This is a genomic window from Streptomyces sp. NPDC111516, assembly GCF_055635345.1.
In genome coordinates, this window is sequence record NZ_JBVKBV010000018.1 from 1 (window position 1) to 57671 (window position 57671).

Here is a 57671-nt window from a genome sequence, read left to right on the forward strand (position 1 = left end):
GGAGGCGCTGGACACCCTTGCCGGACTGCTCACCACCCGCGAGACCGTCGACGGATCCGTGGTCCTCGACGTACTCCAACAGCAACAGCAACAGCAAGAGCGGTCGGACGGTCACCGCACCGAGACGGAAGGGAAGCCGACGCCCTCCCCGTGATGCCGCGGCGACACTCGCAAACAAGAAGAAGGAGGCGACCATGGAAGAGCAGCAGCCGGCGGCGGTCCACGGTGAGCAGGAGGTCTTGGCGCGGACGGTCGCCGTCGTGATGCGCACCGCCGTGGTCACGATCGATGTCGACGAAACCGTGCTCGTGGCCTGGGAGCTGCTGGAGCGATCCGGCTCCCGTCACCTTCCGGTCGTGCGTCCGGACGGTCGCTGTGCCGGCCTGCTGGCCAGGGCCGACGTGGCGGTCGCCTGTGCGGCACCGGCCGCCTCGCTGTCCGGCCTGCGCGTGTGCGACCTCCTGCCCGCCCGCAGGCCGGCGCTCGTACATGTCGAGCAGACCGTACGCCACGCAGCCGACCTCATGAGCTGTATCGAAGCCGACGCCCTGCCGGTGCTGGAGGAAGACGGGCGTCTCGCCGGGGTGCTGACCGCCGCCGACATTGTCGCGGCGCTCGCCGGTCGTCCGGTGCGGAAGGAACCCGCCGACACGTGGCCGCCGGCCTCGTCCACGGTGTTGCCCAGGCTCCCGCCCCGGCGGGGCTACCGTGGAACGGCGGTGCCCTGAGCGGTCGACGCCGACAATCGGGTGACGGGTGTGGTGGCGGAGTCCGACCTGCTGGCGAAGGCCGCGGTCGAGGCGTCCGGGTAGGAACCCGGCGCGACCGGCCGGCTGAGGGAACGCGGGCTGCACGACAAGGCCCGCGCCGATATGGCCGAGACGCGGATGACCCCTCAGGCCATCACCGTGTTCCCTGAGGGCCGGACGGTACGGGCTCCGGCCCGGCATGAACGGCTGCAAATCCTCGACGCGAGGTTCGAGGACCTGGCACGGCCTTCGGGCGGCAGGACGGCGCGGCCGAGTTGCTGTCGTGGCCGAGATCTTGCGGCACCCGGCGAACATGCAGGCCGGAGAGGTCTACACGCGTCGGACCGTGGCCTGATTGTCGATCGATTGCAACGGAGAAGTGGCGGAAAACAGCACCCCGCAGGGACATAATCGCCAGGTGCGCGAGGAGTGGCTGCTGGGGAGCCGTCGCGCCGGGCAGTCGGTCGATGGATGGACGGGGGCGCCGCATGAACACCGGATCGGTCAGGGTCGCGGTCGTGGCACGGGGCGAGGTGGCACGCGGTGGGCTGGCAGCCATGCTGGGGCAAACCGGCCTTGTGAAGCAGACCGCAGTCTTCCGGCCCGAGGAGTTCACGGCGTCGTCACCGGAGGACGCCATCCAGTTGCTCATCCTCTCCTGCGACGTACTGATGCTGTGGTGTGTGAACGGCTTCGGGCAGGGTGAGGACGCGTGGACGGCCGAACTCGCAGCGGTCGTCCGCAGGAACGGGATACACGTGGTGCTGGTGCTGCCCGGAGACGAGGTGACGCGGATCGCGTCAGGCGGGGCCGTGCCCTGTGACGGCGTCCTGGACCAGGACGCCTTGACCACCGAGGGATTGAGCGACGCGCTGTGCAGGCTCGCCAATGGTGAGCCGCTGCTGCCGGAGCCGACCGGGCGGACGCAGCCGCGCCGGGCCGGCGGCCGGGAGGTCGTGCCGCAGAAAAGATCGCCGATCGGACTGCTCGCCGAGCGCGAGACAAAGGTGCTGGAGCTACTCGTCGACGGGCTGAGCAACCGGCAGATCGGAGAGGCCCTCGGGGTGTCCGAGCACGCCGCCAAGCGCACAGTGGCGATCGTGTTGTCCAAGCTGAACTGCCCCAACCGCACCCAGGCCGTCGCGGTCGCCCTGCGCGAGGGGCTGGTGGGCACGGGCGAGGCGCAGTACACGTAGTCCGGCCGGGACAGGGCCTACGGGTGCCCCAGGACCACCGCGAGATCGGCTCGCCCGCTGATGCCCAGGGCCCGGTAGGTGTGGGTCAGATGGAGTTCGACCGTACGCACGCTGACCGACAGCGCTTCGGAGATCACCGTGTTCGACCGGCCTTCGGCGGCGAGCAGCGCGACCCTGAGCTGGGCCGGGCTCAACCGTGCCCGACCCGTCAGCGGCTGCGCGGCGAACCGGGCGGCGACCTCAGCGACGCGCCGGACCGGCCGCCCCCCGGCGGCTCGGCCGACCGCTACGGCTTCGTCCAGCAGGCTTCTCGCCTGAGTCGGGCGGCCCGCGTCGAGAAGGGCGGAGGCCAGTTCCGCCATCGCTCGCGCATACAGGCCCCGGGTCGTCGTACCGGCGAACACACGTACCGCCGTCCGCAGATGCCGGAGCGCCGTCGGGCCCGTGAGGGCGCGTCCCGTCCAGAGGTGGACGGCACCGACGGCGCCCGGCGCGCCCCAGGCCCGGGCCGCCGCGAGGCTTTCGGCACCCAGGCGGGCCGCGGCCTGCGGGTTCACGGTGGCCTGCGCCATGGCGAGATGCGGACGCCAGGGCACGACAGCGGGATTCGCGCAGCCGAGGGCCTGGAGGATCCGGCCGCACTCGTGCAAGTGGGCCGTCGCCTGGGCGATCTGACCGGTGCGCAGGCCGACGACGCACCGGGCGAACAGCAGGTGGGTCCGGCCGAGAGAGTGCTCGTGCCGGTTCGGCGGAACCCCCGCCAGAGCCGCCTCCGCAAGGTCCGGCCGCCCGGAGTCCAGGGCCACGAGCGCCTCCAGGGCGGTCAGCCTCGACAGCGCCCCGGGATGCCAGTGTCGCCGCGGCACCTCCGCGACCGCCTCGGCGAGCCGGACCCCGGCCTCGTCCGACTCGCCGGTTCGAAAGGCGAGTTCGGCGAGGCCCAGCAGGGCCTGACCGATCGCCGCGCCCGCCTTCTGCCGTCGGGCCTCCGCCTCGATCCGCTCCAGTCCGTCCCGCGCCAGGTCCACGTCCTCGGTGACGGTGAGGACTCTCGCGGCGACGAACCGGGGGGTCAACAGTCCGGCCTCGGCCCGCGTGAGCACGGCGCCGGCGAGTCGGCGGGCCCTGCCGATCCCCCGCCCGGCCAGACAGTGCCGCCAGGCGGCGGCCGCGGCCTCGGCCGCATCGAACGCCGACGACGGCCCGGCCCCGGGACCGTTGGCCGGTGCCACCGTGCCGGAGGCCGGTGCGGTGGCGGCCGGGCCGGTCCCCAGGGCCAGCTTTCGCAGGCCGAGCAGCGTGCGCCGCTCGGCCGCGGACATCGTTTCCGCCGCCGCGCAGAGGGCGGCCGCCACATCGTCCCCGCCACCGCGCAGGGTCAGCAGGTCGGCGGCGAGCAGCCGGGCCGCGGTCCGGTCCGGGGCGGTGGCCTCCGCCAGGATGCGGCGGAGCCCACGGTCGGCGGCCTCGGGCCGCACGGACGACTGCGCCCTCGCCAGCTCCAGCAGCACGTCCGTGCGCAGCCCGTCGGCTGCTCCACGGTCCATCGCCTGTTCGAGGAACGCGACCGCGGCGGCGTCCTCGCCGGACCGTCGGGCGTGCACGCCCGCCGCGTACAGGGCCCCCGGCACCCAGGGCGCGGTCAGCCGGGTCTGCGCGACGAGCCGTCCGAGCACCGCTTCCGAAAACCCTTCGCGGCGCGCCGACGCCACGGCGCGCTCGTGGAGAACGCGTCGACGGCTGTCGTCCAGGAGACCGAGAACGCGGTCGGCCACCAAGGGGTCGTACACCCGGGGGTGCGCGACCGAGTCGAGCAGCCCGGTCCCGGCCAGCTCCGCACGGGCTCGTTCGCGGTCCGGCGGGAGGATTTCGGCCAGTTCGCAGACCTGGCCGAAGGAGAAGTCCCCTCCCGCCACCGCGCTCGCCCCGACCAGTGCGATCGTCCGCTCGGACGCCCGGGCCAGGGTGCTTCGCAGGTGGTGTCTGCCCACCTGGTCGGCGAGCGCCGCGAACTCGTCGGGACCGGGCGCCGGAGCGGGCCACCGCCGGATCGTGGCGCACAGGACCGCCGGGTTGCCGCCCGTCGCGGCGACCGCGGGCGAGACGAGCGGGTCGGCGGCGTCCTCGCCGTAGGCCGCGACGAGCAGCGTCCGCACGGCCTGGGCGCTCAGGGGGCGCAGGGCCAGCTCGTACCGGGGAGCGACGCCCGCGCCGGGAACGCCCGGACCGGTGCCGGCGACCACCCGCAGCAGCGGCCGCGGTTCCGCAGGGCCCGCGAGATACGCCGCCGGTTCCGTCCGGGGTGTGCCCCGGACGTCGTCCACGAGGACCGCCAAGGGTGCTCCGGGGATGCCGCGCTCCGCCTCCGCCGCGCCGGAGCCGGCCGGGCGGGCGGGTGCGGTGACGACGTGCAGTCTCGCCCGCCGGGCGAGCGTGGCGGCCTCGGCGAGCACGGCGCTGCGTCCGGTACCAGGCCGCCCGCGCACGACGACGGTCACCGGTACGCCGTCCGCGGCATCGCGCACCGCCCGCTCCAGCGTCGCCAGTTCGTCCGACCGCTCCAGGAGCCCGCCCCGCACGGTGGCCGGTGCGGAGGGTCGCGACAGCGGGCTCAACGTGCCTGGCCGGGCACGCGCGCGGGCGGGCACGGTCCGTGGGAGGGGAACCGCTCGGCGAGGCCGGCGCGACCGGTGACGCCGAGTTTCCGGTACACGTTCGTCAGGTGGTACTCGACGGTGCGCACGGTCAGACAGAGCGCGTCGGCGATGGCCCGGTTCGACGCCCCGGCCGCCGCCATCTCCGCCACGGGACACTCGGCGTCGCTGAGCGCGGCCCGCGCGGGCCTGCCGCCCGCCGAGTCGAGGGCGGCCCGCGCCTGTTCGGCCACGGCGCTCAGGCCGCACCGCACGGCCGTCGTCCGCGCCGCGTCCAGACGAGTGCGCGCGGCCTTCTCGTCCCCCCGTTGCAACAGGGCCGTTCCGAGCCGGAGTTCGGCGAGCGCGTGGGAGTGCTGGTCACAGGTGTGCGCCAGTACGCGAACGCTCTCGGTGAGGAGTTCCACGCGGTCGGCGGCACCGGCCGCCAGCCCCCGGGCCAGCAGACTCAGCCCGGTGCTGCGGGCCGTCGGCCACCGCTCGGCCAGGTGCCGGCCGAGTTCGGCCCGCTCCGCGGCGGCGCTCGCCCGGCCCAGCTCCATGAGCAGATCCGTGCTCTGCACCCACCAGGTCGTGAACACCGGGTTCAGCACCCCGGCGGTGGCCAGACTCGCCCCACACCGTTCCAGCAGGCTCAGGGCCTGCTCGGGCCGGCCACGGCCGCGCTCGAGGAGGGCCCTGGCCATCAGGTGATGGTGGTGCTCCCAGACGGAGTCGTCGAAGCGGCGGCCGTCCAGTCGGCGCAGGACGTCCTCGGCCCGGTCGAGTTCGCCCCGAGCCACAAGTGCCAGGGCCAGGGCGATCGGCGCCAGGTGGGTTCCTTCGGCCCCGCCCTGGCGCTCGGAGAGGCGGGACGCGGCCAGCGCCGACTCGGCCGCCTCGGACGCCTGGCCAGATTCGAGCAACAGCAGCGCCCGGGCCGAAGCGGCGTGGCACTCGGCCCACACCTCCTCGCGCCGCCCGCTGTCCACGACGGTCCGGCGCAGGTGGTCGAGCGCGGTCGTGGTGTCGTCGGCCAGCGCGAGGACCTGGGCCGCGGCGACCCTGGCCCAGGCGGAGCGCGGCCGCTCGGACCACAGGACCTGACGGGCGTCGCAGACCGCGGCGTCGGGATCGACTCCCGCCAGCGCGGTGCGCAGTGCGCGGGCGGCGAGCACCAGGTGCTCGGTCGGATCGTCGGCGGACCGGTGGGAGACGCCGGCCCGGACCGGCCGGGACCGGGAGTGGGGCTGATCGTCCGTACGGTCGCACACCGGCTCGCGCAACAGAGCGCTGAGCGCCTCGGGCGTGTCCGGGTATCGGTGCGTCATGAGCGCGGTGAGCCGGAGCGGGCCGGCGGCGCGTGTTCGGACCAGCGGGTCGTCCGTGCGGGACAGCGAGCCCTCCAGATGCTTCCGGGCGGCCCCCGGATCGATGTCGAGCAGCGCGGCCGCGAGGTCCATGCGGACGGTGACGTCGTCGGGGTCGGCCTCGTGGAGCCGTCTCAGATAGGACACCGCGGACGCCGGACGGTCGTGCCGTGCGGCGGCGGCCGCCTCCTTGAGGACGGCATTCATCCAGGGGCGGTCCAGCGTCGACTGTCCGAGCAGCAGGTCGGCCACCTGCCCGGCCGGTCTTGCCGCGTCGTTGAGGATCTCGGCGGCCTGCGCGCGTATCCGCTCGCACCCGGCCTCGGGCAGCGTGTCCAGCAGCGGCAGGACATCGCGCGCCGGGATCCGTCCCGGGAGCAGGCCGAGGGCCCGGGCGGACTCCAGCAGCCTGCCGGTCACTCCGGAGGGGGTCCCGGCGAGGGCACCGACGAGATCCGGGTCGGTGCTGCGCAGCAGCGCCGCCGCCTGGGTGACCCGGAGCAGCCCGGACTCGCGCGGGCCGACCTCGTCGAGGCTCCCGGCAGCCGGCCGGGCGGTGCCGGACCGCCAGAGGCCGGTGGCGTGGACGACCGAGCAGTAGTCCCGCGTCAGCAATTCGTGGAACGCCGCCGCGGCCGCGGCCAGCAGATTGGGCGACAGGCTCAGCAGGACGGTCAGCGGCGCCCCGGCCGTGGCGTGCATCAGATGGTCGATGCAGCGGAGCGTGCCCTCGTCGCACCATTGCGCGTCGCCGATGGCGAGGACCAGCGGCCCGCGCGCCAGCAGGCCGTCGACCAGTCCCAGGGCCGCGTGCCGTACTTCGCGCGGCGGGAGCGGTTCGTCGTGGGCCGCGCCGAGCAGGCGGCGCAGCACGGCGTGCTCCGTGCCGGCCGCCTCGCGTCGGCAGCCGACGTATCGCACGCTCGCTTCCCGTCCGCACCTGTCACCGACATGGCGTGCGATCGTGTCCACGGGGGTGCGGTCGGGGGAGCCGAGCATCACCACACAGTGCGCTCGGGACCGTTCCGCGGGGATCGGGCAGACCGAAGGGCCCGGGCGGGCGGGCCGGACGACAGAGTTGACAGCGGCGGGGGAGGCGGATCGAGAAGCCGAGAACGTGAGGACGGGACGCACAGGATCTGATCGGCTCGAACTCATAATCATGACGATATGGCAATCCTCTGATCTTTTGTTGTGGGCGGCGGCCCTGTTCAGGAGGCCGCCGGGCCCATCTGCCCTGGAAGAACGCGTACTTGCACACCCCCGTACGTGAATGGAGGCCCCCGTGCCGCTTCGTGAGCGGATGCACAGTATTGGCTCGATCCGTACGGCAATGGCCCGCGTACGGACCGGCGACTTCGTGCTCGTGGCAATCACGGGCGCACCGGGCACGGGACGTTCGGCATTCCTCGACACGGTCGCGGAACTGGCTGCGAGGGACGGGTTCGTGGTACGACGAGCCCGCGGCAGCCGCCTGGAACAAGGCCTCCCCTTCGGCTTCCCCGGCGAGCCCCTCCCACGGGCCGTCGGCCCGGTGGCCCTTCTCGTCGACGATCTGCAATGGGCCGACGAGACCTCGTTGGCGTGGCTGGCCCGGCTGCTCGACGACCCGGGACCCGTCCCCCTGCTCATGGCGGTCGCGGTCTGCGAGGGCGAGTCGGCCGTCGAACTGCCGGGCGTGCAGGACTTCTTGTCGGCTGCGGACCATCTGGTCCGGATGGGGCCGCTCGGCGCGGAAGGAGTGCGCGCCCTGCTGGAGGAGCGCGGCATCGTCCTCCTCGACGAGCAAGTCGGGGCCTGGACCCGTGCGACGAGCGGCAATCCGGCCCTGATCGCCTCACTGCTCGACCGCCTGGACATCCCGCACCGTCTCGCCCCCGCACGACTGCTGGACCTCGCCCGCGCCCGGCCGGCGCCCTGGAACCTGCGGGCCCGGGTGGCCGCAGCCCTGACCGGCCACCCGGAACCCGTCCGTCGACTCGCCCACTGCGCCGCGATCCTCGGCGGGGCGGCCGAGACGCCCGTCCTCGCCCGTCTCGCGGATCTGGACCCGGCCGAAGGGGCCGCCGCGGCACGAGCGCTGCTCCGGCTCGGCTGGGCCGCCGACCGCTGGAAGCCGCCGGTTCTGTGGGACTGCGTACGCGAGATCGCCGAGGACGGCCTCTCCCTCGCCGACCGCACCCGACTCCACCGCCGCGCAGCCGAGTTGCTCCACGACACGGGGGCTCCGGCCGAGCGGATCGTCCCGCACTTCCTGGAAGTCGGCCCGGGGGAGTGGGCCGACGCCGCACGGGTGATGCGAGAGGCCGCATGCGAAGTGTGGAGCCGTGGGGACGACGCCCTCGCCATCCGCTGCCTGCGCCGGGCTCTGCGTGAGTTCCCGCCCGACAGCGCTCAGCGCGGCGACTTCCTGGCTGCGCTGGCCGACGCGGAGCAGGACGCCGACACCTCCGCCATGCTGCGCCACGTCGGCCAGGCGCTGCCCCTGCTGAGCTCGGTCGGCGAGCGCGCCGCGGTCGTGGCGTGCGTGCCGCTCACGCTGTTCCTCTCCGCTCCCCAGGCGGCGTCGGAGATGCTCGAGCACGCCGGGGACGAACACATCGGGGACGCCGGGGAACCGGGCACGGCGCCGACGGCCGATACCGAAGCGACGGAACTCGGACTGAGGCTGGAGGCCCGCGCGTGGCTGTTCGATCTCGCCGATCCGGCGGCCCCGGCAGCGGCGGTCGAGCGCCTGCGCGCCCTGGATCCGGTTTTCGCTCCCGGGCCGGGGACCGCGGCACAGCGCGAACTCGCGGCGGTCCTCGTCTTCGTCGGCGTCATCGGCGGACGGCTGCCCGCCCCCGAAGTGGCCGCCCGGGTGCGCTGGATGCTGGAGCACGAACCGGCATCGGCTGCCTCCGCGTACGCCGCGCCCGCGTTGACGATCGCCTGCGCGGCGGTGTCCGAGACGGAGGAACCCGTACGCAGCTGGCTGGACATGGCACTCGAAACGGCACGGCAACGCGGTGACGAACGGCTGCGGATCCACGTGCTGGGCTGGCGGGCGCTGACCGCCCTGCACGCCGGCCGGCTCGCGGACGCCTGGTCGGACGCGCGCGAGGCCTGCGCGGCGACCGCTGTCGCGCTGGGGGACAACGACTGGCTGACCGTGCTCGGCCTGACCTCCGTGGCGGTCGAGACGGGCGATCCCTGGCTGGCCGAGCGCCTGCGGGTCCTGTTGGCCGCAGGGCAAGGGACCGGGGGGCCGGTGTGCGGCCTCGCCCTGCGGGTGTTGCAGGTCTCGCTGACCCCCGAACGTGAACTGCCCGCTCTGGTCGCCGACCTGCAGGACGCCACCCGCCGCGCCAGGGCGGCCGGCTGGTGCAATCGGACGCTGTTCCCGGTGGACCTGTGGTGCGCGCCCCTGCTGCTCCGCCTCGGCGATCCGGAGGCCGCGCTGGAACTCGTCTCCCGCGCCTGTGACCGGGCCCGGGCGTCGGGCGCCCCGGCCGCACTCGGCCGCGTCCTGCGCATCTGGGGCACGGTCGTTCGCGGCCGGTATGCGCTGTCCCTGCTCGCCGAGTCCGTCGCAGTGCTCAGGGGAGGCTCCAACTCCCTCGAGTTGGGGCGATCGTTGACGGCCTACGGAAACCGGCTGCACGCGGCCGGGCGACCCGGCTCCGCCGAACTCCTCGCCGAGGCGGACCGGATCGCCGAGGCGACCGGCGAGTCACTGCTGCGATGCTGGGCCGGGCCGCAACTGTCGTCCCTGCACGGCGAGCCGCGTGGAGTCCTGCTGGCGGGCGGCGGGCTGCTCAGCGACACCGAGCGCCGGGTCGCCTCCCTGGTGGCTCTCGGACACACCAACCAGGACGCCGCGGAGGCGCTCGGCGTCACACGGCGCGCCGTGGAGAAGATCCTGACCAGGCTGTACCAGCGGCTGGGCGTGAACGGCCGGGCCGGGCTGATTCCGGCCGTGCGCCGCATGGCGGGAAAGGCCGCCTTCGCTTCGGGAGTGCTTGCCGAGAGACTGTGACTCCGCGCGACTGTGCTCCCGGCCCCGGCCCGCGGGCCTCGACGCGGCGGTGAATCACCGGACGTCCCCACCCCGGCGGCTTCCTGCCATCGGGCTCGGGCGGGATGCCCCCTTCGGTGACCGATCGGTGCACCGAACGGGCTACCGTTCGGTAAACCGAACCGGCGATGCGTGGCCGCGGGAAATCTATGCGGAATGTCTCGGAATTTTCGGTCAACCGGCGGCCGACGCATGGTGTACGGGCGTCTCCTGCGGGCCGCCCGACGTGGGCCGCAACGGAGCCTCCGAACCCGCCCGCCCGCGACCACAGTGTTTTCCGGGCGTCACTCGGTCCCATTGCACGTCAGCGTTCGGTCTCCTTAGGCTGGCACGCGGCCGGTGAACGATGAGGAAAGGAAGGGGATTGGCCTACATGGCCCACGTGGAGATCGGTACGGAGAGCGAGCTTCGGCAGGCAGGGGAGAGCAAAACTTTCCCCTCGAAGAAAATTCTGCGCCCCATCGGTGAACTGCACGATATCAATTCGCTCTTATTTGACACGGAGATGCGGAGCGAGAAATGCCGTGGTGTGATTCTCTCGCTCTTCGAACGCTCCGGAATCGGTCTCGCGATCCTCGACCCGACGCTGCGCGTGCGGTCCGTCAACAGTGCTTTGACCTCCCGGTGCGGTCGGCGCCCCGACGATCTCCGCGGCCGTGACTTCGCCGAGTTCCTGCACCCGGGCGTGCGGCAGTACGTGGTGCGCCACTTCGGCCGGCTCGTCCAGGGACACGGGGCACGCCTGGTCAGCTGCTCCGTCGCCATGTGTTTCCCGGACATCGCCGTGTCCGGCAAGCTCACCGCGTTCCCCGTGGAGGAGGAGGGCGCCGGCCGGGTCGAGATGATCGTGGTGCAGTTCACGCCGGAGGAGACGGGCGGCGGCCAAGAGGCGCTCGACGGCTCCGAGTGGAGGCTGGCGCCGCTCAGCGCCAAGGTCCTGGAGGGTGTGGCGGCGGGCAACCCGAGCGTACGCCTGGCGGCCAAGCTGTTCCTCAGCCGTCAGGGCATCGAGTACCACGTCAGCATGCTCCTGCGGCAGTTCAAGGTGCCCAATCGCACGGCGCTCGCGGCGAAGGCGTACTCGATGGGCGTGTTCAGCATCGGGTCCTGGCCGCCCAGGGTGCTCCCCGACTACATCCGTGCCGGTCACCAGGGGGCGGAGCTCGCGTGGGAGGAGGCGCGCGTGGAGTCGGGGCAGCCATAGACGTTGGTCGATGACCTTCGTTAGGGTGGGCGGCAGTTGTGTGGGGAGCCACCACGGTGACGCCGACCGCGTGGGGGAATGTCAGGCCGGCCGTTGTGCCGGCGTCAGGGCTCTGGCACTACGAGGACGATGTGAAACTACTGGTGGTTGAGGACAGCGTACGCGTGTCGGCGGCCCTCCAGGCGGCATTGGCCCAGCAGGGACTGGAAGCGGTGTGCGCCACCACCGGCAAGGCCGCGATCGAGCTTCTGGAACGGGCCCGCCCGGACGCTGTACTGCTCGACCTCGGGCTTCCCGACTGTGACGGCTTCATGCTGTGCAGCATGATGCGGGCAACCAGTTCCGTCCCGATCCTGGTGACCACCGCCCGCGGGGACCACGGCTCATGCGTGCGGGGACTCGACCTGGGCGCGGACGACTACCTCGTCAAACCCTACAACCTGGCCGAAGTGCTGGCCCGAATACGCGCGGTGATGCGCCGTCAGCGGCTGGCCGGGCCGGCAGTTGCCGTCCCCCCGGGCGGACCGGCCGAAGAGACGCCCGGCGATCTCCTCCTGGCAGGGCGTGTGCGGATCGACCTGAGGGAGCGGGCCGTGCTGGTCAACGGTGCCCCGACCGAACTGCCGGACGAGGAGTTCGACATCCTGGTCGCACTGGCCCGGCGGCCCGGCGAGACACTGCTCGCCGACCAGATCACCGACGAGATCCTGCGGGCCCACCGGGCTTCGCTCCAGACCTCGTTGCAGCACCACGTCGCCTCTCTGCGGGAACGGCTCGGACTGTCCCAGGTGATCGAGGCCGTCGAAGGAGGGGGCTACCGACTGTCGATCCCCGGATCGTCCGCGTAGCCGATGCAGCTCCTCTTACAGCCTCTACGCAGCGCGGGGACGCCCGCCGCCGATGGCGTCGCACTGTCCGCCGACGGGTCGTTCGCCGAGATCGGATGCGGTCCTGCGGTGGTCGCGCTCGTCCTGATCGCGGTGGCCCTGGCCGGACTGCGCAGCAGCCGCCGTCGGCGCCACATGCGCGAGCTGGAGCAAGCGGTCCGGCAGCTCGGCGACGGCGACCTGTCCAGCAGGGTGCCCGGGCACTCCGGGGGGCCGGCCGACGTACGCCGACTGGCGAGCGCGTTCAACGACATGGCCGACTTCGTGCACGCATGTGTGGAGAAGCAGGCCGCGTTCGTGGTGGATGCCTCGCACCAACTGCGTAATCCGCTGACCGTTCTGAATCTGCGGATGGAGATGCTCGCACTCCGGCTGGAGGGAGAAGGGCGGGAGGAGGCGGAGCTGATCCGCGAGGAGTTGAACGGGCTGGACATTCTGCTCGGCAGGCTCCTGAACATCGCCTCCGCGCGCAGTGCGCTCACCGTGGATGCCGGGCCGGTCCGCGTGCTGGACCTGGTGATGAACCGGGTCACGGCATGGCGGCCACAGGCCGAGCGCCGGTCGGTCTCGCTCCATGCGGCGGCCGGGCCCACGGCCGTGATCGGAGTCGACGCGACGCTGGTGGGCTCGATCCTGGACACCCTGCTGGACAACGCGATCAAGTTCAGTCCGGAGGGAGGACGGGTCACGGTGCTCCTCCGGGAGGACGGTCCCACCATCGGCGTCGACGTCGTCGACGAGGGCCCCGGGATCGCCCCGGCCGACCTGGAACGCATCGACGACCGGTTCTGGCGGAGTTCCGCGGTGCGGGACGAGCCGGGCGCGGGGCTCGGCCTGAGCATCGCCCGTGAGCTGGCGACGGTCATCGGCGGACGGTTGACGTTCACCGCTGTCGAGCCGCACGGACTGTGCGCGGGCCTGAAGTTGCCCCGGCTCGGCGTACGGCCGACGAGTCGATGACGCATCGGTGACCGTGGCCGGGTCCCGCGACGGGAGGCACCCGGCGAAAGACCTGGTGTCCGGCTCTTCGCACGAGGTGAATTTCCGGGGCGCCGAACCACCCCGTGCGCCGGGGGACCGGTTCCGCAACCCGGTCGCGGAAATTCTGGGAATTCTTATAGCGATGAGCGGTACGGCCAGCGGTTCTCCGGTAATGCGGGGAACGTGGTCGGCGAAGCCGGCCGACGCCGTTCGTGGGGCTTGTACCGCCGACCCCGCCCGGGCAGTCTGCCGTGCCCTCGGATAAGTGACTATATATTTCATGCGAGGAGAAATAGTGCGATCAGCCCGGTTCACCCGCCGCCACCGAATATCTGTCACCGCTCTGGCCATGGGAACTCTGCTCTGCGTGGGTGCAACGGCCGCCCCGGGGTACGCCGAGGACTTCGGGACCGTCGTCAATAACGGAAGTGACAGTGCGGTAGGCGCAAGTTATCTCGTCGTTTTCGAGGACGGAGCGCGGCCGGACGTCGCCGCCAGGTACGGTGTGCGGGTTCAGAAGAGATACGACCACGCGCTGCACGGGGCGCTGATCGAGGGCAGCGAGGAGCAGGCGAAGCGGCTGGCCGGCGATCCGGCCGTACGTCTGGTGGAGCAGAACACCGTGGTACACCGGGCGACTTCGGGCCGGGCGAAGGCAACGGCACCGCTGTCCTGTGGGCTGGACCGGATCGACCAGCCCGCGCTTCCGCTCGACGGTTCCTACACCTACCCGCAGCGTGCGGCGGCCGGAGTCGACGTCTACGTGGTCGATACCGGGATCGACTACCACCACCCAGACCTCCGGCCGCGCGCCAAGCCCGGCTTCGACGCCTTCGGCGGGGACGGCAGCGACGGCCACGGCAACGGCACCCTCATGGCTGGGATCGTCGGCGGCACCGAACACGGAGTGGCCAAGAAGGCAACGCTGATCTCGGTGAAGGTGCTCGACGCTCAGGGCGGCGGAACTCTCGCCGGAGTGGTGGCAGGGATCGACTGGATCACCGAGCACGCCAAGGGGCCGTCCGTGGCCAATTTCGTCATCGGAGCCCCTGCCAGCGAGGTGCTCGACGAAGCGGTGCGCAACTCCATCGCCGCCGGGGTCACGTACGCGCTATCGGCTGGTGCCAGTTTCGACGACGTCGCCAACTCTTCGCCGGCGCGGGTGGCCGAGGCCATCACCGTCGGTTCCTCCGACTGCGATGACCAGGTCGCCTCGTTCAGCAACTACGGCGACGGGCTGGACCTCTACGCCCCCGGGGTGGACATCACGTCCGCCTGGCCGGGAGGCGGGACGGGCACCGACTCCGGCACCTCGGTTTCCGCGGCACACGCGTCCGGTGCGGCCGCGCTCTACCTCGGCGGGCACCCGAAGGCCACCCCGCGCGAGGTCGGCAGGGCGCTGGACCGCGCCGCCGTGGTGGGCGCGCTCACCGGTGTGCCGACCGCCGACACCCCCAACAAGCTGCTCCAGGTGGCTCGGTGAGCAATCGTCCTCGAACCGGTTCTCCAGACCCTGAATCTCCTCAATCTCCTCCAAGGCAGCGGGCGAAACATTGCTGATCATCGAAGATCTCGTGAAGTGCTACCGGGGCGGTACGCGCGCCAACGACGGCATCGGCCTGCACGTCAAGGCCGGTGAGGTGGTCGGCCTCCTCGGGCACAACGGCGCCGGCAAGACGACGCTGATCAACCAGGTGGCCGGACTCGCGGTGCCGACATCCGGCACCATCAGGGTCGACGGATGCGATCCGGTCGCCGAACCCGCCAGGGTCCGCCGGATGGTCTCGGTGATGCCTCAGGCTCATGCGCCGCTGGCCGGTGTGACACCGCGGCAGGCCATCAGGACGATGGCCCGCATACGGGGGATGAACAAGCGGGCCGCCGTCGCGCGGACCGAGAAACTGATCGACGCACTGGACCTCGGCGAGTGGGCCGACACCACGGGTGAACGCCTTTCCGGCGGCATCCGGAGGCTGACGGCGTACGGCATGGCGGCGGCGGACCCCGGGCGGGTCGCGATGCTCGACGAGCCGACCAACGATGTGGACCCCGTACGCCGGAGGCTGCTGTGGGAGCAGATCCGTGAACTCGCCGAGCGGGGCTGCGCCGTTCTCCTCGTCACCCACAACGTGATCGAGGCCGAACGGAGCGTGGACCGCATCATCGTGATGGACTCGGGCAAGGTGCTGGCGGAGGGCACGGCCGCACAGCTCCGCTCCCGGGCAATCGGTGAGCTCAGGCTGGAGCTGACCGCGGCGACCACCGACGGCCTTCCGGACCTGCCCTCCGACATTCCCGCCGCGGGCCCGCCGCTGCGCAGCTCCCGACGGCTGGCGGTGCCCCTCGACTCCGACGCGGCGTCGGCGGCGCTCGCTTGGGCGCAGCAACTCCGCAACGCGGGGGACATCGACGAGTTCGCTCTGGTGCCGGTCGGCCTGGAGGACGTGTATCTGCAACTGGTCGGCGGCGACGCCGCCCCCGGCACCGAGGAGGGGGAGCAAGGTGAGTCACTGGCTGCGTAGTTACGGCCTGCTGCTGGGATGGACCGCGCTGCGGAGCCGCGCGACCCTGCCGTTGAACCTCATCATCCAGACCTGCCTCGCGGTGGGCATCATCGTGGGTTTCGGGTATCTCGTACCCGAGATGGACGACACCACCGCGCTCTACTTCGCGACGGGAGCCCCGGTACTGGGACTCATCACCGTCGGCATGGTGATCGGTCCTCAGGAGGTGGCATCCTCCAAGCAGGAAGGCATCTTCGACTTCAACCGGTCGCTGCCGGTGCCCAGAAGCGCTCTCATCGCGTCGGACGCCACGGTCGCGCTGATCACCGCGCTGCCCGGCATGGTGGCCGCGCTCGTGGTCGCCGGTCTGCGTTTCGACCTGACCCTCGACATCAGTCCGCTGGTCCTTCCCGCGATCCTCCTGACCGCGTTCACCGCCATCGGTCTGGGCTATGGGATCGGGTACGGGATGGCACCGCCGGCCGCCCGCATGATGTCCCAGCTGGTCGTGTTCGTGGCGCTGATGTTCTCGCCGATCACGTTCCCGGCGTCCCGGCTGCCCGACTGGTTCGAGTCCGTGCACGCCGTGCTCCCGTTCCAGTACATGGCCGAGTCCGTCCGGGACACGCTCAACACCCCTCCGGAGGGTGTTTCGTTGCTCCCCTTCGCCGTCCTGGCGGCCTGGTCCCTTGTCGGGTTCCTCATCACCTACCGGATGATGTCCCGTAGGCCCTGAGCCCTCTTCGCGGACGACGGGCCGCACACGACGCTCCCGGCACCCGGTGCCGGGAGCGTCGCAACACCTTCCGGTCTCGGAGGAGTTCACAAAGTGGGGGTCGCGAGCCGGGCGCCCACTTCGAGCTCGTCTCAGAGCGCCGTCCCGGGCAGCGGTTCCACCACAGCCTCCTCCTCGGGCACCGTCCGCGTCCTGACGCGGAAGTGCTCAGGCCCGGAGGGCCACTCACGGAAGTGCCGGAACAGCATCGGCAGGCCTCGGGCGACGGAGATGTCGGCACTGTCCATGGCCTGCATGTGCACATGCGGCTGGGTCGAGTTGCCGGAGTTGCCACAGTCCGCGATGTGCTGGCCCTCCACCACCCGCTGACCGACGGACACGCGGACGGAACCGGCCTTGAGGTGCGCCAGAGCGACGAACGGGCCGCTCTGCGACAGAGAGATGATCAGGTGGTTTCCGGCGACGGCGTTCGCCCCCCGGCGCAGCCTTGACGCCTGGCCCAGCATGTACGGCACGAGGGCCAGCTGCGACCGCCGTCCTTCGTGGTCGGGCTCGGCGTCGTGGACCGCGACGACGGTGCCGCCGACGGGTGCCAGGACCGGACGGCCGAAGGCATGGAAGAGCTCCGGTGGTTCGGTGGCGAGGAACGTGCGCCAGCTACGGCTGTCGGCAGTACGGTGTTTGTCGTCCACAGCGATGAAGTCGATGGCGTATCGGGTGCCGAGCAGGTCGGTTCCATGGCTCGGGACCTTTCGGGCCGGGCTGTTCCTGGCACGCCAGAGACCGGTGAAGGGCATTGACAGTTCAACCCCCTGGTCCCCCGGACCCTGTGAGGGCGACTCTCCGGACCGGCCTGCGACAGCGCCTCCCGCGGCGAGGGCGGTGGCGCCGATGGCGACCGTACGTGCGACGAAGAGCCGGCGGGAGCGGTCGCCGCCGGGTTCCGCCGCGCCGGAGGCTTCGCGGCGCCCGTCAGCCGACCGGGCGCTCCGGCGGGCGAGCGCCCGGCGGAGCAGCGGGCGGACCAGTTCGCCCAGGAGCAGAGCGAGGGTGAGGTACAGCAGCACGGGCAGCCAGGCGGAGGCCGCCCGGTCGGCGAGGGAAGCGACCTCGAAGGGCGGCTCGGCGGGCCCGGCGACGAGCACGAATGCGGTGGTAGCCGAGAGCAGCCACACCAGCACCGTGCCGATGCGCCGCCATGGACTGCCCGCGCCGGAGACGTCCTTGACGAGGCGGCGGTACAGATACCAGTGGACGGCTGCCAGGACGGAGAGGATCAGGGCGGCGTTCAGGAGTAAGAGGGCCATGTAGGTGAGCTCCCGTTGTCAGGGGTGCTGCGCGCAGTGTTCGTCAGGTCGGTGCCCGAAGGCGGCCCGGATGATCCGGGAGCGGCGCACTGCCGGATCCAAGTATGGCCGCCGGCCTCACCTCGTCAACGCATGGGGACTGCCGCCGGGTTTCCAATGAATGGGCATTCTCCTAGTCCTTCGGCAGGCGGCGCCCGTTCGCGTATGAGGCCCGCGGAGGTTTCCCCGAGATTATTGCAGGTCGGAGAGGATGCCGGCCCGGGAAAAGCCTTCAGAACTCGGCCCGTTCGTGCGGATGCGAACTGTTGACAGGTGCTGTTCGAGTGGATGAGCATGCTGATCAATGACGAAGGCCCGAACGAACACATCTCCCTGTCAGGGGGCATGCGAGTGGTGTGCAAACTCGTTGTGAATTCCAGCGCAACTTTTCTCGTCCGGGGACTTGAAATGCGAAGTTGGGCCATACATGGACCAGTGCGCCATCGCCTTGCGCGCAGGCCGGTCGCCATCGCGCCGGCCGGCGCCCATGCGGCCGTTCTGTACAGGTCGCAGCCGGTGCCAGAGGTGCGGCGCCCGAGAAGGCGCGGTACTCCCGCCGGTTGCTGACCAGAGTTTTGCCGGGCTCGATTCAGGTCCGGAATGATCGACTACGCCAATGTGCACGGTTCCGGAACGGTCGACCGCGACCGTCATGGGGCAAGGGGATTCAGGTATTCGCCCGATGGGGCGGTGTCTTCTCTTGGTCCAGGCCGGAAGTGCGCATCATTGTTCATGACTTCAGGGGATTGCGGCCTTGAGTACTTCTCGTAACTCAGCAGAAAACCGCCCTGCCTTCTCGGAAGACCGGCGGGTCGAGATTTCCTACCCGATGACTCCCACTCAGCAGGGCATTCTGTTCCAGGCCCGCCATGGGGAAAGGGCCGGGCTCTACCACGCGCAGGTCGTGCTCGACATCGCGCAGGATCTCGATGTCGATGCGTTCCGCCGGAGCTGGGAGCGGGCGGCGGAGCGGCACGCGGCGCTGCGGACGGCCTTCCTCGATCACATGGGTGAGGAACCGCTTCAGACGGTCTGGGAGAGTGTGGACGTTCCCCTCGTCCACGAGGACTGGCGCAGCCAGGACGAGGATCAGCGATCCGACCGGCTGAAGGCCCTTCTGCGGCGGGACCGCGAGCAGGGATTCGCCATGGACCGGGCGCCGTTGTGGCGGCTCCACGTCGCCCGGCTGGGGCAGGCGCGCTACCAGGTTCTCTGGAGCCTCCACTACCTCCTCATGGACGGACGTAGCCAGGCGGGGATACTGCGCGAAGTCGAACTGACCTATGAGTCCCTGATCTCGGGGCAGTCCCCGGACCTGCCGGCCGCGACGCCGTTCAAGGAGTACATCGAGTGGCTGGGACGTCGGAAGGCCGACCGGGCCGAGGCCTTCTGGCGTGAGGAACTGCAGTCGGTCTCGCCCGACGTCCCCCTTCCTGTCGAGTGCAGGCCTCCTGCCGACGGGGAAGTGGCCGAGGACGCGTCGACCGTCGTGTACGAGCAGGTGTCCCTCGTCCTGGACGAGAGGGAGGCCGCCGCGCTGCGCGCCGCCGGGCAACGGCACGATCTGACCCTCACCACTCTCGTCCAGGGCGCCTGGGCCATGCTCCTGAGCCGCTACAAGAACTCCGACGAGGTGGTCGTGGGGGTCACCACCTCCGGCCGGCCCGCCACCCTGCCCGGTGCGCAGGGCATGGTGGGGCTGCTCATCAATACGCTTCCCCTGCGCGTCCGGGTGCCGGCCTCGATGGGCTGGGCGGAATGGATGCAAGGCCTGCAACAGCGGTACGCGCAGATCCAGGAGCACGAGTACAGCCCGCTGTTGCGGGTCCGGCAGTGGAGCGGGATCGGTTCCGGGGAGTCGCTCTTCGACAGCGTTGTGATGGTCGAGGACGAATACGAGGACGAGCACGGCGACCGGAACGGGAACGGCGAGAGGGACGGGAACGAGGCCGAGGAAGCAGGACCCCGGAACCGCTCGTTCCGGATGAACCGGGTCCGGGAGGAAAGCCACGCCGCCTATCCCCTGAGCCTCGTGGTCACCCCCGGGGAACGCGTCACGCTCACGATCCACTACGACACCCTGCGCTTCGATGCGCGGACGATCGAGAGGATGGCGGGCCACCTCCGCAGGATCGTCATGGAGCCGGCGGACCGACCCGACGCCCGTCTCGGGGAGTTGACCCTGCTCACTCCGGCGGAGTTCTCCGAACTGGTCCATGAGTGGAACGACACGGACACGCCGTATTCGCATGACCTCTGCATCCACGAGTTGTTCGAAAAAAAGGTCGAGGAAACCCCAGAGGCGCCGGCGCTGCTGTTCCAGGACGAGCACTGGACCTACCGCGAGGTCAATGAACGTGCCAACCAGGTGGCGCACTGTCTGAAGCGCCTCGGGATCGGCCGCGGGGACCAGATCGCGATCCTGATGGAGCGCTGCGCGGAAATGGTCCCCGCGCTCCTGGGCGTCCTCAAGGCCGGCGCCACCTACGTTCCCCTGGACGTCAACGCTCCCGTCAAGCGATGGCACTGGATCACCGACTCGCTCAAGGCCAGGTGCGTCCTGACGCAGCACGCTCTCGTGCCTCGCGTCCTGTCCGCCGATCCCCTGCCGGACCTCGCGCACATCGTGTGCCTCGACCCGGCGGATGACGACGCCTGCCTCCCGGCCGACGGCCGGTACGCCATTCACCCGTCGGCCGAGATCGCGAGCATGCCCCGGGAGAACCTTCCCCGGCAGGGCACTCCGCAGGACCTCGCCTACATCATCTTCACCTCGGGCTCCACGGGGACCCCCAAGGGCGTCTCGGTTGCGCACTCTCCGGCGGTGAACCTGATCGAGTGGGTCAACAACTCCTTCTCGGTGGGCCCCGATGACCGGATCCTCTTCATCACCGCGCTGACCTTCGACCTGTCCGTCTACGACGTCTTCGGCATCCTCGCCGCCGGGGGATCGATCCGGGTGGCCACCAGCGACGAGGTCCAGGAGCCCACGGCCCTCCTGCGTCACCTCGCTGACGAACCCATCACCTTCTGGGACTCGGCGCCCGCCGCCCTGATGCAGCTCGTGCCACTGCTCCCCACGGACGGAGACGGATCACACGAGATCGTCTCCCGTTCGCTGCGCCTCATCTTCATGAGCGGGGACTGGATCCCGGTCCACTCCCCGGACCTGATGAAGGCGGTGTTCCCCAACGTCGAGGTAGTCGGACTGGGCGGCGCGACCGAGGCGACGGTCTGGTCGAACTTCTTCCCGGTCGGGGAAGTGGATCCCGCCTGGACGAGCATCCCGTACGGGAAGCCCATCCAGAACGCCCGCTACTACGTCCTCGACGAGAGCCTCAACCCGTGCCCCGTCGACGTGCCGGGCGACCTCTACATCGGCGGCCCCTGCCTCAGCTCCGGCTATGCGAACGAGCCCGGGCTGACGGCGTCCAAGTATCTCCCGTCCCCCTTCGCAGCCACGCCCGGCGAACGCATCTACAAGACGGGCGACATGGCACGGTGGCGGCCGGACGGGAACCTGGAGTTCCTCGGACGCAACGACTCCCAGGTCAAGATCCGCGGCTACCGTATCGAGCTCGGCGAGATCGACAGCATCCTGAGCGAGCACCCCGTCGTCCAGGACGCGGCGACGATCGTCCGCGAGGACAGGACCGGCGATCGGTCCCTGGTGTCGTACGTGGTGCTGCACCCGCAGCGCGCCCGTTCCGCCGTCCAGGAGGACGAGGACTCGCTGGCGGACAAGCGCATCGACCGCTGGCGCGAGGTGTACGACGCCTTCGACCCCGACGCGGTGAAGGGCTCCGAGAACAGCGATGACTTCTCGGGCTGGAACAGCAGCTACACCGGACTGCCCATCCCCCTGGAGGAGATGCGGGCCTGGCAGGACGACACGGTGCGGCTGATCCGTAGCCATGATCCGCGCGTGGTCCTGGAGATCGGCTGTGGCACCGGTCTGCTGCTCTTCCCGCTCGCCGCCGGATGCCGGCGGTACTACGGCACGGACTTCTCCTCGTCGGCCCTCGACTCCATCCGCGGCCGCCTCGACGCCCGTCCGGAACTGAGGGAGTCGGTGGTCCTGCACCAGAGGCAGGCCGACGCCCTCGACGACCTGGAACTGGAACCGGTCGACACGGTCGTCATCAACTCGGTCGTCCAGTACTTCCCCGACATCGACTACCTTCTCGGCGTCCTCGAAGGCGCGGTGTCCCGGGTCGTCGACGGCGGCCGGATCATCGTCGGCGACGTGCGGAGCTTTCCGCTGCTCGACGCGTTCCACGCCGGCGTCGAAGCGGAGCGCGCCCCTGAGAGCATGACGCGCCAACAGCTCTGGCAGCGCGTACAGCAGCGCGTCCGACAGGAAGAGGAACTGACCCTCGACCCGGCGTTCTTCCGCGACTGGGCCGCCCGCACCGGCCGTGTCTCCCGGGTCGAGATCCGACCCAAGGGGGGCCGCCACCGCAACGAGATGTCGATGTTCCGCTACCAGGTGGTGCTCCATGTGGGACACCCCGTCCCGGACGCCGCCGTCCGGTCGGCGCCGGACAGCCCGGAGCACGACTGGACCGCCGGACGTCTCACCCCCGCGAGTCTGCGGGACATGCTTGCGGACGACAGACCCGACCGGCTCCGACTGCGCAACGTACCGAACGCGCGCGTCGAGGACGCCGTCCGCACACTCCGCTGGCTGAAGGAGGGTTCCGGGCTGGAGACGGTCGAAGCCTGGCGCGCCCAGGACCGGCCGTCGAATGGTGTCGACCCCGAGGACCTCCGGGAGCTCGCCGAGCAGGCCGGCTACCGGGCCGTCCTCGACTGGAGCGGCCACGGATCGGATGGCGGCTACAGCGCGCTGCTGACCCGGACGGGAGTCGAACTCGTCCCGCACAAGGACGAGTTCCTCACTCCGCCCGCGCCGGAGTCCAACGCCGCGCCCGGCCCGGAGCACGAGGCCCATGACTGGTCCCGGTACGCCAACCAGCCACTGAAGGCGGAGATCCAGCACCTGCTGATACCCCGGCTCCACGCCTACCTGGCCGAGCGGCTTCCCGGCTACATGGTGCCGTCCGACCTGGTGCCGCTCGACGCCCTGCCCATCACCTCGAGCGGCAAGCTGGACCGCCGTGCGCTGCTGCTTCCGCAGACACCCGAGTCCGCGGGGTCGGCGCTCCGGGTACCGGCCCGCAACACCACCGAGGCGCTGCTCGTCTCGATGTGGGAGCAGATCCTGGACCGGTCGCCCATCGGCGTCCTCGACAACTTCTTCGAGCTGGGCGGGCACTCGCTTCTCGCCGTGCAACTCGTGGCCCGGATCCGGCAGGTCTTCTCGCTGGAGGTGCCGGTCCGCCTCTTCTTCGACCTCCCCACGATCGTCGAGGTCGCGCGCGAGCTGCGACGTCGCCAGGAAGAACTGCAGCCACAGCAGGCGCGTCCCCTCACGCCGGCTCCCCGTGGCGCCCCGCTGCCGGCCACTTTTGACCAACAGCGGCTCTGGTTCATCGATCGGCTGAGTCCCGGAACCACTTCGTACACCGTCAACTGGCTCGTCCCCCTGCCGACATCCATCGAGACCGCGGTCGTCCGCGACGCGCTGGGCGAGATGCTGCGGCGCCACGAGCCGCTGCGCACGACCTTCCGCGAAGAGGACGGCCAGGTCTGGCAGGTCATCGAGGACCGGTGGCAGATCGAACTGCCGACGGTGGACCACTCCGGGCTCCCCGAGGAGCAGAGCGAGCGGCAGGCACAGGACGAGATCCGTCAGTGGTGGGACCAGCCCTTCGATCTCGTCGAAGGCCCCTTGCTGCGCGCCCGGCTCGTCAAGTGGTCACAGACGGAGCAGGTCCTGGCGCTCAGTGCCCATCACATGGTGTTCGACGGCTACTCGATCGGCGTCTTCGGCCAGGAATTCCTGCAGATCTGCCGATCCCTGGCCGACGGCGAACCCTGCCCGCTGCCCGATCCCGAGGTGCAGTACGCCGACTACGCGGTGTGGCAGCAGAGCCGGCTGGCAGAGGACGGGCTCCGGTACCAGCTGGACTACTGGAAGGAACAGCTCACCGGCGCACCGGAACTGCTCACGCTGCCCACCGACTTCCCGCGACCGGACGAGCAGAGCCTCAAGGGCGAATTCCTGAGGCGGCAGCTGACGCCCGAGGCGACCCGGCAGGTCGCGCAGACGAGTCGCGACTACCAGGTCACGAACTACATCACCATGCTCAGCAGCTACGCGGTCTTCCTGTCGCGATACAGCGGACAGGACGTCGTGGTCATCGGTGTGCCGATCGCCAACCGCAATCGCGTCGAGCTGGAATCCATGATCGGGTTCCTGGTCAACACCGTCGCAATCCGGGTGGATCTGCGCTCCAACCCCACCTTCGAGGATGTACTGCTCCAGGTCCGAAAACAGCTGTTCGACGCCCAGAGCCACCAGGAAGTCCCCTTCGAGCGGCTCGTCGAGGCGCTCCGGCCGGTCCGCAGTCTCGGCTACAACCCGGTCTTCCAGGCGATGTTCGCCGACGAGAGCCTTCCGCTCCTGGACCACGCGTCGGCTCTGGTCCAGCCGAAGCCCTGGATGCACAGCCTGATCTCCCAGGGCATGAGTGTCGGCGTCGCCCGCTTCGACTTCACCCTCATGATCCAGACAGTGCCGGAAGGGATGCACTACGGGTTCGAGTACAGCACCGACCTGTTCAGGGCCGAGACGGTCGAGCACATGGCCGACCACTTCGAGGTACTTCTGCACTCCGCGTTGGCGGACCCTGGGCAGCGTGTTCAGCACCTGCCGATGGTCGACGAGGCTGAGCGGGCACAGATCGTCGCGGGAGGGCACGGGGCCTGCAACGAGGCAGCCCTCGCGCCGGCACCGCTCACCGAGTTGTTCGCGGAACAGGTGCGTCGATGTCCGGACCGTGTGGCGGTGGTGTTCGGTGATTCCGGGCTGAGCTATGCGGCGTTGGACGGGTTGTCGAACCGGTTGGCTCATGTTCTTCGTGATCGTGGTGTGGGGCGGGAGAGTCTGGTCGGTCTGTGTGTGCCGCGTTCGGTGGAGATGGTTGTCGGTCTGCTGGCGGTTCTGAAGGCCGGTGGGGCGTATGTGCCGTTGGATCCGGCGTATCCGCGTGAGCGTCTGGCCTACATGGTCGAGGACGCGGGGCTGCGGGTGGTGGTGGCCGGGCGTTCGGCGGTGGAGGTGCTGCCGGAGTCCGGTGTGGTGGTGTCGGTCGTGGAGGATCTCTGGTCCGAGCTGGAGCAGTGGCCGGATACTCCTTTGGAGTCGGACGGGACCTGTGACGACCTGGCGTACGTGATCTACACGTCCGGATCCACGGGCCGGCCGAAGGGCGTGGCCGCCACACACGCCGATGTGACGGCGCTGGCGCTGGACAGCAGCTTCGCCCAGGGCCGCGAGTCCTTGCTGCTGCATTCGCCGCAGGCGTTCGACGCGTCAACCTACGAGTTCTGGGTCCCGCTGCTGTCCGGCGGCCGGATGGTGATCGCTCCGACCGGGGCGCTGACGTCGGACCTGCTGCGGGAATGGGGGGCGGAGCACAACATCGGCGCGGTGTTTCTCACGTCGGCGCTGTTCCATCTGTTCGCCCAGGAGGACCCGGGCTGTTTCGCCGCACTGGGCGAGGTGTGGACCGGCGGGGACACGGTGCAGGCCGAGGCGGTCCGGCGGGTGCGCGCGGCGTGCCCGGAACTGGTGCTGGTGGACGTCTACGGGCCGACGGAGACGACGACCTTCGCCACCAGCTACCCGATGGAGCCGAAGGCGGAGACGCCGCAGGTGGTGCCGATCGGCCGGCCACTGGACAACACGCAGGTGTTTGTGCTGGACGGCCTCCTTCAGCCGGTCCCGGTGGGGGTTGCCGGTGAGTTGTTCATCGGTGGGGCGGGGCTGGCGCGTGGGTATTTGGGCCGGCCGGAGCTCACGGCCGAGGTGTTCGTCGCGAACCCGTTCGGGGAGCCGGGCAGTCGTCTGTACCGGACGGGTGACCTGGCCCGCTTCCTGTCCGACGGGAACATCGAGGTGCTCGGGCGGGTCGACGACCAGGTCAAGATCCGCGGATTCCGGGTCGAGTTGGGAGAGATAGAGGCCGCATTGACCGGGCACCCGCAGGTGCGCGAAGCAGCTGTCCTCGTCCACCAGGAGGGCGGCACGAAGCGGCTGGTGGCGTTTGTGGTGTGCCGTGAGCCGGTGGCGGGTGAGGCCTTGCAGTCGTTCCTGGGGGAGCGGCTTCCGGGCTACATGGTTCCGGGTGTGTTTGTTCCGTTGGAGGCTCTGCCGTTGAGTCCGAACGGGAAGGTGGACCGGAAGGCGTTGGGGGCGTTGCCGTGGGAGGAGTACGTGGCTGCGGAGCGGGAGTTCGTGGCGCCGCGTACTGAGGTGGAGGAGTGGTTGGCGCGGGTGTGGGAGGAGGTGTTGGGTACCGGCCGGCCGGTGGGTGTCCACGACAACTTCTTCTCTTTGGGTGGTGATTCGATTCTGAGTCTGCAGGTGATTTTCCGGGTCAAGCAGCTGGGTCTGTATTTCACGGTGAAGCAGCTTTTCGAGTTCCAGACGATTGCCGAGCTGGCTCTGGTGGTGGAGCGGCAGGATGTTGCGCGGGTGCGGGCCGAACAGGATCTGGTGACGGGTTCGGTTGAGCTGACGCCGATTCAGCGCTGGTTCTTTTCCCAGGGTTTCACGAATCCGGATCATTTCAATCAGTCGGTGCTGGTGGAGGTGGAGGCCGGGCTGTCTTCGGGGCAGTGGCAGCGGGTGGTGCGTCGTGTGCTGGAGCAGCATGACGGTCTGCGGGCCCGTTTCTTCCGGGACGGGGGCGAGTGGCGGGCCGAGCTTGCCGGTGTGTCCCAGGCGTTGCCCTGGCGGGTCGAGGATCTGTCGGCGTATCCGTCCGGTGAGCGGGAGGAGCGGCTGCTGGAGGTTGCCCGGGAGGTTCAGGCAAACATGCGTCTGTCCGAGGCGCCGCTCTTCCGCGCCGTCCTCTTCACCGGTCTGGATGGTGACAAGGACCGGCTGATTCTGCTCGCGCATCATCTTGTGGTCGACGTGGTGTCGTGGCGGATCATTCTTGAGGATCTCAACGCGTTGACGGGGCAGGTGCGGCGGGGGCAGGAGCTGGTGCTGCCGGCGAAGTCGAGTTCGTGGCAGCAGTGGGCCGCGCGTCTGGAGCGGGAGGCCAGGAGCGTTGGGACCGCGGGGGAGTTGGGTTTCTGGGAGGAGCAGGCCGCGGCGTCGGTCGGGGTGCTGCCGATGGACGGTCCGGGTGATGACAACACCCTTGGTGGGAGTCGGGTGTTCGGTGCGGTTCTGGGTGTGGAGGAGACGCGGGCGCTGCTGCGGGATGTTCCCGCCGTCTTCGGTACGCGGGTCAATGATGTTCTGCTGACCGGTGTCGCGTCCGCGGTCGGTGCCTGGGCCGGAGACGGTCATGTGCGGGTCGATGTCGAGGGCCATGGGCGTGAGGATCTGTTCGACGACACCGATGTGTCCCGTACCACGGGGTGGTTCACCACCATCTCCCCGCTCCGGCTGCCCGTTCCCGCACCGGACGGTCTGGGAGAGGGTCTGAAACAGATCAAGGAGCTCCTCCGCGCCCGGCCGCGGCAAGGCATCGGCTACGGCCTCCTGGCGTACGGCGGAGCCGAGTCCCCGCCGACCGGGTCCGTACCGGCGCAGATCAGCTTCAACTATTTGGGCCAGTTCGACGGAAGCTTCGCCGGCAGCTTCGCCGCGTCGTCCGGTATGGCCGGCCCCGACTGGGACCCCGGCAATCGGCGTCCGTATCTGATCGACATCGTCAGCAGCGTTCAGGACGGCGAGCTCCGCATGGAGTGGACGTACAGCGGTGCGGCGCACGGGGAGGAGACGATCCGGCTGGTCGCCGAGCGTACGCTCGATGTCCTCAGGAAGCTCGCCGACGAGGCCCGGCGCAAGGATGTCCAGGGCTACAGCCCCTCCGACCTGCAGCTGTCCGGACTGAACCAGGACCGGATCAACGACCTCGTCGGCCGACTGCGCTCGCACCCCGCCTGGCGGGCGAGCAGACTGCCACGTCCCCTGGAGGACTGCTGCCCGCAGACGCCCGTCCAGCAGGGCCTGTGGTTCCAGAGCCAGTACGCGCAGGGGGAGGGCGTCTATCACGTCCAGCTGGTCCTGCGGATCGACCAGGATGTGAATGTTGAGGCGTTCCGGGAGAGTTGGGCCCAGGTCATGCGGCGCCATCCGATCCTGCGGACCAGCTTCTGGACCACCGAGGAGAACGAGGCGCTCCAACTGGTCTGGGCTGACCTGCCGGTCCCCCTGCGCGTGGAGGACTGGCGGTCCGAGACGCCGGCCGGACAGCAGGACCGCCTGGACGCATACCTCGTCGAGGACCGCACCAGCGGCTTCGACCCCCATGACGCACCGCAGTGGCGGATGCTCCTCGCCCGCACCGCCGACGACCACTACCAGCTCGTCTGGAGCGCCCACCACACCATCCTGGACGGCTGGAGCATCAGCCTGATCCTCAACGACGCGGTTCAGTGGTACGGCGCACTCATCGAGGGCCGGCACCTGGAGCAGACGCCCCCGCGGCCCTACCGCGACTACGTGTCCTGGCTCCAGCAGCAGGACCTGCAACAGGCCGAGGACTACTGGCGCGACACCCTGCAGGGCGTCGAACACGCCACCCCGCTGAGCATCGAGCGGCACCTGGCCGTGGGGGCCACGCCGTCCGCGGCGAGAGGCCAGGCGGAGCTCGCCGTCTCCTTCGGCGAAGAGGAGACCGAGCGGCTGCAGCAGCTGGCCCAAGCCCACCGGTTGACCCTCAACACCATCCTGCAGGGCTGCTGGTCGCTGCTGATCGGCCGCTACTCCGACAGGGACGACGTCGTCTTCGGAACGGTGGCCTCCGGGCGTCCGTCCGAGATCGAGGGCGTCGAGCGCACGGTCGGCCTCTTCATCAACACGCTTCCCCTGCGTGTGAGGGTGCCCGAGCAGAGCTCCGCGCTCGCCTGGCTCCAGGACCTGCAGGAGCGGAACCTGCGGATGCGCCAGTACGAATACAGCCCGCTGAGCAAGGTCCAGCAATGGAGCGGCCTTCCCGCCGGGGCGCCTCTCTTCGAGAGCCTGTTCGTCTTCGAGAACTACCCGGTGGAGAAGGACGACACCGCTGCCCTGCGCTTCGACCTCATCCATTCCGAAGAACGCATCAACTACCCCCTCGGAGTCGTGGCCACGGTTCCGGACGGGCTGGGGCTGCGGATCGCTGTGCAATACGACACCGCACGCTTCGAGCAAGAAGCGATCGAGCGCATGCTCGGTCATCTCCGGAGCATCTGTTCCCAGATCGTTCGGGATCCGGAGCAGCGACTGAACGAGATCACCGTACTCACCGAGGAGGAGCGTCGGCAGATCCTCCAGCAGGGCAACTCCCTGCCGCGGCAAAGGGCGGCCGACGAAAACTTCGACCTTTTGGCCTTCGCGGCAGGAATCACGACCGTCGAAGAGCGTGAGCTCCTTGAGCAACTCGTCGCAGAAGTGCAGGGAATGTCACCGAGCGATCTCCAGGCCCAAATTCTGAGTGCTTCACCGGCTACCGAGACGAGTGACCACCATGAGTGAACAGCTTCCTCAGCTCTCGAACCTGACCGCGGAACAGCAGGAGCTGCTGCGCCTTCGACTCCAGCAGATCAAGCAGCGGGCGGAGCAACCTACGTCATTCCACGAATTGTTCGCGGGGCAGGTGCGTCGATGTCCGGACCGTGTGGCGGTGGTGTTCGGTGATTGCCAGTTGAGTTATGGGGCGTTGGACCGGTTGTCGAACCGGTTGGCTCATGTTCTTCGTGATCGTGGTGTGGGGCGGGAGAGTCTGGTCGGTCTGTGTGTGCCGCGTTCGGTGGAGATGGTTGTCGGTCTGCTGGCGGTTCTGAAGGCCGGTGGGGCGTATGTGCCGTTGGATCCGGCGTATCCGCGTGAGCGTCTGGCCTACATGGTCGAGGACGCGGGGCTGCGGGTGGTGGTGGCCGGGCGTTCGGCGGTGGAGGTGCTGCCGGAGTCCGGTGCGGTGGTGTCGGTCGTGGAGGATCTCTGGTCCGAGCTGGAGCAGTGGCCGGATACTCCTTTGGAGTCGGACGGGACCTGTGACGACCTGGCGTACGTGATCTACACGTCCGGATCCACGGGCCGGCCGAAGGGCGTGCAGATCACCCATCGCGGCATCAGCGACATCGCTCGCTGGCAGAACGAGAACTACGGCCTGGACACCCCGCAGCGGGTGCTGCAGGGCACCTCCCTCAGTTTCGACATCTCGGTCTGGGAGCTCTCCGCCGCGCTCCTGTCGGGCGGCACCCTGGTGCTGCCGCCCCCGGACCTGAAGATGATGGGCACCGACCTCGCCGATTTCCTGATCGAGCAGGCCGTCGAGAACATCAACCTGACGCCGGCCGCGCTGTCCACGCTGCCCGAGGAATCGCTGCCGTTCCTCAACTGCGTCTCGGTCGGTGGTGAGGCCTGTCCCCTGGACCTCGTCCGTGTCTGGTCCGAGGGCAGGATGTTCTTCAACGGCTACGGCCCGTCGGAGGCCACCATCGCCGTGAGCGTCGCCCGCTACGGGCCCGAACTGGAGCGCGTCCACATCGGCCGTCCCATCAACGGGGCGCAACTGTACGTGCTCGACTCCCGTCTCCGGCTCCAGCCGGTGGGGGTTGCCGGTGAGTTGTTCATCGGTGGGGCGGGGCTGGCGCGTGGGTATCTGGGCCGGCCCGAGCTCACGGCCGAGGCGTTCGTCGCGAACCCGTTCGGGGAGCCGGGCAGTCGTCTGTACCGGACGGGTGACCTGGCCCGCTTCCTGCCCGACGGGAACGTGGAATTCCTCGGGCGGGTCGACGACCAGGTCAAGATCCGCGGCTTCCGGATCGAGCTGGGAGAGATCGAGGACGCCCTGACCCAGCACCCCGAGGTGCGCAGCGCCGCCGTGCTGGTCCACAGCACCGGTTCCACGAAGCGGCTGGTGGCGTACGTCGTCTGCCGTGAGCCGGTGGCGGGTGAGGCCTTGCAGTCGTTCCTGGGGGAGCGGCTTCCGGGCTACATGGTTCCGGGTGTGTTTGTTCCGTTGGAGGCTCTGCCGTTGAGTCCGAACGGGAAGGTGGACCGGAAGGCGTTGGGGGCGTTGCCGTGGGAGGAGTACGTGGCTGCGGAGCGGGAGTTCGTGGCGCCGCGTACTGAGGTGGAGGAGTGGTTGGCGCGGGTGTGGGAGGAGGTGTTGGGTACCGGCCGGCCGGTGGGTGTCCACGACAACTTCTTCTCTTTGGGTGGTGATTCGATTCTGAGTCTGCAGGTGATTTTCCGGGTCAAGCAGCTGGGTCTGTATTTCACGGTCAAGCAGCTTTTCGAGTTCCAGACGATTGCCGAGCTGGCTCTGGTGGTGGAGCGGCAGGACGTTGCGCGGGTATTGGCGGAGCAAGGTCTGGTCACGGGCCCAATGGAGTTGACCCCCATTCAGCGATGGTTCCTCTCCGAGGAGTTCGCTAATCCAGCTCATTTCAATCAGTCGGTGCTGGTGGAGGTGGAGGCCGGGCTGTCTTCGGGGCAGTGGCAGCGGGTGGTGCGTCGTGTGCTGGAGCAGCATGACGGTCTGCGGGCCCGTTTCTTCCGGGACGGGGGCGAGTGGCGGGCCGAGCTTGCCGGAGTGCCCGAGACGTTGCCCTGGCGGGTCGAGGATCTGTCGGCGTATCCGTCCGGTGAGCGGGAGGAGCGGCTGCTGGAGGTTGCCCGGGAGGTTCAGGCGGGCATGCGTCTGTCCGAGGCCCCGCTCTTCCGCGTCGTCCTCTTCACAGGTCAGGGGAACCAGCCGCATCGCTTGCTGCTGGTCGCCCACCATCTTGTCGTCGACGTGGTGTCCTGGCGTGTGATCCTCGAAGACTTCGAGGCGTTGACGGGGCAGGTGCGGCGGGGGCGGGAGCTGGTGCTGCCTGCGAAGTCGAGTTCGTGGCAGCAGTGGGCCGCGCGTCTGGAGCGGGAGGCCAGGAGCGTTGGGACCGCGGGGGAGTTGGGTTTCTGGGAGGAGCAGGCGGAGGCGTCGGTCGGGGTGCTGCCGATGGACGGTCCGGGTGATGAGAACACCCTTGGTGGGAGTCGGGTGTTCGGTGCGGTTCTGGGTGTGGAGGAGACGCGGGCGCTGCTGCGGGATGTTCCCGCCGTCTTCGGTACGCGGGTCAATGATGTTCTGCTGACCGGTGTCGCGTCCGCGGTCGGTGCCTGGACCGGGGACGGTCATGTGCGGGTCGATGTCGAGGGCCATGGGCGTGAGGATCTGTTCGACGACACCGATGTGTCCCGAACCACGGGGTGGTTCACCACCATCTCCCCGCTCCGGCTGCCCGTTCCCGCACCGGACGGTCTGGGAGAGGGTCTGAAACAGATCAAGGAACTCCTCCGCGCCCGGCCCCGGCAAGGCATCGGCTACGGCCTCCTCGCCCACGGCCCGTCCGCCACCGACACCGCGCTCGGCAGCACGACCACCGCCCAGATCAGCTTCAACTACCTGGGCCAGTTCGACGGGTCCTTCGCCGGCAGTTTCGCCACCTCCATGGGGATGGCCGGCCCCGACACGGATCCCGGCAATCGGCGTCCGTATCTGATCGACATCGTCAGCAGCGTCCAGGACGGCGAGCTCCGCATGGAGTGGACGTACAGCGGTGCGGCGCACGAGGAGGAGACGATCCGGCAGGTCGCCGAGCGTACGCTCGATGTCCTCAGGAACCTCGCCGACGAGGCCCGGCGCAAGGATGTCCAGGGCTACAGCCCCTCCGACCTGTCGCTGTCCGGACTGAACCAGGACCGGATCAACGACCTCATCGGCCGGCTGCGTACGCACCCCGCCTGGCTCTCCGGCACATCGGCGCGCCCCTTGGAGGACTGCTGCCCGCAGACGCCCGCCCAGCAGGGCATGTGGTTCCAGAGCCAGTACGCGCAGGGGGAGGGCTACTACCACGTCCAGAACGTGCTGCGGATCGACCAGGATCTGGACGAGGAGGCGTTCCGGGAGAGTTGGGCCCAGGTCATGCGGCGCCATCCGATCCTGCGGACCAGCTTCTGGACCACCGAGGGGAACGAGGCGCTCCAACTGGTCTGGGCCGATCTGCCGGTCCCCCTGCGCGTGGAGGACTGGCGGTCCGAGACGCCTGCCGGTCAGCAGGACCGCCTGGACGCATACCTCGTCGAGGACCGCACCAGCGGCTTCGACCCCCATGACGCACCGCAGTGGCGGATGCTCCTCGCCCGCACCGCCGACGACCACTACCAGCTCGTCTGGAGCGCCCACCACACCATCCTGGACGGCTGGAGCATCAGCCTGATCCTGGCGGAGGCCGTCGAGTGGTACGGCGCACTCATCGAGGGCCGGCACCTGGAGCAGACGCCCCCGCGGCCCTACCGCGACTACGTGTCCTGGCTCCAGCAGCAGGACCTGCAACAGGCCGAGGACTACTGGCGCGACACCCTGCAGGGCGTCGAACAGGCCACCACCCTGAACCTGAGGGCGGCCAGGGACGCCGGTAGCGGCGCACCGGGCGAGCCGGCTCCGTACGTCTGGGCCGACACGTCCCTCGACGAGGCGGAGACCACGCAGCTGACGGCCTTCGCCCAGGAACACCGCCTCACCCTCAACACCGTTCTGCAGGGCTGCTGGGCCCTCCTGCTCGGCCGCTACGCCCGCACCGACGACGTGGTCTTCGGGACCGTGGTGTCGGGGCGTCCGTCCGAGATCGAGGGCGTCGAGCGCATGGTCGGCCTCTTCATCAACACGCTTCCCCTGCGCGTGAGGATTCCTGGGCAGAGCTCCGCGCTCGCCTGGCTCCAGGACCTGCAGGAGCGGAACCTGCGGATGCGCCAGTACGAATACAGCCCGCTGAGCAAGGTCCAGCAATGGAGCGGCCTTCCCGCCGGCACACCCCTCTTCGAGAGCCTGTTCGTCTTCGAGAACTACCCCGAGGACGAGAACGGCGAGGCGGCGTTGCGCCTGGAGGCCCTCGGTTCGAAGGAGCAGACGCACTACCCGATCAACACCGCGATCACCGTCGGGGAGCGCATCGGCATCAACATCCTCTACGACACGCGGTGGTTCGACGGGCCCACGGTCGAGGCGATGCTCGCGCATCTGCGGCAGATCTGCCGCGAACTGGTGGCGGAGCCGCAGCAGAGACTCGCCCTGGTGAGCCTCCTCACCGACACGGAGCGGGTCCGGGCACTGGGCGAGTGGAGCGTGGAGTCCACATCGCCCGTCGAAGCCGCCTTCCTGCACGAACTCGTCGAGGAACAGGCGCGGAAGACCCCGGACTCGGTGGCCGTGGTCCACGAGGACGGGCACCTCACCTACGCCGAGCTCGACGGCCGCGCCAACCAGCTCGCCCACTGGCTGCAGCAACGCGGCGTCGGGCCGGAGGTCCTGGTCGGGCTGTGCCTGGATCGCTCGCTGGAGGGCATCGTCGGCATGCTGGGGATTCTCAAGGCAGGCGGGGCCTACGTCCCGATCGACCCCCGCTATCCCGTCGACCGCATGGCGTACGTCGTCGAGGACGCGCGGCTGCGCCTGATGCTCACGCAGTCGCACCTGGTGTCGAAGCTGCCGGCCGGAGACCTGCCGACGCTCTGCCTGGACTCCGACTGGCCGGCCGTGGCCGCCGAGCCGAGAACGGCTCCGTCGACGACCCTGACCCCGGGGAACCTCGCCTACATCATCTACACCTCGGGGTCGACCGGACGGCCGAAGGGCGTCATGGTCGCCCACCGCTGCCTGCAGCACGTGGTGCCGTGGATCCGTCGGAACCCGTGCTTCGACAGGCGTCAGAACGTCCTGCAGGTCGCCTCCACCAGTTTCGACTTCTCCGTCTGGGAGATCCTCCTGCCGCTCGTGACCGGCGGCACTCTCCACATACCCGCCCCGCGCATGCGCATGATCGGCACCGAACTGCAGGCCATGCTGTCCGAGCGGGCCATCGAGAGCCTGAACTTCACGCCGGGCGCGCTGGCCACCTTGCCGACGGACGACCCGCTGCCCCACCTGCGCACGCTGGTCGTCGGCGGTGAGGCGTACTCGGCGGACCTCATCCGGACGTGGGCGCCGGGCCGTACGTTCTTCAACGTCTACGGGCCGACCGAGACCACGATCTTCGCCACCGGAACGCACACCGACGAGCACCTGGACGTCATCCACATCGGCCGGCCGATCACCAATGTGCGGTTCTACGTCCTCGACCAGTACCTGCAGCCCGTGCCGCCCGGGGTGCCCGGCGAGCTCCACATCGGCGGCGTGGGCGTGACCCGGGGCTACATGAACCGCCCCGACCTCACTGCCGAGTACTTCGTCGCGGACCCGTTCGGCGAGGAACCCGGCGGCCGCCTGTACCGGAGCGGGGACCTCGTCCGGTATCTCCCCGACGGGAACATCGAGTTCATCGAGCGCATCGACGGCCAGGTGAAGATCCGAGGCTTCAGGATCGAGCTGGGAGAGATCGAGGCCGTGCTCGAACAGCACCCGCTGGTGCGCAACTGCGCGGTGCTGGCCCAGCCGGAAGGACCGAGCAAGCGACTGGTCGCCTACGTGGTGCCGGAAGAGGACGCCCCGGACGTCACCGAGGCGCTCCGGGCCCATCTGATGGAGCAGTTGCCCTCCTACATGGTGCCTTCGGCCTTCGTCCGCCTCGACGAGCTGCCCCTCACCGGCAACGGCAAGCTGAACCGCCGCGCGCTTCCGCTGCCCGACGACAGCCCGGCGTCCGCTCCGTCCGAGACCGCGCTCCCGAGGACGGCGACCGAGGCGAAGCTGGCCGTGATCTGGTCGGAGGTCCTGGGCCACGGCCCCATCGGCGTACTCGACGACTTCTTCACGCTGGGCGGACATTCGCTGCTCGCGGTGAAGGTGGTGGCGCGCATCCAGCAGACGTTCGGCGTCGAGATGCCGGTCCGGGTGCTGTTCGAGCAGCCGACGCTCTCCCAGGTCGCGGCCGAACTGGACGGGCTGCTGCGGGAACAGCAGCCCTACCCCACGATCCCCCTGGTCGCGGTGGCGCGCGACGAGCCCGTTCCCGCGACGTTCGACCAGCAGCGCCTCTGGTACATGGACCGCCTGCACCCGGACAGCCCCCTCTACACCGTGGGCTGGGTCCTCCACCGGCCCACAGCGGTGGACCCGGCGAGGCTCCGGCGTGCGCTCGAAGCGCTGATCGCGCGCCACGAGATCCTGCGGACCACGTTCCGTGAGAGCAAGGGGCGGGTGTGGCAGGAGATCGCCGAGACCGGGACCGTCGTCCTGACGGAAGCCGACCTGTCGGCCGAGCCCTCGGAGCAGAGGCTGGAGTCCGTGCAGGCCGTCACGCGCGAACTGTGGACGCAGACCTTCGATCTCGCCCGGGGTCCGCTGCTCCGCACTCTGCTCATCCACCTGCCCGACGGCGAAGCGCTGCTGGCCTTCAGCGCGCATCACGCGGTCTTCGACGGCTACTCGGTCCGCATCCTCAACGAGGAACTGCTGCGGTCCTACGACGCCCTCGGGGAGGCCGGCGCCTCCCTCCCGGAGCCGTCGGCCGTCCAGTACGCCGACTACGCGGTGTGGCAGCAGCAGTGGCTCGACGAGGAACGGCTGAGGCCGCACCTGGAGTACTGGAAGGAGCAGCTGGCAGAGGCACCCGCGCTGATCTCGCTGCCGGCCGACCACCCCCGGCCCGCCGTGCAGAACTACCAGGGCGCCAATCTCACCTCGTCCCTGCCGCCGGAGCTCGGCGAGCAGCTCAGGAAGGTGAGCTCCGAGTACCAGACGACACACTTCGTCACGCTGCTCAGCGCCTTCGCCACCCTGCTCTCGCACTACAGCGGGCAGGACAAGGTGGTGATCGGCATTCCGGTCGCCAACCGCAGCCGCATCGAGACCGAGCCGATGATCGGGTTCCTCGTCAACACGATCGCGCTGTGCGTGGACCTGGAGGGCAGCCCGGACTTCGCGGACGTGCTCCACCAGGTCCGCTGGAAGCTCCTGGAGGCGCAGAGCCACCAGGAGGTGCCGTTCGACCGCATCGTCGAGGAGCTGAAGCCCGAACGCAGCCTGAGCTACAGCCCCGTGTTCCAGGTGATGTTCACCGGCCTGGACAAGCTCTTCGAGGAGCTTCCCGGCACACAGGGGGAGCCTGCCTGGATCCACGACGTGACGGACGACGGCGTCGGCGTCGCCAAGTTCGACCTCGGCATGAGCATCCAGCAGCGCAACGGGGAGCTGCAATACACCTTCGAGTACAGCACCAGCCTCTTCGAGCGCGACACCGTCGCCGGCATGGGCGAGCACCTGCGGAATTTGCTCAAGGCGGCCCTGTCCGCACCCCGGACACCCGTCGCCCGGCTCCCGCTCCTCTCCGACGCGGAGCGCGCGCGGATCCTCCGGGAGCGGAACGCCACCCACGACGCGAGCACGCTGCGGCCCGTCTGCCTCCACGAGCTCTTCGCGGAGCAGGTCCGCCGGTCGCCCGACCGGATCGCCCTGTCCTACGAGGACCAGCAGCTGAGCTACGCCGAGCTGGACCGGCGTGCCGACCGACTGGCGCGGATCCTGCGCGACCACGGCGTGGGTCCGCAGACTCGCGTCGGCGTCTGCATGGACCGTTCCCTCGGCCTGGTGACCGCGCTGCTCGCCGTCCTCAAGGCCGGCGGCGCCTATGTGCCGCTGGAACCCGACCACCCGCGGGAGCGGCTCGCCTTCATGGCGGAGGACGCCCGGGTCCAGCTCGTCCTGGTGCAGTCCGGGACGAAGGACCGTGTCGGCTTCCTGAGCGACCGGGGGGTCCGCCTCGTCGACCCCGACGGGAGCGCGGACGCATCCCGGACGGACGCGAACACCGACCCGCTGGACGTCCAGGTGAGCCCGGACAGCCTGGCATACGTCATCTACACCTCGGGTTCCACCGGCCGGCCCAAGGGGACGATGCTGTCGCACCGCGGCATCTGCAACCGTCTGCTGTGGATGCAGGACGCCTACGGCCTGCAGGAGCACGACCGCGTCCTGCAGAAGACCCCGTACAGCTTCGACGTCTCGGTCTGGGAGTTCTTCTGGCCCCTGATCGCCGGCGCCCGACTGCATGTCGCCCGCCCCGAGGGGCACCGGGACCCGGCCTACCTGGCCGAGCTGATCGAGCGGCAGGGCATCGGCGTCCTCCACTTCGTGCCCTCGATGCTGCAGGCATTCCTCCAGCAGCAGACCGTGGGCCGGCAGTGCCGGGACGTACGGCACGTGGTGTGCAGCGGGGAGGCCCTGCCCCCGGAGGTTCAGGAGCAGTTCCGGCGGACCTTGCCGGACACACGGCTGCACAACCTCTACGGGCCCACCGAGGCGTCCGTCGACGTCAGCTTCTGGGAATGCGGGAACGCTCCGGGTGCCGGCACCGTCCCCATCGGCCGCCCGGTGGCGAACACACAGCTGTACGTCCTGAACGAGGCGATGGAGCCGGTGCCCGACGGCGTCATCGGGGAGCTGTACATCGGCGGCGTCCAACTGGCGCGCGGCTACCTGGGGCGACCGGACCTGACCGCCGAACGTTTCGTGGCGAATCCGTTCGGCCCAGGCCGTCTCTACGCAACCGGTGACCTGGCCCGGTACCGGGCCGACGGCGTCATCGAGTACGCCGGCCGCCAGGACCACCAGATCAAGATCCGTGGCTACCGCATCGAGATCGGGGAGATCGAGGCCGTCCTGGCCGATCACCCGGCCGTCCGGTCGTGCCTGGTCGTCGTGCACGAGGTCACGGCCGCCGACAAGCGGCTGACCGCCTTCCTCACCTGGAAGTCCGGTCAGCAGGCGCCCCAGGACGACCTGCGGGCGCATCTCCTCGAACGGCTGCCGGAATACATGGTGCCCACCTATTTCGTCGCGCTGGACGCATTCCCCCTCACCTCGAACGGCAAGGTGGACCGCCAGGCGCTGCCGGCGCTGTCGCAAGTCGTGCGGCAGGCGCAGGCGGACGAGAACCATGTCGCCCCGACCACCGAGACCGAGACGGTTCTGGCGGACCTGTGGGCACGGCTCCTGGAACTGGACCGGGTGGGAATCCGGGACGACTTCTTCAACCTCGGCGGCCACTCCCTCCTCGTGGCCACCATGGCGACCGAGGTCCAGGAGAGGTGGGGCATCTCACTCATGCTCACGACGGTCTTCCAGAACCGGACGATCGAAGCGCTCGCACAGGTCATCGACCGGAGCGTCGACGAGGGCGACAACGAGGAGCTGGACGCGGCGGAGCTGTTCGACCTGCTCTGAGTCCTCGACGCGCCGTTCATCCCGCCGCACCGGCCAGGCACAAGGAGAGAAGACCATGTTCGCTGCGGAGACATCCCTGGTGAGTCCCCGGATCGCCCGAGTGGCGGCGGCCGTCGAGGCCGGAGACCACGACGCAGTCGACGAGTTCTGGAAGGAGGCCGCTCAGTCCGGCAGCCCGCTGATGGAACAGGTCGGGGATGACGACTCCCGGACCCTGGTCACCTTCCTGTGGCGGGACCCGGGAGACACCGAGAACGTGATCGTGCTCTTCTGCAGCGCGCCGAGCGGCGACTTCAGTGAATTCCGGATGGAGCGACTGCCGGGCACCGATCTCTGGTACCGGTCCTACTTCTTGCCCTCCGAACTGCGGACGACCTACCTGCTGTCGGTCAACGACCCGATGGTGCCGTTCACTTCGTACGCGGAGGTGTTGCAGCGCCTCCCGCAGTACCGGACCGATCCGCTCAACCCCCGCGACTACACGCTCATGGGCAATCCGCACCAGTTCAAGGTGTCGGTGCTCGAACTGCCGGCAGCCCCGAAACAGCCGTGGAACATCCCGCGCCGCGGTGTCCCGAAGGGCGAGAGCAAGATGCACACGATGGACAGCTCCGTCCTGGGGACGCGCCACCACATCACCGTCCACGTGCCTCCCGGCTACACCCCTGACGGCGACGACTACAACGTCTTCCTGCTCTTCGACGGGTGGTCGTACTACAACTTCGCAGCCATCACGACCGTGCTGGACAACCTCCTGTACACCGGCCGGATCCCGCCTTACGTCCTGGTGATGCACACCAACGAGGACCAGGACGTCCGCGCCCGCGAGCTTCCCTGCCACGAGCCGTTCAGCGATTTCCTGACCCAGGACCTGATGCCCTGGGTCCACGAGAATTACCACATCAGCTCGGATCCCGCGCGCACCGTCGTCGGCGGCTCCTGCTTCGGCGGACTGGCCGCGGCGTACGCGGCATTCCGGTCACCCGAGAGGTTCGGGAACGTCATATCCCAGTCGGGGTCGTACTGGTGGCCGGGAAAGGGCGTTCCGGGCAGGGAGGAGGAATGGCTGACGCGGCGGTTCGAAGAATCCCCCGAACTACCCATCCGATTCTCCATGGACATCGGGAGCCTCGAACGCGCCATCGTCGACTACGACCCGATGACAACCCATCAGAACATGCGGGACGTCCTGGTCGAGAAGGGCTACGAGGTCGACTACCACGAATACCTGGGCGGCCACGACATGATCTGCTGGCGCGGCACCATCGTCGACCGGCTGCTCTCTTTCCACTCCGGACCGAAAGGGTCGCCGGCCGGACGGAAGCGGTGAGACGGAAGAAACGGGCGACGGGGAAATTCCCATCGAGCCGTCGGCCCCGGGCCGTTCGGCAATTCAGTACACGAGCACCGCGACCGCTTGCGAAAGGTGAGCCCGATGAGCAAAGCCACGATCACCGTGCTTCCGGGGGACGGCGTAGGCCCGGAGGTGACGGCCCAGGCCCTGAAGGTGCTGCGCGCCGTGGAAGAGAAGTACGGCCACGGCTTCACGGTCCATGAGCGCCGGGTCGGCCTGGACGCCATCGCGGCCGAAGGCGTCGCGATCTCGGAAACGACCTTCGAGACCTGCGCGCAGAGCGACGCGATCCTCTTCGGCGCGATCGGCAGCCTGCCGGCGGGGGAGGACCGCAGCGGCGGCCCCCGGCCGGAACAGGCACTGTTCCGCCTCCGCAAGGAGTTCGGCTTCTTCGCCAACCTGCGGCCGGTACGCCCCTTCGAGGCCCTGTACGGGGCGTCCTCGCTGAAACCCGAGCACCTCAAGGGCGCGGACATGATCTTCGTGCGGGAACTGTCGGCCGGGCTCTACTACGGGCGCCTGGAATCCGTGCCCGGCAAGCCCAGCGAGATCCGTCGCACGCAGCAGGGCACGGAAGCCGTCGACACCCTCCTGTACACCGAGGAGGAGATCGAGCGGGTCGTGCGGGCCGCGTTCGGGATCGCTCTCGACCGGGAGCGGAAGGTCACGTCGGTCGACAAGGCCAATGTGCTCAGCTCCTCGGTCCTGTGGCGGGAGGTCGTGGAGCGGGTGGCGGCCGACCACCCCACCGTGGCCTACGAGCACATGCTCGTCGACGCCTGCGCCATGCGGCTGATCAGGACCCCGTCGGACTTCGACGTCATCGTCACCGAGAACCTGTTCGGCGACATCCTCACCGACGAGGCGTCGATGCTCACGGGCTCCATCGGCATGCTGCCGTCGGCCAGCCTCGGGACCCGCCGCACGGTGGGCGGCATGTTCGGACTGTACGAGCCCATTCACGGCTCGGCCCCGGACATCGCCGGTCAGGACAAGGCCAACCCCGTCGGCGCGATTCTCTCCGCCGCGCTGCTGCTGCGGCACTCCCTCGGCCTGGCCCAGGAAGCCTCGGCCGTCGAGGAGGCGGTGGAGGCAGCGATCCGCGAGGGCTACCGGACGCCGGATCTCGCCGAGGGCGGACGCACCGTCGTCGGCACCGAGGAGATGGGCCGGCGAATCCTCGACCGGCTGCGGCAGCCCTGAACCTGCTGGGCCGCCTGCCCGACGGGGCGAGCACATCGGCCACCGCCGCACGCACGCACCGTTCGACGAACAGACGACTGGAGTTGCCCGCGCATGACGCCACAGAGTTCCGTCCCGGCAGGCCCGAGCGGCCTCGAAGAGCAGCGGCTGCTCGTCCGCCGGGCCCGCAAGGAGATGGTGCGGCGCCACCGGACCCGGCAGGGGGACACCGCGGAGCCGCCCATCCGGGTCATGGCCCGCCTCGTCGACGACCTGGAACGGGAATGCGCGGCCCGCCGGTTCGACCGCACCGCCACGCGGCTCGAGATCGTGAACCGGACGATCGGTGACGTCAACGTGCGGCTCATCACCGAGTGCGAGGGGGTGGAGGGGGGCCCAGGAGACTACCGGCTGCTGGGGGACGAACTCGGCATCGCGCTGCCGGGCGAGGACCTGAACGGCCACACCGCGTCCGGGAAGGGCTACCACTGGCTCCGGGACCGGATGACGGAGGCGGAGAGGCAGCTTCTCGCAGCCGGCTACGACCCGCGCATCTACGACATCCAAGGCGTCGGCAACCCGATCCTGCGCGGCTGGCTCGCGGCGGACATGCGGCAGTGGGGGGTGAGGGCCTGCGCGGAACAGGTGGCCCTCGGCCTGGGAGCGACGGACTGCATCGACAAGATCCTCCGGGGACTGGCGCACTTCGCCCTGCGCCGCTCCCAGCCGCCCGGCGCTGTCCTTTTCGCTGCTCCAGGCTTCAACATGCCGGAGCTGCAGGCCGTGACGTACGGGTATCGGCTGCACCGGGTGCGGACCCGGGCCGAGGAACAGTTCAAGCTGACCGACGCGCTGCTGGCCCGGCATCTGGACGAGAACCCGGACATTACTGTCGTCTACCTGACGGTGACGAACAACCCGACGACTCTGGCGTACACCGAGGACGAGCTCTCCGCACTCATGGAGGTCGTCCGGCGCTTCGCCGGCCAGGGGCGCCGCGTCCACGTACTCGCGGATCTCGCCTACATCGGCACAGGCCGCCCCGCCGAGGACGAGGCGCGCATGCGCGGTCTGGCCTCGGCCGCCGATGTGGCCGGCCAGATGATCTACGTGAACAGTTTCTCCAAGACCTACACGCTGACCGGGGACCGATTCGGCTGGGCCGTATTCGGTGACACCGATTTCTCCGTCGCCATGCGATCGAGCTGGATGAACAGTGTGAGCTGCCTGCCCGGGGAATGGCAGTTGCGCTTCATGGCCTATCACGCCCTCTTCCGTCAGAATCCCGAACTGATCGAAAAGATCCGCGGCCTCTACCGGCTGCGTCGTTCGCGGCTGCGCAGGCAACTGGAGCTGTTCGACGAGGAGTTTCGGCTCTTCGAGCGAATCCACGTCGACGACGACGCGACGATCTACAGCTGGAGCAGGCTCAGGGCAGGTGAAGACTGCTTCTCGGTCATCGAAAAGACCGGGATCGCCGGCATACCCGGTTCCACCTTCGGCTATTCCGACGACTACATCCGCTTCTCGGTCGGCATTCTTCCGGTTGTGATGGATTGACGAATCGTCGCGCCATCGAGACGACAGATCTTCCGACAAGGAGAGACCATGCAGAAGGACACGAACGGAACCGCAGCGAACCCGAGAAGGGACATCGACTCCATCGATGTCCCGGTGAACTTCAACTGGAACAGCGACGAGAGCCCGCTCTCGCCCATTCCGACGAGCATTCCCGGTGAGCCGCTCGCCGCCGAGGTCGCCGGAACCCAGATCCTCTCGGAGTGTCTGCGCGACGGTCTCCAGGGCATACCCGGCTACCCGACGGTCGACGACATGATGCGGTACCTGCATCTCCTCCACGGCTTCGGGATCAAGTACGCGACCGTCGGCATCTATCCGGGCAATGCCGACCGGCTCAACGCGACCATGAAGCAGCTGCTGGGGCGGATGCGGGACGAGCTTCCCGGCATCGTGCCCTCCGTGCTCTCCATGTGCACGGAGGAGTCGCTGAAGTGGACCGTCGAGTGCAGGGAGGTCCACCCGGCACTCGAATCCGTCGTCTTCATGGGCAGCGCGCCGTCCCGCCGCCTCGTCCAGGGCTGGGACCTGGACTTCATCCTGAACAAGCTGGAGACCTTCATCAAGAAGACCGTGGAGATGGGCATCCCCGTCGTCGCGGGTACCGAGCACACGTCGCAGACCTCCCCCGAGGACCTGCGGGCGATCACCCGGACACAGGTGGAGAGCGGCGCGTACATCGTCGCCATGGCCGACACCATCGGCGTCATCCGGCCGCTCGGCACCTACCGGCTCGTCCGCTTCATCCGTGCGGAGCTCGACGCCCTGGGCGTCCCGGAGATGCAGGTGGACTGGCACGGGCACCGCGACACCGGGAACGCCCTGGGCAACGCGATGGCGGCCGTCGCGGCCGGCGCCGGCCGCATCCACGTCGTGTCGCGCGGGGTCGGCGAGCGCTCCGGCAACGCCTCGCTGGAGGAGGTCGTCCTGAATCTCGCCGCGATCGAGGAGGAGGCCGGTCTGCCCGTCTCCTGGGACATGTCCCGGCTGCTCGAACTGATCACCTGCTACCAGAAGATGGTCGGCGTCCCGGCGCCGGAGCACGGGGTGCTCGGCCGGCGCTACAGCCATACCTCCTCCGGCATCCACACGGATGCCATCCTCAAGGCCCACCACCTGGCCGACCTGGCCCGGGAGGCGGACAACGGCGAACTGGAGGACAAGCTGCGGGACATGTCCCGCACGGTGTACTCCGCCGTCGACCCGGCCGCCGTCGGTGGCGTCCCGTCCGTGGCCGTCAGCCCGTGGAGCGGACAGAGCTCCGTGCGGCTCGCCTACATGCTGAGCGGGCGCGACCCCGGTGAGCTCTCCACGGAGATCGTCGAGGGCCTGCTCGCCCGCGCCAATGAGCTGGGCCGCGAACTGACTTCGCAGGAGCTCGAAGAGGGCTTCGCGAAGGCGCACGCCTCCCACGCAGCCTGAGCGTTCCTTCCCGTGACGACCCGCCCCCAGAGGAGAAACCGCACGATGCCACAGACGATGTTCGACAAGATCTGGGACGCACACGTGGTGCGCGACGAACCCGGTGAGATACCGATGCTGTACATCGACCGGCACCTCACGCACGAGGCGACCTCGCCGCAGGCCTTCGCCGGGCTGCGCGAGCGCAACCTTCCGGTGCACCGACCCGAGACCGTGGTCGCCGTGATCGACCACAACGTTCCCACGGTGCCGGGACGCCGGCTCATCGACGTCGTCGACAGCCAGAGCGTCATGTGCATCGAGACGATGGAGGAGAACGCCCGGGACTTCGGAGTGAAGCTCCTGGGCATGAACGACGCGGACCAGGGCATCGTGCACGTCATCGGTCCGGAACTGGGACTGTCACTGCCCGGCATGACGGTCGTCTGCGGCGACTCCCACACCTCCACGCACGGCGCCCTCGGCATCTTCGCCATGGGCATCGGCACCAGCGAGGTGGAGCACGTCCTGGCCACCCAGTGCCTGCTGCAACAGAAGCCCAGGACGATGAACATCAGGATCGACGGCACCCTGGCGCCCGGCGTGAGTGCGAAGGACATCGCTCTGGCCGTGATCCGCCGGCTCGGTACGGACGTCGGCACCAATCACGTCGTCGAGTTCAGCGGCTCGGCCGTGCGGTCGCTGACCATCGAGGGCCGCATGACGCTGTGCAACATGGCGATCGAGGCGGGGGCGCGGGCCGGCATGGTCGCCCCCGACGACGTCACGATCGAGTACGTGCGCGGCCGGCGCTTCGCCCCGTCGGGAGAGCTCTTCGAGCTCGCGGCCGAGCAGTGGAAGCAGTTGGCCGGCGACCCGGGCGCCCGCTTCGACGCGGAACACCACCTGAACGTCGACGACCTGGTACCGCAGGTCACGTGGGGCACCAACCCGGGCATGGTCGCCGACATCACGGGAACGATCCCGGACCCGGACGCCGAGAGCGACCCCGCGGTCCGTGCGGAAATGGAAAAGGCCCTGGAGTACATGGGACTGGAACCGGGTCAGCGTGTCCACGACATCAAGGTCGACACCGTCTTCATCGGGTCGTGCACGAACTCGCGGCTCGAGGACCTTCGACTGGCCGCCCAGTACGTCGCCGGGAAGCAGGTCGCGCCCGGTGTTCGCGCCATCGTCGTCCCCGGCTCCATGAGCGTTCGCCGCCAGGCCGAGGAGGAGGGGCTCGCGGACGTCTTCCGCGAGGCGGGCTTCGAGTGGCGTGAGCCCGGCTGCAGCATGTGCATCGCCATGAACGGAGACCGCCTCTCCGCGGGCGAGCGCTGCGCCTCGACGAGCAACCGCAATTTCGAGGGGCGCCAGGGCCGAGGAGGCCGCACCCACCTGGTCAGTCCGGTGACGGCGGCCGCAACGGCCGTGGCCGGCCGATTCGCCGACGTCCGCGACGCGTAGAGAACAGAGAAAGGACTTCCGTGGAGAAATTCATCACGCACCAGGGCACCGCTGTGCCGCTGATGCGGTCCAATGTGAACACGGACGACATCGTCCCCGCCCGGTTCCTCAAGTCGATTCACCGCACGGGCTTCGGCCGGCATCTGTTCGCGAACTGGCGCTACCTCGAGGACGGCCGCACGCCCAACCCGGAATTCCCGCTCAACGAGCCCCGCTACGACGGCGCCGGCATTCTCGTGGCGGGCGAGAACTTCGGCTGCGGCTCCTCCCGTGAGCACGCGCCCTGGTCGCTGCGGGAGTACGGCTTCCGGTGCGTCATCGCCCCGAGCTTCGCGGACATCTTCCACAACAACTGCTTCAACAGCAGCATCCTCCCCGTCCGACTGGAAGCGCCGGAAGTCGAGGCGATCTCCGAAGCCCTGACGAGCGGCGCGACACCGACGCTCCACATCGATCTGCCGGACCAGTCCGTGAGGACCGCGGACGGACGGCTCTTCCGCTTCGAGATCGATCCCTTCAAGAAGAACTCCATGATGGAGGGTCTGGACAACATCGGCTGGACCCTCTCCCACAAGGACCAGGTCCTCGCCTACGAGCAGCGACGCAAGCAGCAGACTCCCTGGCTCTTCACCCGGACCGCGTGACCCGACGCAGCGGACAGCATTCCCGACAGCAGAGGCTGGAGACCGTTCATGGAAACACATCAGATGAAGGTTCTCGTCAACGACGAGGACCAGTACTCCCTGTGGCCGATGTACCTCGCCGCCCCCGCCGGCTGGCGGGAGACGGGGACCGTCGGCTCGAAGGACGAGTGCCTCGCGTACGTGAAGGAGGTCTGGGTCGACATGCGCCCCAGGAGCCTGCGTCAGCAGATGGCGAAGTCGGCCGGCTGACCGGCCCGGCCCGCCGAAGTCCCACTCGTCCGAGGCCGCACGCGCCGAGAAGCCCGCAACGGTCAAGAACTTCACAACAGTCACAGAGGAGCCACTCATGGACGAACTCATCGAACGCCTCTCCGTCGCGGGGCAGAAGGTCGTGGTCGGCGGCCCTTCGCCCTCGGTCGAGGACTTTCAGCGGCGCATCACCGAGATGGGGTACGTCTTCATCAAGTTCCCCAACTCGCGCGGGGGCACGGACCTCGGCGTGCGCGTCGACGAAGCGGCCACCGATCTCGGGAGGGCGGACTTCGCGAACGGCACCGGTAGCGTGCACATCGATGGGACGCTGACGCTCAACACCGTGAAGGTGCGCTGCGTCACCGACATCGAACTGTCGTCGCTCAGCGGCACCGGACACCTGGTGGCGCTCGAAGAAGCGATCACCCGGTAGCTGTTGGCGCGGCGGGACGAGCCCACACGCTCGTCCCGCCGTTTCCGCTCCGGGGCTATGCGCGTTCGACCAGGTGCCCGGCCTCTGCCGTCGTAAGCAGGTACAGCCGGGGAAGGTTCCTGGCACCGCATGTCCGGATCATTCCGCTTCGTAGCAGTGGGCCCGGCCGTCGCGCCATTCGATCCAGGACGGGTCGTCGAGGAGGTGCTCAGCGTCGTAGACCCCGGCATGCCGGAGGAAAACGATCAGGTCGCGGTCGCTGTGAGCGAGGCCGGCGAGGCCACCGTTGATGGTGACCGCCCGGCCGCCCGTGCCCGGTGCCGGGCGGTGCACGACGATCGGAGCACCCATGCCCCCAGGGTGCGCCCGCTCGGCCGCTGACGCTCGCGGTGGATCAGTCGCTCTCATAGTGATGCGCTGCGGCGCCCTGCCACTGGACCACAGCTGGGTTCTTGAGAATCAGCTCGGGGTTCGCCAGCCCGGCGTCGGCGAGGAACACGACGAGCTCCTGATCGCTGTGTGCCATGCCGAGCTTCTCGTCGCGGCTGTTGACGTGCACGGTCACCAGTCGGCCGCCGGACGGCGTCGGTGCGTGGATGGTGATCGGTGGTGTCGCCATGACTCCAGGGTGGCTCGCGGCGACGGCTCGCGCGACCGTGGGAACACGGACCCGGAAGCGTGGGGGAGCGTGAGCGTACGACGTCGCACCCTGGACGCCGACGTCTTCGCTCCGTGCGCGGGCCGACCGCACCGCGGCGCACCCCGGGAAGGAGACGATGACAGTGGTGAAATCCGAAGCGGTTTCCATACCTGTTGACGGATCGGCGATCGTCGGTGACCTGGTGATTCCCGAGCAGGCCGCAGGGGTGGTGCTCTTCGCCCACGGCAGCGGCAGCTCGCGCCACAGCCCGCGCAACAGGGCCGTGGCCGCGACCCTGCGGGAGGCGGGACTGGGCACGCTGCTGCTGGACCTGCTGACCGAGCAGGAGGAGCGGATGGACGCGATGTCGGGGCAGTACCGCTTCGACATCGGCCTGCTCGGGCGACGCCTGGTGTCCGCGGTCGACTGGCTCGGCGACCGGCCGGCCACGACGGACCTGCCTCTTGGACTCTTCGGCGCGAGTACCGGGGCCGCCGCAGCCCTGGTGGCGGCAGCCGAGCGGCCTGGCCGTGTCCAGTCCGTCGTGTCCCGTGGCGGCCGCCCCGACCTGGCGGCCGAGGCGCTGAGCCAGGTGCGATCGCCCGTGCTGCTGATCGTGGGCGGCGACGACAGGCATGTACTGATGCTGAACCGGGAGGCGGCCGAGCAACTGCGTGTGCCGCACCGGCTCTACGTGATTCCCGGAGCCACACACTTGTTCGAGGAGGCTGGTGCCTTGGAAGACGTCGCGGATGCGGCGAGTCAGTGGTTCTTGCATCCGGGACAGGAGCAGGGGCGGCAATGAGAGCATCCGGGGCGGGAGCGCGGTCGGCGCGAAGGGACGGGACATGCACCGGATTCGTCGGGTCCGGCGCACTCAACCCGTCCGCCGGATCGGTGCCAGGCCGTGGTCGGCGAGCGGGCCGACGGTCAGCCCGGCCGTCCGCAAGCCGTTGATCAGTTCCGGTAGCGTCGCAAGTGCCGGTCGCCACTGGCACGATGCCGACAGATCGGCATCGTGCAGGAGGACCGTCCCGCCGCCGCGAAGCCCGCTGCGTACGGTCGTCAGAACGCCCTCGGCCGTCGCGCTCTTCGCCCATTCCCGCCCCCAGGCCGACCACAGCACCGGCCGCAGCCCGCACGCCAGGGCGGCGGTCCACCGGCCGCCGGTCAGGATTCCGTACGGTGGCCGGTACCACAACGGCCGGACGCCCGAGACCCTTCGCACCGCTTCGGCGGCACGGGAGACCTCGCGCAGGTCCCGGCCGGGGGCGGGAAGCCAGGGGCGGCTGTGTGTCCATCCGTGAACGGCGAGTTCGTGGCCGCGGCGGGCGATGGCGCGGCCGAGTTCCGGATGGCGCAGCAGACTCTCCCCGAGCACGAAGAAGGTGGCGCGGGTGGACAGCCGGTCCAGCGCGTCGAGGAAGAGCGGGGTGGAACGGGGGTCCGGGCCGTCGTCGAAGGTCAGGGCGACATGCCCGGGGTGGCCGAGGCCGGCCAGGGAGGGAAAGCACGTCCGGCGCAGCCCCGGCAGCCATGTGCCGGCCGGGGCTACATGAGCGGTCAGCACAAGCGCCGACACGGTCAGTGGGGCACGGAGCGCGGTGGGGATTCTGATGGGCCTGGGGTTCAACGGGCTTCCCGTCCCTTCGTCGTCAGCGGCCGTCGGCAGTCGGTCGGGCCGACTGTGCCGCATGGTCGTTCTCGTGGCATCCCAGTGACCCGCGACCGCCGGGGAGAGCGACAGCCCCACCGTGCCGGCAGCCACCAGGCACGCACCCAGCGTGGTCGGCAGCAGATGATCACCAGCGCGATCCGCTCGCCGAACAGTGCCCTCCCCAGCACCACGCTCACCAGCGCGTCCCCGAGGGTGAGCACCGGCTGGGAAGCGGCCGGAGTCCCGGCACGCAGAGCGCTCTGCAAGAGCAGCAGACTCAGCAGACCTGCTCCATGGTGGCCCGACGCTGCAGCACGGATGCCGCGCCATTGGCGAGAGCCGCCCACAACGCCAGTACCACGGCGAGGACGTTCATGTCGCGGATCAGCCGAAGCGGGCCGCGAGCCGGTGATAGAGCCCCGGGGCCACGGAGCGTACACACCCCGGCAAGCGCAGCCAGCCGGGGACGTACACCTCCTCACGGTCCGCCGTGAAGGCCTCCCAGACCGCCTCGGCGACGCGTTCCGGCGCCATCGGTCGGGGCCACGAACGGGCGTACGGCATCCCTCGGCGTTCAAAGAACGGTGTGTCCACCACACCCGGGACCATATGTGTGACGCGCACACCGGTGCCCTTCAATTCGTAGCGCAGGGCGTCCGCGAAGGCGGCAAGGGCAGCTTTCGCCGCCGAATAGACCGCCTCACCGCGGACACCGGTGGATCCCGCCACCGATCCGATCAGCATGATGTGTCCGCGCCCCGCCGCGAGCATGTGCGGCAGCAGCAGCCGTACCAGATGGACGACGGATACCAGATCCACGGTGAGGACCCGGTCGGCGGCGGCAGCCGGCATCGTGTGGAAGGAGCCCGCCCAGCCGACCCCTGCCGCCGCGACGAGAAGGTCCACCCGGCCGGCGGTGTCGAGGGCCTCCTCGACCAGTTGCTCCGTACTGTCGAGCGACATCAGGTCCGCGTACAGCGGCGTCGAGCACGTCGTCGCCGCGACCCCGTCGAGCCGCTGCCGGTCGCGCCCGCTCACCAGAAGCCGCCAGCCGCCTTCGGCCGCGATCCGCTGGGACACCGCGGCCCCGATACCCGAGGAGGCCCCCGTCACCAGGGCCACCCCGGCCCGGACGTCATGACCGTCCGACGCGCCGCCACCCGGCACGCCGCGGTGAGCGATGCACGGAACACGTGGCATGGCCTCTCCCTGTCTCAGTAGTGTGCGGCACGGTGGCCCGCCCCTCGGAGACCGCGGACGCGGGCATCGCGGTGTCGGGTCGGGTTAGGGGTAACCCGAGTGGGCTCCCGTAAAACCGTTGAAGCCCATACCTCACTGCACCGAACGCACCGACAGGATGGAAGAACCGGGTTCCACGCCCGTCCCGACGGATACTCCGAGGGCTGCCGATCTCAGAGGTGATCACGTGCCTGCCGCTCGTCCGACTGAGCTACCGGACCCGTGCGGACCCTTCCGCCGCCCGGAGGGCTCCCGCTGCTACCGGTGGAGGTCCCGTCGGAACGGCCCCGCACCGGACGGTGAGCAGGGAGTCCCGGGAGCGTACGGCCGATGAACACGTCGCCGGGACGCTTCCTGATCCTGAGCGCCGGCATGGGCTCCGGCCACCACGTGGTGGCCGGAGAACTGGCCCGCAGACTGGAGGCCGGCGGAGGGCGGACGACGACGGTCGATGTCCTTCACCTGCTGCCCCCGGGAATCGGCGGCGGACTGCGCTCCTTCTACCGGACTGCCATCTGCCACACGCCCGTGGTCTATTCCGCGCTGTACGCGGCCTTCTTCCGGACCGGAGGCGGCCCCCGGCCCGGCAGTTCCCCGTTGGCGGCCCTCGCGCAGCAACGTCTGCTCGACCTCGTCGCACAGCAGCGGCCGGACGTGGTCGTACCCGTCTTCCACCTCGCCGCCCAGCTCACCGGCGGACTCCGCGCCCGCGGTGCGCTCACGATCCCGAGCGCCGTCGTCATCACCGACTTCGCCGTTCACCGCCAATGGCTGCACCCGGGCAACGATCTCCATCTGTGCCTCACGTCCGATCTCGCACGTCAGGTCCGGCGAGCGGTACGGCGTCCGACGGTCGTATCCGGTGCCATGGTGGCACCCCGGTTCCACGCACCGGCTCCGACGGCGGCGGACTGGCGACGACGCCTCGACTCGCCGGGCCGGCCGCCCGTGCTGATCTCGACGGGGGCCTGGGGGGCCGGATCCCGCGTGGCCGGGACCGCGCGCCTGGTGGCTGCGGCGGGCTACATGCCGGTCGTGCTCTGCGGTACGAACACCCGGTTGCGCCGGGACCTGTCAGGCCTCGCCCATGTGCGCGCGGCGGGCTGGGTCGACGACATGCCGGGCCTCATGAGCGCCTCCCGCGCGCTCATCGACAACGCGGCAGGCCAAACGGCACTCGAAGCCATGGCCGCCGGAGTTCCGGTGGTCGGCTACCGGGCCATTCCGGGCCACGGCAAGGAGGGCGTTCGACGGATGGCGGAGCACGGTCTCACCGACTACGCGACGGACCCCCGGGCGCTGGTCCGTGCCCTGGACCGCCTTACCGCACCGGGTCCGGCGCGCGAACGGCGCGTCAGCGCGGCCCGCGGCCTGTTCTCCGGCGCGGGAGTGCTCCCCCTGCAGGCCCTGGCGCGACCGGCCTGAACCGATCGGCCCGGGCACCGTCCGGCTCCCGGTTCGCCGGCCCACCGCCTGCGCCTTCGGCGGCCCCGGCCTGTGCGATCTCCGCGAGTGTCTTTCGACTGGCACCGGGCGGGGAAGACGTAAGTGTTCTGAGGCAGTTGTTCCGCAGCAACCATGAAGGAGTGCGTCCATGCCGATCTCTCTCGGTCTCGGTCTCCCCCAGATGAAGCAGTACGACATCGGCCGCGATGTGGCCTCCGTGGCCCGCGCGGCGGAGGAGACCGGATACGCGAGCCTGTGGGTTTTCGAGCGTGTCCTGTTTCCCGAGCCGGCCACCCAGGGGCTGTACGGCGTACGGGGGCTGCCGTGGCCCGATCAGTACCGCAGCGTCGCCGACCCGTTGGTCACGCTCGCACTGGCCGCCGCGGCCACCGGCCGGGCGCGGCTGGGCACCAGCGTCCTGGTCGCGCCGTTGCACGTACCGTTCCAGCTTGCCCGGTCGCTCGCCTCGCTGGACGTCGCGAGCGGTGGACGAGTGATCGCGGGCCTCGGCACGGGATGGTCCCTCGACGAGTACGCGGCCGCTTCCGTCGCGCCTTTCGAGAGGCGCGGCGCGGTCCTGGACGAGCTGCTGGACGTGTGCGCGGCCGTCTGGGGCCCGGACCCCGTCTCGTACGAGGGCGAGCTGACCACCATTGCCCCGTCCGAGGTCGGCCCGAAGCCGGTGCGCCCCATCCCGGTCTACCTGCCCGCGAACAGCACACGCGCCACCCGCCGTCTGGTGGACCGGGCGGACGGCTGGATGCCGGTGGCCGTCGGCGCCGCCCAGCTGACCGAGCAGTGGCAGCGGGTACGGGACGTGGCTGCCGAGCGTGGCCGGGAGCGTCCGATCGACGTCTGCGCCCGCGCCAACGCACGGTACAGCGCCAAGCCGTTCGAGGGTGCGGACCGCCGGCCCTTCCACGGGAGCGTGGCGCAGATCGTCGAGGACCTGGTGGCACACGCCGCAACGGGCGTACCGGAGATCCTGCTGGACCTCCAGGGCACGACGCGCGACGCCGCGGAGCTGATCGACGTGGCGACCGAGGTGTACGAGACGGCGCGGGCTGCGGGCGTCTGACGAGGGCGCGACGGCAGCCCGGCGCGCGGTCAGTGCCGGGCACCGCCCTCCTTGCCCCGCCGGATCCAGTGGGCCCGGCGCTGGTAGCGGGCGACGGGCGGGGTGACCGGGGGAGTGGGCGACGGCCCGGGCTCGTCGACGGGCGCGGTCTCGGCGGCCGCGAGTGCGGCCGGCGCGGGCGTGCCGCTGGGCGGGCGGAGCCCCTCCGCCGAGTACCGCGTCGTCGCGATGCTCTCCACGAGCTGCTCTTCGGTGAAGCTCTCCGAGCCGGGCACATGAGGAACGAAGCCGATGAGGACCCCGTCGCTGACGATCTCCGCGTCGAGACCGGAGGCCCCGTCCACGTCCCACAGCGCCTCGATCCCCTCGTCGAGGACGACCCGGATCCCGAACTCGTAGACACCCGCCTCCACGACATGCGCCATCACGCGACGGTCGCGAAGCGCCGACACCAACCGGTCGGCACGGTCCGAATCCATACCGGGCGGACCTCCTTCGACTACGGACATGCGTACCGACTACGGACATGCGTACGGACGCGCGTGCGAACCCCAGGGGGTATGCCCGTCGTGCCGGCCCACCGGGTGCGGCCTTCCCGGAGGCGCCTGACGCAGCGGCTGTACGTGTGGAGCTCTCTCCGGAACGAACCCGCAAGGAGCCGCCACCGTACAGCTGCCGCCTCTTTCAGCTCTCGGCATCCTCCGCTCGGCGCTCACCCTCGGCCTGCGACGGCTGGGTCCGCATCGTGGCGGGGTGCCGCTCCTCGGCCGGATTCATGTCCTCGTCCAGCCGCTCGCCCTCTGCCTGCGACGGCGTCGGGTACTCGTCGTACTCGCTCATGGCCGCCTCCGTGGTCGGAACGCGTGCCTACAAAATCGAGCGTATCGCGTCGTCCGGCCGGTGGCCCGGCCAGGAACGAGGGGTGACCGCGGGCGTAGTCTGGCCGTAACGCCTGTGCACCGCGAGTCAGCGACGGAGGCGCCGCATGACCGACCCCCACGGCTTCCTCAGGACCCCCCGCCGGCCCGTTCCGGCGCGCCCGGTCCAGGAACGGCTGAGCGACTGGAACGAGGTCTACGCGGGGCAGGCCCGGCTTCCGCTCGTGTCCCAGCAGGCAGGGCGGTGCATGGACTGCGGCATACCGTTCTGTCACAGCGGCTGCCCGCTGGGAAATCTCATCCCCGAGTGGAACGCGTACGCGAGGAAGGGCGACTGGTGGGCAGCGGCCGAGCGGCTGCACGCGACGAACAACTTCCCGGAGTTCACCGGGCGGTTGTGCCCGGCGCCGTGTGAGGACGCCTGCGTGCTCACCATCAACGCCGATCCGGTGACGATCAAGAATGTCGAGCAGACGATCGCCGACGAGAGCTGGGCGCGCGGGTACACCACGCCGCAGCCGCCCGAGCGGCTCAGCGGGAAGACCGTCGCCGTCATCGGTTCGGGACCGGCGGGACTGGCGGCAGCGCAGCAACTGACCCGCGCCGGACACACCGTCGCCGTCTACGAGCGCGCCGACCGCATCGGCGGACTGCTGCGCTACGGCATCCCCGCTTTCAAGATGGAGAAGTGCCTCCTCGACCGCCGCCTCGAGCAGATGCGGGCGGAGGGCACCAAGTTCCGTACGGGCGTGGACGTCGGAGGCGATCTCGACGCCGCGGAGCTCGCGGACCGGTACGACGCGCTCGTCATAGCCGTCGGCGCCACCGGTCAACGGGAGCTGCCCGTCCCGGGCCGCGAGCTGTACGGCATCCACCAGGCCATGGAGTACCTGACCCTGGCCAACCGGGCGGTGGAGGGCGACCGCGACGTGCCGGCCGTCACCGCCGAGGGCAGACAGGTGGTGATCATCGGCGGCGGAGACACCGGATCGGACTGTCTGGGCACCGTCCTGCGCCAGGGAGCAGCCTCCGCCGTACAGCTCGACATCAACCCGGAGCCGGGTGCCGCCCGACGGGACACCGAGCCCTGGCCCGTGTACCCGAAGGTCTATCGGATATCCCACGCTCACGAGGAGGCCCGGGGGCGGGACGGCGCGGATCCGAGACTGTTCTCCTCCGCCACCCTCCGCTTCGAAGGCGACCGGACCGGCCATGTGCGCGCGCTGCGCCTGGCCGAAGTGGAGCCCGTGGGCAGAAGGCCGCGGCTGGAGACGGAGCAGGTGCTGCCGGCAGATCTTGTCCTGCTCGCCCTCGGCTTCTTCGGTCCCGAACGCGACACCGGACTCATGCGGCAGCTCGGACTCACGCTGGACGACCGGGGAAACTTCGCCCGGGATGTCACCTTTGCCGCTGAAACAGCTGAAACAGCTGAAGGGGCGGTCTCGGAGGGCTCGGACGAGCGGGCGGCCCGCGCCAGGAACGGCGGGGTCTTCATCGCCGGTGACGCGGGACGCGGCCAGTCCCTCGTGGTGTGGGCCATTGCGGAGGGGCGGTCCGTCGCGGCCGCGACGGACCGCTATCTGAGCGGCTCCACGGTGCTGCCCGCACCCCTCGCCCCCTACGACCGCCCCCTGCTCGCCTGAACGTCTCCGCCACCGCGTCGACCAGCGTGTTTCGCAGCGGGACCGGGGGCCAGCCACGGTGCGGCCGGGTCAGCCGTCGGCGGGCGCGGTGCCGAGGAGGTCGGAGAGGGTGTCCAACAGGCGGTCGACGTCCTCTTCGCTGCTGTAGGGCGCCAGGCCGATCCGCAGTCCGCCCACCTCCCCGAGTCCGAGCCTGCGGGAGGCCTCCAGCGCGTAGAAGGATCCGGCCGGGGCGTCGATGTCCCGCTCCGCCAAGTACTGGGAGGCGGCGGTGGCGCTGTGGCCGGCCAGGGTCAGCAGCAGGGTGGGGGTGCGGTGCGCGGCCCGGGAGTGCACGGTGATGCCACCGAGGCCGGCCAGTCCCTTTTCGATACGGGCCCGCAGGGCGTCCTCATGGGCCTCGATCGCCGCGAAGGCGGCGAGCAACCGTTCCCGCCGGGTGCCGGCGATCCCGGGGGCCAGCGTGGCGAGGAAGTCCACCGCCGCAGCGGCCCCGGCCAGCAGTTCGTACGGCAGGGTGCCCAGTTCGAAGCGCTCGGGAGCCGCGTCGGTGGAGGGCAGCAGCTTGTCCGGCCGCAGCGTCTCCAGCAACTCGGGACGGCTCGCCAGCACGCCCAGGTGGGGGCCGAGGAATTTGTAGGGCGAGCAGACCAGGAAGTCGGCTCCGAGACCGCGCAGGTCGACGGCGGCGTGCGAGGCGTAGTGCACCGCGTCGACGTGCAACAGGGCCCCTGCCCGGTGCACCACGTCGGCGACGGCGGGAATGTCCGGGCGCGTACCGATGAGGTTGGACGCCGCGGTCACGGCGACCAGGCGGGTGCGCGCGGAGAGCACGGCGGCGATGTCATCGGCCGTCAGTTCACCGGTGGCCGGGTCGAACTCCGCCCAGCGGACCGTGGCGCCCACGGCCTCGGCCGCCTGGATCCAGGGGCGGATGTTGGAGTCGTGGTCGAGGCTGCTGACGACCACCTCGTCGCCCGGGCCCCAGTTCTTCGCCAGGGTGCGGGACAGATCGTAGGCGAGCTGGGTGGAGCTGCGGCCGAACACGATGCCCCGCGGATCGGCACCCAGCAGGTCGGCCAGCGCGCGGCGGGCGCGGATCACGACCGCCTCCGCGTTGCGCTCGCCCTCGGTGGTACGTCCCCGGTTGGCGAGCGGGTTGGCCAGTGCGTCCGCGATGGCGTCGATCACCGGTTGCGGTGTCTGGGTGCCGCCGGGGGCGTCGAACCGGGCGGAGCCCGACTTGAGGGCGGGGATCTGGGCGCGGACAGCGTCGACGTCGAAGGTCATGCGTGCTCCAGGAGGCGAGAGGACGAGACGGGTGCCACCGTACGGGGGTTCCCAGGAGCCCCGCCGGGCGCGGGCTGCCTTGGACCGACCGGTCTTGGCCGGGCGCGGCGGACTCGCCGCTGCCTGGCAGGGAGCGCGCGCCCGGCTGCGCCGTCGCCCGTGCCGTTCGACGTCGGCGCATCCGACGCGTACGGGCACGGCCGTACGGTGGGGTTCGGTGCGCCGAGGCGGTGTGACGGCGTGCGGGCGGGCATGGGACAGAGATGCCAGCAGTATCCGTATCCGAGCCCGTGATCAAGCTAGTCCGGCGCACGACCGAACCCGTCGGGGCGCAGACCCTGCGTTCCACGGCGGCCGCCGTCATCGCCTACGTCGTGGCGGTGTGGACCCTGTCGAATCCGGCACCGCTCACGGCACCGCTCACCGCGCTCCTCGTCGTACAGGTCACCCTCTACGCGACCCTCACCACCGGGATCCGCCGGGTGAACTCGGTCGTTGTCGGGGTGCTCATCGCCACCGCGCTCAGCGCCCTGGTCGGCCTC

At 69.8% G+C, this 57671-nt stretch carries 34 protein-coding genes (1 of these 34 running past the window's edge); 24 read left to right on the plus strand and 10 right to left on the minus strand.

Going from position 1 to position 57671, the window contains the following annotated elements; all coding sequences use genetic code 11:
* The first annotated feature begins 194 nt into the window (after nucleotides 1-194).
* A complete protein-coding gene (locus ACZ7L9_RS27605) occupies nucleotides 195-728 on the plus strand; it encodes a CBS domain-containing protein (RefSeq protein ID WP_471419254.1) in 534 nt (177 codons plus the stop codon).
* 509 nt (nucleotides 729-1237) lie between these two features.
* Nucleotides 1238-1945 carry a helix-turn-helix transcriptional regulator gene (locus ACZ7L9_RS27610; RefSeq protein WP_471419256.1) on the plus strand — a complete coding sequence of 236 codons (708 nt, stop codon included), beginning with the start codon at nucleotides 1238-1240 and terminating at the stop codon, nucleotides 1943-1945.
* Nucleotides 1946-1962: 17 nt separating this feature from the next.
* Here the strand turns inward: ACZ7L9_RS27610 and ACZ7L9_RS27615 are convergent, their stop codons facing one another.
* Entirely contained in the window at nucleotides 1963-4524 is a 2562-nt protein-coding gene (locus ACZ7L9_RS27615) for a helix-turn-helix transcriptional regulator (RefSeq protein WP_471419258.1), read from the minus strand.
* 32 nt (nucleotides 4525-4556) lie between these two features.
* Nucleotides 4557-6947 carry a helix-turn-helix transcriptional regulator gene (locus tag ACZ7L9_RS27620; protein WP_471419260.1) on the minus strand — a complete coding sequence of 797 codons (2391 nt, stop codon included), beginning with the start codon at nucleotides 6945-6947 and terminating at the stop codon, nucleotides 4557-4559.
* A 286-nt stretch (nucleotides 6948-7233) separates the two neighbouring features.
* Here ACZ7L9_RS27620 and ACZ7L9_RS27625 point away from each other — a divergent pair, with 286 nt between their 5' ends.
* From ACZ7L9_RS27625 to ACZ7L9_RS27655, 7 genes are all read left to right on the plus strand, one after another.
* Nucleotides 7234-9966 carry a LuxR C-terminal-related transcriptional regulator gene (locus ACZ7L9_RS27625; protein ID WP_471419262.1) on the plus strand — a complete coding sequence of 911 codons (2733 nt, stop codon included), beginning with the start codon at nucleotides 7234-7236 and terminating at the stop codon, nucleotides 9964-9966.
* A 412-nt stretch (nucleotides 9967-10378) separates the two neighbouring features.
* On the plus strand, nucleotides 10379-11209 hold the full coding sequence (locus ACZ7L9_RS27630) for a PAS domain-containing protein (protein WP_471419264.1): 831 nt from the start codon (nucleotides 10379-10381) through the stop codon (nucleotides 11207-11209).
* 95 nt (nucleotides 11210-11304) lie between these two features.
* Nucleotides 11305-12057, plus strand: a complete 753-nt coding sequence (locus ACZ7L9_RS27635) for a response regulator transcription factor (RefSeq protein WP_471419266.1) — start codon at nucleotides 11305-11307, stop codon at nucleotides 12055-12057.
* Between the two features lie 3 nt (nucleotides 12058-12060).
* Nucleotides 12061-13056, plus strand: coding sequence for a sensor histidine kinase (locus tag ACZ7L9_RS27640; protein ID WP_471419268.1), 996 nt, complete (start codon nucleotides 12061-12063; stop codon nucleotides 13054-13056).
* A 388-nt stretch (nucleotides 13057-13444) separates the two neighbouring features.
* The gene (locus ACZ7L9_RS27645) at nucleotides 13445-14560 is read left to right on the plus strand and encodes a S8 family peptidase (protein WP_471419270.1); all 1116 of its coding nucleotides are present in this window, start codon (nucleotides 13445-13447) and stop codon (nucleotides 14558-14560) included.
* Between the two features lie 70 nt (nucleotides 14561-14630).
* Nucleotides 14631-15599 carry an ABC transporter ATP-binding protein gene (locus ACZ7L9_RS27650; RefSeq protein WP_471419272.1) on the plus strand — a complete coding sequence of 323 codons (969 nt, stop codon included), beginning with the start codon at nucleotides 14631-14633 and terminating at the stop codon, nucleotides 15597-15599.
* Nucleotides 15580-16317, plus strand: coding sequence for an ABC transporter permease (locus ACZ7L9_RS27655; RefSeq protein ID WP_471419274.1), 738 nt, complete (start codon nucleotides 15580-15582; stop codon nucleotides 16315-16317). Before ACZ7L9_RS27650 ends, ACZ7L9_RS27655 begins: the two co-directional genes overlap by 20 nt.
* A 131-nt stretch (nucleotides 16318-16448) precedes the next feature.
* On the opposite strand, the gene ACZ7L9_RS27660 is transcribed toward ACZ7L9_RS27655, so the two are convergent.
* Nucleotides 16449-17624 carry a M23 family metallopeptidase gene (locus ACZ7L9_RS27660; RefSeq protein ID WP_471419276.1) on the minus strand — a complete coding sequence of 392 codons (1176 nt, stop codon included), beginning with the start codon at nucleotides 17622-17624 and terminating at the stop codon, nucleotides 16449-16451.
* An 868-nt stretch (nucleotides 17625-18492) separates the two neighbouring features.
* On the opposite strand from ACZ7L9_RS27660, the gene ACZ7L9_RS27665 reads away from it, so the two are divergent.
* From ACZ7L9_RS27665 to ACZ7L9_RS27710, 10 genes are all read left to right on the plus strand, one after another.
* Entirely contained in the window at nucleotides 18493-29271 is a 10779-nt protein-coding gene (locus tag ACZ7L9_RS27665; RefSeq protein WP_471419278.1) for an amino acid adenylation domain-containing protein, read from the plus strand.
* Nucleotides 29264-38944: an amino acid adenylation domain-containing protein gene (locus ACZ7L9_RS27670; RefSeq protein WP_471419280.1), complete on the plus strand. Its 9681-nt coding sequence runs from the start codon at nucleotides 29264-29266 to the stop codon at nucleotides 38942-38944. Before ACZ7L9_RS27665 ends, ACZ7L9_RS27670 begins: the two co-directional genes overlap by 8 nt.
* A 55-nt stretch (nucleotides 38945-38999) precedes the next feature.
* Complete coding sequence (gene fes / locus ACZ7L9_RS27675; RefSeq protein ID WP_471419282.1) at nucleotides 39000-40274, plus strand: enterochelin esterase; 1275 nt, start codon at nucleotides 39000-39002, stop codon at nucleotides 40272-40274.
* Between the two features lie 105 nt (nucleotides 40275-40379).
* On the plus strand, nucleotides 40380-41501 hold the full coding sequence (gene leuB / locus ACZ7L9_RS27680) for a 3-isopropylmalate dehydrogenase (protein WP_471419284.1): 1122 nt from the start codon (nucleotides 40380-40382) through the stop codon (nucleotides 41499-41501).
* 93 nt (nucleotides 41502-41594) lie between these two features.
* Nucleotides 41595-43040, plus strand: a complete 1446-nt coding sequence (locus tag ACZ7L9_RS27685) for a pyridoxal phosphate-dependent aminotransferase (protein ID WP_471419286.1) — start codon at nucleotides 41595-41597, stop codon at nucleotides 43038-43040.
* 48 nt (nucleotides 43041-43088) lie between these two features.
* A complete protein-coding gene (locus tag ACZ7L9_RS27690) occupies nucleotides 43089-44480 on the plus strand; it encodes a hypothetical protein (protein ID WP_471419287.1) in 1392 nt (463 codons plus the stop codon).
* Between the two features lie 45 nt (nucleotides 44481-44525).
* The gene (leuC, locus tag ACZ7L9_RS27695) at nucleotides 44526-45929 is read left to right on the plus strand and encodes a 3-isopropylmalate dehydratase large subunit (protein WP_471419289.1); all 1404 of its coding nucleotides are present in this window, start codon (nucleotides 44526-44528) and stop codon (nucleotides 45927-45929) included.
* 20 nt (nucleotides 45930-45949) lie between these two features.
* Nucleotides 45950-46573, plus strand: coding sequence for a 3-isopropylmalate dehydratase small subunit (gene leuD / locus ACZ7L9_RS27700; RefSeq protein WP_471419291.1), 624 nt, complete (start codon nucleotides 45950-45952; stop codon nucleotides 46571-46573).
* Between the two features lie 48 nt (nucleotides 46574-46621).
* A complete protein-coding gene (locus ACZ7L9_RS27705; protein WP_471419293.1) occupies nucleotides 46622-46822 on the plus strand; it encodes an MbtH family protein in 201 nt (66 codons plus the stop codon).
* A 97-nt stretch (nucleotides 46823-46919) separates the two neighbouring features.
* A complete protein-coding gene (locus ACZ7L9_RS27710) occupies nucleotides 46920-47258 on the plus strand; it encodes a hypothetical protein (RefSeq protein WP_471419295.1) in 339 nt (112 codons plus the stop codon).
* A 138-nt stretch (nucleotides 47259-47396) separates the two neighbouring features.
* Here ACZ7L9_RS27710 and ACZ7L9_RS27715 read toward each other — a convergent pair whose 3' ends face one another.
* Complete coding sequence (locus tag ACZ7L9_RS27715; RefSeq protein WP_471419297.1) at nucleotides 47397-47609, minus strand: hypothetical protein; 213 nt, start codon at nucleotides 47607-47609, stop codon at nucleotides 47397-47399.
* Between the two features lie 43 nt (nucleotides 47610-47652).
* On the minus strand, nucleotides 47653-47877 hold the full coding sequence (locus ACZ7L9_RS27720; protein ID WP_471419299.1) for a hypothetical protein: 225 nt from the start codon (nucleotides 47875-47877) through the stop codon (nucleotides 47653-47655).
* 166 nt (nucleotides 47878-48043) lie between these two features.
* On the opposite strand from ACZ7L9_RS27720, the gene ACZ7L9_RS27725 reads away from it, so the two are divergent.
* Nucleotides 48044-48703, plus strand: coding sequence for a dienelactone hydrolase family protein (locus ACZ7L9_RS27725; RefSeq protein ID WP_471419469.1), 660 nt, complete (start codon nucleotides 48044-48046; stop codon nucleotides 48701-48703).
* Nucleotides 48704-48775: 72 nt separating this feature from the next.
* On the opposite strand, the gene ACZ7L9_RS27730 is transcribed toward ACZ7L9_RS27725, so the two are convergent.
* Nucleotides 48776-49486: a polysaccharide deacetylase family protein gene (locus tag ACZ7L9_RS27730; RefSeq protein ID WP_471419471.1), complete on the minus strand. Its 711-nt coding sequence runs from the start codon at nucleotides 49484-49486 to the stop codon at nucleotides 48776-48778.
* A 453-nt stretch (nucleotides 49487-49939) separates the two neighbouring features.
* Nucleotides 49940-50755: an SDR family NAD(P)-dependent oxidoreductase gene (locus tag ACZ7L9_RS27735; protein ID WP_471419301.1), complete on the minus strand. Its 816-nt coding sequence runs from the start codon at nucleotides 50753-50755 to the stop codon at nucleotides 49940-49942.
* A 369-nt stretch (nucleotides 50756-51124) separates the two neighbouring features.
* On the opposite strand from ACZ7L9_RS27735, the gene ACZ7L9_RS27740 reads away from it, so the two are divergent.
* Entirely contained in the window at nucleotides 51125-52219 is a 1095-nt protein-coding gene (locus tag ACZ7L9_RS27740) for an MGDG synthase family glycosyltransferase (protein WP_471419303.1), read from the plus strand.
* A 169-nt stretch (nucleotides 52220-52388) separates the two neighbouring features.
* Nucleotides 52389-53318: a TIGR03619 family F420-dependent LLM class oxidoreductase gene (locus ACZ7L9_RS27745; protein ID WP_471419305.1), complete on the plus strand. Its 930-nt coding sequence runs from the start codon at nucleotides 52389-52391 to the stop codon at nucleotides 53316-53318.
* A gap of 29 nt (nucleotides 53319-53347) precedes the next feature.
* On the opposite strand, the gene ACZ7L9_RS27750 is transcribed toward ACZ7L9_RS27745, so the two are convergent.
* Nucleotides 53348-53797 (minus strand): hypothetical protein, encoded by a 450-nt coding sequence (locus ACZ7L9_RS27750; protein WP_471419307.1) that lies wholly within the window; start codon nucleotides 53795-53797, stop codon nucleotides 53348-53350.
* Between the two features lie 205 nt (nucleotides 53798-54002).
* On the minus strand, nucleotides 54003-54158 hold the full coding sequence (locus tag ACZ7L9_RS27755; RefSeq protein WP_389991637.1) for a hypothetical protein: 156 nt from the start codon (nucleotides 54156-54158) through the stop codon (nucleotides 54003-54005).
* A 145-nt stretch (nucleotides 54159-54303) separates the two neighbouring features.
* On the opposite strand from ACZ7L9_RS27755, the gene ACZ7L9_RS27760 reads away from it, so the two are divergent.
* Complete coding sequence (locus ACZ7L9_RS27760) at nucleotides 54304-55839, plus strand: glutamate synthase subunit beta (RefSeq protein ID WP_471419309.1); 1536 nt, start codon at nucleotides 54304-54306, stop codon at nucleotides 55837-55839.
* A gap of 69 nt (nucleotides 55840-55908) precedes the next feature.
* Here ACZ7L9_RS27760 and ACZ7L9_RS27765 read toward each other — a convergent pair whose 3' ends face one another.
* Entirely contained in the window at nucleotides 55909-57129 is a 1221-nt protein-coding gene (locus ACZ7L9_RS27765) for a cysteine desulfurase-like protein (RefSeq protein WP_471419311.1), read from the minus strand.
* Nucleotides 57130-57392: 263 nt separating this feature from the next.
* On the opposite strand from ACZ7L9_RS27765, the gene ACZ7L9_RS27770 reads away from it, so the two are divergent.
* Nucleotides 57393-57671, plus strand: partial view of an FUSC family protein gene (locus ACZ7L9_RS27770; protein ID WP_471419313.1) — the start only. It continues 933 nt past the right edge of the window; only the first 279 of its 1212 coding nucleotides appear in the window; the start codon lies at nucleotides 57393-57395; the stop codon falls past the right edge of the window.

Coding starts and splice junctions, on each gene's coding strand:
- ACZ7L9_RS27665 (WP_471419278.1), top strand. CDS start 18,493: ATGACTCCCACTCAGCAGGGCATTCTGTTCCAGGCCCGCCATGGGGAA.
- ACZ7L9_RS27740 (WP_471419303.1), top strand. CDS start 51,125: ATGAACACGTCGCCGGGACGCTTCCTGATCCTGAGCGCCGGCATGGGC.
- ACZ7L9_RS27610 (WP_471419256.1), top strand. CDS start 1,238: ATGAACACCGGATCGGTCAGGGTCGCGGTCGTGGCACGGGGCGAGGTG.
- leuC (WP_471419289.1), top strand. CDS start 44,526: ATGCCACAGACGATGTTCGACAAGATCTGGGACGCACACGTGGTGCGC.
- ACZ7L9_RS27735 (WP_471419301.1), bottom strand. CDS start 50,755: ATGCCACGTGTTCCGTGCATCGCTCACCGCGGCGTGCCGGGTGGCGGC.
- ACZ7L9_RS27720 (WP_471419299.1), bottom strand. CDS start 47,877: ATGGCGACACCACCGATCACCATCCACGCACCGACGCCGTCCGGCGGC.
- ACZ7L9_RS27710 (WP_471419295.1), top strand. CDS start 46,920: ATGGACGAACTCATCGAACGCCTCTCCGTCGCGGGGCAGAAGGTCGTG.
- ACZ7L9_RS27715 (WP_471419297.1), bottom strand. CDS start 47,609: ATGGGTGCTCCGATCGTCGTGCACCGCCCGGCACCGGGCACGGGCGGC.
- ACZ7L9_RS27750 (WP_471419307.1), bottom strand. CDS start 53,797: ATGGATTCGGACCGTGCCGACCGGTTGGTGTCGGCGCTTCGCGACCGT.
- ACZ7L9_RS27690 (WP_471419287.1), top strand. CDS start 43,089: ATGCAGAAGGACACGAACGGAACCGCAGCGAACCCGAGAAGGGACATC.
- ACZ7L9_RS27640 (WP_471419268.1), top strand. CDS start 12,061: ATGCAGCTCCTCTTACAGCCTCTACGCAGCGCGGGGACGCCCGCCGCC.
- ACZ7L9_RS27620 (WP_471419260.1), bottom strand. CDS start 6,947: ATGCTCGGCTCCCCCGACCGCACCCCCGTGGACACGATCGCACGCCAT.
- ACZ7L9_RS27760 (WP_471419309.1), top strand. CDS start 54,304: ATGACCGACCCCCACGGCTTCCTCAGGACCCCCCGCCGGCCCGTTCCG.
- fes (WP_471419282.1), top strand. CDS start 39,000: ATGTTCGCTGCGGAGACATCCCTGGTGAGTCCCCGGATCGCCCGAGTG.
- ACZ7L9_RS27630 (WP_471419264.1), top strand. CDS start 10,379: ATGGCCCACGTGGAGATCGGTACGGAGAGCGAGCTTCGGCAGGCAGGG.
- leuB (WP_471419284.1), top strand. CDS start 40,380: ATGAGCAAAGCCACGATCACCGTGCTTCCGGGGGACGGCGTAGGCCCG.
- ACZ7L9_RS27670 (WP_471419280.1), top strand. CDS start 29,264: ATGAGTGAACAGCTTCCTCAGCTCTCGAACCTGACCGCGGAACAGCAG.
- ACZ7L9_RS27745 (WP_471419305.1), top strand. CDS start 52,389: ATGCCGATCTCTCTCGGTCTCGGTCTCCCCCAGATGAAGCAGTACGAC.
- ACZ7L9_RS27765 (WP_471419311.1), bottom strand. CDS start 57,129: ATGACCTTCGACGTCGACGCTGTCCGCGCCCAGATCCCCGCCCTCAAG.
- ACZ7L9_RS27685 (WP_471419286.1), top strand. CDS start 41,595: ATGACGCCACAGAGTTCCGTCCCGGCAGGCCCGAGCGGCCTCGAAGAG.
- ACZ7L9_RS27755 (WP_389991637.1), bottom strand. CDS start 54,158: ATGAGCGAGTACGACGAGTACCCGACGCCGTCGCAGGCAGAGGGCGAG.
- ACZ7L9_RS27660 (WP_471419276.1), bottom strand. CDS start 17,624: ATGGCCCTCTTACTCCTGAACGCCGCCCTGATCCTCTCCGTCCTGGCA.
- ACZ7L9_RS27605 (WP_471419254.1), top strand. CDS start 195: ATGGAAGAGCAGCAGCCGGCGGCGGTCCACGGTGAGCAGGAGGTCTTG.
- ACZ7L9_RS27705 (WP_471419293.1), top strand. CDS start 46,622: ATGGAAACACATCAGATGAAGGTTCTCGTCAACGACGAGGACCAGTAC.